This window comes from Ruegeria sp. BE3 (genome assembly GCF_056538865.1).
Window position 1 is genome coordinate 1 of the sequence record NZ_JBQFTW010000017.1, and the last position, 57,671, is coordinate 57,671.

Sequence of the window (57,671 nt, forward strand, 5' to 3'; positions counted from 1 at the left end):
GTGACGGCGAAGGCGACGACGGTGGCGAAAGTGACGGCGAAGGCGACGACGGTGGCGAAAGTGACGGCGAAGGCGACGACGGTGGCGAAAGCGATGGCGAAGGTGACGATGGTGAGGGAGATGATGACTAAGGTATATTTCCGCTTGCCCGCAAGTGAGTCCCAGGTTTGAACAAATGGTTTAACAAGGACGCCATGTTCAAAGTGGGGATCGCTACATATGCGATCTCCGCATTTGCGTTTGCGGCTGAATTGATTGGCGAAATCACCGGATATTATCTTTTCTCTGTGAGCTGGGTGGTGCACGAAATCACCGCGCTCATCACCCTGTTCGGCTTTGTTATTGGGGGGGTGTTGATCTGGCAGAGCCACAAACTCTTTTTGCTGCGACACCAGGAGATCAAGCACAATCTGCAGATGGCGCAGGGTGAGTTTTTCCGGATGCTGGAGCTGCAATTCGATCGCTGGAATCTGAGCGCTGCGGAGCGAGATGTTGCGCTACTCACTGTAAAGGGTTTGTCTGTCGCAGAGATAGCTAAATTGCGTGAGACCAGTGAGGGCACAATTAAGTCGCAGAACAACTCCATCTACAGAAAGGCCAATGTTAAATCGAGAACGCAACTTTTGTGTGTTCTGATTGAAGAGCTATTGATTGAAGAGAAAGAGTGAACTCCTCAGTCCATCGAATCTAGTTTCTTAAGTGTTCTGAAAGCCCGTCCGGAAATCGCCTAAAAGCAAACGTTCAAGAGCGTTTAAAGCGGAGGCTAAGCGTGCTTACAAAGTCCCGTTCTCGCGTAACGCAACAAGCGGTTGATTCAGTGCCGCAAAAGCTGCTCAGACCAATCGCAGTCCAAAACACCCACAACACCTCGCGCCCCTCTTCCCCCGGACCACATCACCTGCCATAATAGGGGAAACTCAAAAACAAGAGCAGCACCCATGCCCGACGATCTGTTGACGCCAGAAGCGACCGCCACCTATGACGCCTCGTCCATCGAGGTGCTTGAAGGGCTGGAGCCGGTGCGCAAACGCCCTGGCATGTATATCGGCGGCACCGATGAGCGCGCGCTGCACCACATGGTGGCCGAAATCCTCGACAACTCGATGGACGAAGCGGTCGCGGGCCACGCCAACCGGATTGAGGTGGAGCTGCATGCCGATTACGCCCTGACAGTGCGAGACAACGGGCGCGGCATTCCGATCGACCCGCACCCCAAGTTTCCCGACAAGTCAGCGCTGGAAGTGATCTTGTGTACCCTGCATGCGGGCGGCAAGTTCTCGGGCAAGGCCTATCAGACCTCGGGCGGTCTGCACGGTGTGGGCGCATCGGTGGTTAACGCGCTATCGGATTCGATGGTCGTGCAGGTGGCGCGCGACAAGCAGCTGTTCGAACAGCGCTTCTCGCGCGGTATCCCATTAGGTCCCGTTGAAAAAGTCGGCGCGGCCCCGAACCGGCGCGGTACCACTGTGACCTTCCACGCGGATGCGGATATCTTTGGCCACCACAAGTTCAAACCGGCGCGGCTGTTCAAATCGATCCGCTCCAAGGCTTACCTGTTCTCGGGCGTCGAAATCCGCTGGAAATCTGCCATCGATGACGGCGAAACGCCAACCGAGGCCACGTTCCACTTCCCCGGCGGGCTCTCTGACTATCTGAAAGAAACCATGAACGGCTCCTCCACCTATGCCGAGCAGCCCTTTGCTGGCACCGTGGATTTCCAGGAAAAGTTCGGCACCCCGGGCAAGGTCGAATGGGCAATCAACTGGACCCCCTCGCGCGACGGGTTCATCCAGTCCTACTGTAACACCGTTCCCACCCCCGAAGGCGGAACGCACGTGGCGGGGTTCTGGGCTGCAGTCCTCAAGGGGATCAAGGCTTACGGCGAGTTGATCAACAACAAAAAGGCAGGCCAGATCACCCGTGATGACCTGATCACCGGCGGCTGTGCGCTGGTGTCCTGCTTCATCAGTGAACCGGAATTCGTCGGCCAGACCAAGGATCGCCTTGCTACGGTCGAGGCGCAACGGCTGGTCGAAAACTCGGTCCGCGACCATTTCGACAACTGGCTGGCCGCCGATACGAAATCCGCCGGCGCTATCTTGGACTTCCTCATCCTGAGGGCTGAGGAACGTCTGCGCCGACGGGCCGAGAAGGAAACACAACGTAAGTCCGCCACTAAGAAACTTCGTCTCCCCGGCAAGTTGGTGGACTGTAGTAGTTCAACACGGGACGGCACGGAATTATTCATCGTCGAGGGCGACTCGGCGGGCGGGTCCGCCAAAATGGGCCGAGACCGCAAAACGCAGGCCCTGCTGCCCCTGCGCGGTAAAATCCTGAACGTGCTGGGTGCGGCCAGTTCCAAGTTGGGCACCAATGCCGAGATCAATGACCTGACACAGGCGCTCGGTGTCGGCCTTGGCACCAAGTTCAACGTCGACGACCTGCGTTACGACAAGATCATCATCATGACCGACGCGGACGTGGACGGGGCGCATATCGCATCACTGCTGATGACGTTCTTCTTCACCCAGATGCGCCCGATGATCGACGCGGGTCACCTCTATCTCGCCTGCCCGCCCCTCTATCGTCTGACCCAAGGCGCCAAGCGCGTCTATTGTCTGGACGAGGCCGAGCGCGACGAATGGCTGGAAAAAGGCCTGGGCGGCAAGGGCAAGATCGACGTGTCCCGCTTCAAGGGTCTGGGCGAAATGGACGCCAAGGACCTAAAAGAAACCACGATGGACCCGGCCTCCCGCAAACTGATCCGCGTCACGATTGATGAGGACGAACCCGGCGAGACCGGCGACCTGGTCGAGCGCCTGATGGGTAAGAAACCCGAACTGCGATTCCAGTACATTCAGGAAAACGCGCGGTTTGTTGAGGAGTTGGATGTTTGAACTAGTTTGGATCAGCGTGCTGATATCTGAGTCCAAATATTGCGGACGGCACAAGATTGATCGCCCAGTAACACAGGAACCAAATGATCAACACCCGTAGGGCGAGGTTGAGGTGGGCTGCTATCTTCGTTGTTATTGCCCTTGTAATAATGGCGTTGACTGATCGAACCCATCCGTCCACCGACACAGAAGATATTGTTGCATCTTTTCTTGAAGCTCATAGAATTCCAGGTGCGGTTTTGGCATACGGCTCGTCATCGACACAGCCTAAAATTGTAGCGTTTGGCGTATCGGACCCACTGAACGATACGGCCATGTCACCGGAACAATCATTTTATCTGGCTTCGATCACTAAACCGATTGCAGCAACTGCACTGATCAAAAAAGCAAGCAACGATCAGATCGACTTGGACAGTCCAATCGTCGATCTGATCGATCTCCCACGACCCCGCGATCCGCGTGCCGCTCAGATCACTCCGCGAGACCTTCTGGCACACCGAGGAGGATTTGATAGAAATATCAGTTTCGACCCTATCTTTGCCCCTGAACGGGTTGGTCTCGACAATTCAGCAAGCTGCGCCGAAATCGCCCGCGCAACGTGGGAGACCATGCTGCTCGATCATGATCCAGGTAGTAAAACGGCGTATTCAAATGTTGGGTTTTGCCTCTTAAACGACTTGCTTGCGCCTGAGCAGCATGAAACCCTTGACGACATAATGTACGAGACAGCCGAGGTTCGCCTCTATGGCATGGTCGGTTCCAATTGGGAGTCGCACGGCAACAGTTGGAGGCGCGTGCAGAGCGCTGAAACAGAACATATTTGGATTTCGAACCTGGGTATTGCTGGTGGAGCTTTAGGCGACGCCCAGGCAATCTGGTCATTTGCTTCAGCTCCCAAACCTTTGTTTGAAAACCCAGCACCAGGCGAGCAGAGCGTCGATTATTACGCCTCTGGCTGGCATGTTTGGATAGGGGAGAACGGTCAGCATCTGACTCATTGGGGCAACCTTCGGGGGATTTTCACCACAGTTTTTCGGTTTTCTGATGGTGAGACCGTTGTCATTTTGTTCAACGGATCGCCCCAAAACCCGAACAGCGCATTTTCCGCACTGCATAACGCATTACTTACAATAAACAATTTAGCGCGCTAGTCGCCATCAACGTCCCGGTTCGTGTTGCAAGGCACCTAGAGCACAATGAACCAGATCAAGCGATATCACCACAAACGACTTAAGCCTGCCACTTGCCTAACCCATTGATCCCGTTCACGCTTACTCTCAATCCGTCTTCTAAGAGCGACATTTGAGGTTCCAAGCGTCCAAGCTCTAGATTGACTAATCATCAGATTGCGACCGAGCAAGCGTGATAGATTTATTCACCCTCGGTCTCAGCCTGCAAACTAGGCGGGCAAACGTAGGGTGGGTGCTCTCACCCATCGCTTGACTACCGCTGGACGGTGCAACCACGCCTTCTTCCTTACCAATCCTCACGCTCCTCCGAATGGCTGCACTCAGCCCCTCCCACCTTGAAACATCTCTTGGCGCAATCGTGACTGTGACAACCCAGAGTCAAGCTTGAAGCTGCCCTCTTCCCGACCTACCAGCCGTATACGAGTAGCCGGCAAGCTCTGCTGCCGGGCGAACGACTTATAAGGACTTTAGAATATGAGTTTCACTTTTTCCCGCAAAACCCTGATCGCATCTGCGCTGGCCCTGACAACGGCGCTGGCCGCTTGTGGTGCCCAGCATCCCGCGTATGAAGATGCCGGATATCTCGCAGCGCTGGATAGAGGGGACCGGGCCATTCAGAGCAACCCGAATTAAGTGAGGCTGCCGATCGACACCGAGGCACAGACCGATCAGTTCCGTGATCTGAGCCATGCCCTGTACAAAGGTGACATCAGCAAGCAGTAGTTCATCTCGCAATTGCAGACCGAATACCCTGAGCCGAAATACAACGACACCATTCGCTGGATCGCAGGTAATTTCACACAATAAATGACGGATGGGTGACAACGCCCATCCCTCAACAAATGTAGGGCACCACATTGCGGCAGCCCCAGGCCGGGCTTCCGCCCGGCCTCAGAAACATCACCATCACCCTACCCGTTGACCCCCGTCGCACTGACCGTCAGGCTGGCCCTGCTGGTCTCACAAGCGTCCGCGCAGCCGATGCTCAGCACCGCATCTTCCATTCGAAACGGGACCGAGACGCAGTTTTACTACTACGTCATGACCTACTCACCGGGTGCATTCATCATGCTGACCGGCGACAACACCGTCTACACGCCAGAAGAACGGCTGCTGCCGTGTCATCGCGATGACGATGGCTCGCTCATCTGGAAACCGCAAAGCACGTTTCGGTTGGGCAAATAAACCGACGGGATATCCGCCGCGGGGATGAGGCGGAAAAGACCTCAGCCCTTTTCGGTGGCGCGGTCTTTTCTGATCATATGATCAAAAATGGATTGTCCCCCGCGTCCGCCAGCCGGAAGAAACTGAACGGGCGCATCTGGACGATCGGAGTGCCGTTGATGTCCGACAGCGAACCATTCCAGACCATTTCATACAGCGTCGTAAGGTCCTCCCGGTCATTGTCGGTGAGCATGCTCTCCGGCCCGTAATTCATGATCGAGAACTTCTCGTGCTCACCAAAAATCTCAACCGGCCACGCGGTTTCAGATACATCGGCGAAGAAATGGCGCAGGCCAAAGACGTGGCCCAACTCATGCGCCATGGTCTCGACCATCTCGGCGCGGGACTGGGTGAACATAGTGGGATACAGCAAAAGATCATGCCGCCCGGCATCGGGGAAAAACGCCCGTGCCAGCGTACATCCGTTGATCGAGCAATTTTCCTGCGGGCTGACTGCGATCTCGAAATCCCAGGCATCGTGGCGTTCAGTGAACTGCACCGGCACCGCGTCACCCCAGGCCAGCAGTGCTTCGGCGAACAATTGGCGGATCGCGGCCTTGGCCCCTTCGGGATCAACGAATATCGCCATCGACTGTTCCTGAAACCGCCAGCGCAGTGTGGTGCCCTCGGCCCAGAGCGGGATGAACCCTTCGGAGGCATCCACCACCAGTTCCTCGGGCGAGCGGTTGTCGGGTGTCTTGTGGCCCTTGCTGTCAGTCTCACAAACCGCGTGGTTGTGATAGATATGAATGTCGTCCTTGGTGATCCTGGCCGCATCGTCGCGGTCGCGGAATTTAAGATTCGGGTCGGAATAGTTCTCAGACTTGGCCATGAAATCCTCGCAACAAAGTATTGAAATCGAAAAAGAGCTGACCTGCATCAGCCCTTGCATGGTACCAGAAACCGGCATTTTTCTCAAATTGGACCATCAAGGATTGCCCCGCTTGGTCACTCATCAAGCCACGGTTTTGGCAGTTGAATGACGTTTTCGTTTGTCACCTCAACCGGCAGCGCGCGCGAGGAACGGCTGCTGCGAGGTCATCGCAATGACGATGGCTCGCTCAGCTTGTAAAGCAGATCACGTTTCAGTTTGGCAAGTAGGCGCGCGCGCTAACCTAGCTTTTGATCCAGCCAATAGGCAATCTGCCCGGCAGGTTCTTCCCACCCCGGTTCCATGAACAGAAAATGCGCGTGGTTCTCGACGGACAGGAATGTCGCGCGGTCTCCGTAGAGCTTCGCCAACGCGCGGCAGGTACTTGGATTCACAGCCCGGTCCTCGGCACCCGAGACGATCAGAACCGGGCAATCGACCTTGTCGATGTCGACCTTCATCGCGTGGTGGTCGTCGAACATCCAAAAGAACATCTCGAACATCACCCGACCGCTTTCGGGGCCGAGTTGGTCGAACACTTGATGCTGCTGCGCCTCGGGCATCTTGTTCAGCGCAAACGGGGCCATCAGATCAAAATCGACGCGCATGGGCTGTTTCCAGAATGCCCCGCCCTCCATCAGCGCGCGCGGCACGACGCGTTCGTCATCGGTTTCGGGCAAGGTGCCCCAGGCCGCGTTCGGGTTGATCAGGACGATAGCACTGGCCAAGCCCCGAGACGCCACCTGCTGCGCCACCACCCCTGCGATAGCGTGCCCGAGCAGAACCGGTTTGCCGTCCAACCCCTGCACGAAATCGGCAATGTCATCGGCGTAATCCATGACGCTGGTATCAGTCAGGCCGGGATCGGGATCCGCTTTGGGATCTCCGCCATGAAAGCGCAGCGCGGGTGTATGCACTGTCCAGCCGCGTGCGTGGAAGAACGCGGCGTAATCCTGCATGCACCATGGCCCGGCAAAGGCCCCGTGGATCAGAACAATCTCTTTTGTCATGAAAATCTCCCTCACCTCTGATCAGTATGAGAGGTGAGGGATGATATCTGCAAGCCTGTTAAAGCGCGGCTTTGAACAGCGTGGTCAGATTGTCCTCGGTCAGCTCGATCGGGTTGCCGCCACAGGACGGGTCGATGATCGCGCCTTTGACCAGTTCGGGGATCGACGCTTCGGTCACGTCCAGGTCGGACAGTTTACGCGGAATGCCGAGCGAGTTGTTGAACTCCTGCACAAAGGCGCGGAAGCCGTCGAAGCCGCCATCGATGCCCAGATAAGCCGCTGCCTGTTGGAAACGATCCGCAATGGCGGGCGCGTTGAAATCCAGCACGGTCGGCATGCAGACCGCGTTTGTCGTGCCGTGGTGGGTGTTGAACACCGCTCCAATCGGGTGACTCATCGCATGGATCGCACCAAGACCCTTCTGGAAAGCTGTCGCCCCCATCGCTGCAGCACTCATCATCTGGGCACGGGCTTCGATATCGGTGCCATCGGCATAGGCACGCGGTAGATAATCCTTAACCAGCCGCATGCCTTCCAGCGCTATGCCCTGAGACATGGGATGATAATGCGGGCTGCTATACGCCTCAACGCAATGGGCAAAAGCGTCGAGACCAGTACCGGCGGTGATGAACTTGGGCATGCCTACCGTGAGCTCAGGATCGCAGATAACGACCGTTGGCAGGACCTTGGGGTGGAAGATGATCTTCTTGGCATGCGTCTCGGAATTAGTGATGACGCTGGCACGTCCGACCTCCGACCCCGTCCCGGCTGTGGTCGGCACCGCGATGATCGGGGCAATCACGTCGGCAACTGCGCGGGTCCACCAGTCGCCGATGTCCTCAAAATCCCAGACAGGGCGCGACTGACCGCACATGAAGGCAACCATCTTGCCCAGATCCAGCCCCGAGCCTCCACCGAACGCGATCACCCCATCATGGCCGCCCGCGTTATAGGCCGCTACACCGGCCTCAAGGTTCTTTTCATTGGGGTTCGGGTCCACATCGCTGAACAATCCGCGACCCAGCCCTGCGGCTTCCATGATATCCAACGTCGCCGTGGTGATCGGCAAGTCGGCGAGCCCTTTGTCCGTGACCAAAAGCGGGCGTTTCATCCCGGCTGCAGCACAGGCTTCGGGCAATTCCTTGATCCGCCCCGCCCCGAATTTGATTGCGGTCGGATAGGACCAGTTTCCAACAAGTGTCATGTCAGATTTCCTTTGTTTTAGGGGCCTGCCCCGGCGAGGGGGTTAATCCGGGGCAAGCAGATCGTCCTTAGCTCGTTACTTTTTTCAGGTGGTAAGACTTGGGACGTGTCAAGTTGTGGTAACCGATGACAGACAAGCCGCCACCGCGCCCGGTGTTCTTGCATCCGGTCCAGCAAAGACCGGGGTCGAGGTAATCCGCCCGGTTCATGAAAACCGTACCGGTTTCGACCTTATCACCGACACGCGCCGCCCGGTCCAGATCTCGTGTCCAGAGGCTCGCAGTCAGGCCGAACTCACTGTCATTCATCAGCGCGATGGCTTCTTCGTCCGAGGACACTTTCATGATGCCCACGACGGGCCCAAAACTCTCATCCCGCATAACGCGCATGTCATGGGTGACATTGGTCAGAATCTGAGGTGTCAGATATGCGCCACCATCATCCTCGGGGAAAGTGTCGATATGGGCCACCGCGCCAGCCTCGATCGCCTCGGCAATCTGCGCCCGTACCTCATCGGCAAAGCGCACATTGGCCATCGGGCCCATCGTTGTCTCCGCATCCAGCGGATCGCCCAGCTTATACCCCTTCACGATTTCCACCGCTTTGGCGACGAATTGATTGTAAAGGCTTTCATGCACGTAAATCCGCTCGATCCCGCAACAGCACTGACCCGCGTTGAACATGGCGCCATCAATCAGAGTATCCACCGCCGCATCCAGATCGGCATCCTCCATCACATAGCCCGGATCCTTGCCGCCCAGTTCGGTGCCGACGCCGGTGAAGGTCCCTGCCGCCGCGCGCTCCATCGCCTGTCCACCACCGACCGAGCCGGTGAAGTTCACAAAATCAAACGCCCTGCCTGCAATCAGATCATTGGTCACGGCATGGCTCAGAAAGACATTCTGGAACACGTCTTCCGGCACACCCGCCGCATGAAAGGCCCGCGCCATACGCTCGCCCACCAGCAGCGTCTGTGTGGCATGTTTCAACACCACCGTATTACCAGCGATCAGCGCCGGAGCTACCGTATTGATCGCTGTCATGTATGGGTAATTCCAGGGTGCCACAACGAATACCACCCCATGGGGGATGCGCTTTATGTAGCGCTTGAACGTCCCATCCTCGCCCACGGCGATATCGGCCAGAGACGCTTCGGCGATCCCGGCCATATGGCTGGCACGTTCGTTGAACCCGCCAAACTCACCGCCATAGCGCACAGGACGTCCCATCATGTGCGCAAGCTCTGGCACGATCTCATCATTCATCGCACCAACTGCGGCAACGCCCGCCATGACAAGATCAATCCTCTCCTGCAGCGGACGCACCGCCCACGCTGCCTGAGCCGCACGTGCACGCGCAGCAACCTCAAAAGCGGCGTCCTGTGACAACACCTCGCGTTCGGCAAAAACCGACCCGTCAATCGGCGAGACACATTTCAACATCTGTCCCATATTCACTCCATTTCCGAAAGAAACAGGATCCCTGCTTCATCTGGCCATAAATATCTCGGGGAGCGCGAGGGGCTGGCCCCTCGCTTCCACCCTCTCAAGCCCGCTCAAACCCGCGGGCAATTTCCCAATCGGTCACCACGCGCTCGAATTCCTCGATCTCCACTTCGGCCGCGCGAGCATAGTGATCGACAACCTCATCCCCCATTGCTGTGCGCAACATGGTCGAGCCATGCAGCGCTTCCCGCGCCGCTTGCAGATTGCCCGGGATCATTCCGGTCTCACCCTGATAAACATCGCCCGTGGTGGGGGGCTGCAACTCCAGCCCTTCTTCTATGCCAGCGATCCCCGCAGCCAGCATCCCCGCCATCGCCAGATATGGGTTCATGTCCGAGCCCGGGATACGGCATTCCACCCGAACCGCTTTGGTACCGTCTCCGCACAAACGGAAACCCGCAGTCCGGTTATCCACCGACCAGATAATCCGCGTCGGCGCAAAAGTACCCTTCATGAACCGCTTGTAGCTGTTGATGTAAGGTGCCATGAAATAAGTGTAATCGGCGGCGTACTTCAACAAACCCGCCATATAGCTTTTCATGATCGCCGACATTCCAAGCGGATCTTTTTCGTCGAAAAAGATCGGCACCCCATCCGCCCAAAGCGACTGATGCACGTGTGAGGAACTGCCGACTTTCTCATGATGCCATTTCGGCAGGAAAGTCGCCGCATGACCGTGCTGCCACGCAATCTCTTTCACCGCGTTTTTTGCGATCGAGTGATACTCGGCCGTGTCCATCGCCGGCGCGTATTTGATGTTCAGCTCTTCCTGCCCGGTCTCGGCCTCACCCTTCGTATTCTCAACCGGTATCCCCGCATTCCACAGATGATTGCGGATCGGGCGCATCACATGCTCTTCCTTGGTGGTCTGCAGGATATGATAGTCCTCGTTGTATCCTGAGATCGGTTCCAGATCACGAAAACCCTCTTTGCGGATCTGGTCGAAACTTTTTTCGAACAGGAAGAACTCTAGCTCGGTCGCGCACATGGCGTCATAGCCCATGACCTTCAGTCGCTCGATCTGACGTTTCAGGATCGAACGGGGCGCATGAGGTACTTCTTCATGCGTGTGGTGGTCCAGCACGTCGCACATCACCATAGCTGTGCCTTCCAGCCACGGCACCGGGCGCAGAGTGCTCAAATCCGGCTTCATGACATAGTCGCCGTAGCCCCGCTCCCAACTGGTGGCGGCATAACCATCGGGCGTCGCCATCTCAAGATCCGTGGCCAACAGGTAGTTACAGCAATGGGTTTCCTCCCATGCGCCAGCCACAAAGTGGCCCGCATGGAACCTTTTGCCCATCAAACGCCCCTGCATGTCGACCATACACACCAACACGGTGTCAATTTCACCGGCAGAAACCTGCGCCTTAAGATGCTCGAATGTCAGCATAAACTACCCCTGCGATGCGCTAGAATTTTCGTCGAAAATTCTTGATCTCCGTTGCGACCGGCCCGCATTCGAACGGGCCGGTCCAGTTTTATCAGCCGTAGCGGTAAGGCCGGCCGGCCTTGAGCATTTCGGCGTTGTAGCGTTTGAAGATATCCACGACCTTTGCTTTGGTCTCGGATTCTGCGGCGATTTCGTCCCAGAATTTCACGGCGGCTTCTTCGACGGTTGCCCATTCTTCATCCGGAATGCTCGTCAGCTGCATCTTGGTGCCGTTGACGCGCAAATTGGCCTCACCACCCCAATACCACCACTGACGGTAGTAGTGTGATTGGTCACAGCACACTTTGAACAGCGTCTGCAGATCTTCGGGCAACTCGTTCCAGCGATCCATGTTCGCAAAGAAATGACCAGCCCAGGCACCCGAGATATTGTTGGTCAGGAAGTAGTTGGTCACATCTGCCCAACCGACGGTGTAGTCCTCGGTGATGCCTGACCATGCGATACCGTCCAGCTCGCCGGTCTGAACCGCAACCTCGATGTCTTCCCATGGCAGTGTGACCGGTACGACGCCGAACTGGCTCAGGAACCGGCCCGCAGTCGGGAAGGTGAAGACGCGTTTGCCCTGCAGATCTGCGAGGCTGTTGATCGGGTCTTTGGTTGCAAAGTGGCAGGGATCCCAGGCACCGGCGCTGATGTGTTTGACACCGACCTTGGAATATTCCTCGTCCCAGATCTCATTCAGTCCCCATTGGTTGAACAGAACCGGCACGTCCAGCGAATAGCGTGAGGCAAAGGGGAAATAGCCGCCAAACACCGTGACTTCGGTGGGCGAGGCCATCGAGTCATCGTCGGACTGCACCGCATCGATGGTACCCTTCTGCATGGCGCGGAACAGCTCTCCGGTGGGGACAAGCTGATCAGCGTAGAACAGCTCGATCTGCATCCGGTCACCAGCAATCTTGTTGAACATCTCGATCGCGGGATCGATCACATGCGCCGCCAGTGCGGGGCCAGCATAGGTCTGCATCCGCCATGTGATCGTGCTCTGCGCCAGTGCTGGCGTGGCCAGAGGTGCAGCTGCAACCCCAACCCCTGCAGTCTTCAGAAACTTACGTCTTGTCGTCATGTCAATTTCCTCTCCGATTAAGTTTGGGTGCCCGTTTGCCGGGCCTTCTGGTTAATTTCCGTAAACATACCCGGGCAGCCAAAGGGCGATCTCGGGGAATGTCATGATGATCGCCAGTGCCAGGACCATCACCCCGACAAAGGGCACGATTGAGCGATAGATGTCTTTCAGGCTGATCTCGGGCGGTGCCATCGCCCGCATCAGAAACAGGTTATAGCCGAAAGGCGGCGTCATATACGCGATCTGGGTGGTGATGGTGTAAAGCACACCATACCAGATCAGATCGAACCCAAGCGCACCGACCAGCGGCACATAGAGCGGGGCCACGATCACCAACATCGCCGTGTCGTCGAGAAACGTGCCCATGACGATAAAGCTGAGCTGCATCAGGATCAGGATCAGCCAGGGCGACAAACCCAATTGCTCGGTGAACAGGTTCTCGATGGCCTTGACTGCGCCCAGTCCGTCGAACACCGCCCCGAAGCCCAGCGCGGCGAGGATGATCCACATGAACATGCACGAAATCGCCAGCGTCTGCTTGGTGCAGTCTTCGAAAATCTTCCACGTCATCCGACGTTTGAGAATAGACGCCACCAGTGCCGCCAGCGCCCCGATGGCCGAGCTTTCCACCAGCGAAGTCCAGCCGTTCACGAACGGAAGCATCATCGCAGCAAAGATGATCAGCGGCAGAGCCCCTGCCCCAAGAAGCCGCAGCTTCTCGGCCCGTGGCACCTCATGCGCGTCTTCCATCGCCGGGCCCAGATGCGGCTGCAGCCTGCATCGAATCCAGATATAGAGGATGAACATCGACGCCATCAGCAGCCCCGGCACAATGCCAGCCAGCCACAACTGGCCCACGGGTTGCCGCGCGATCATGGCGTAGAGCACCAGAACCACCGACGGCGGCACGAGGATACCAAGGCTCGACCCGGCCTGAATGACCCCGGTCACCATGGTCTTGTCATATCCGCGCCGGAGCAACTCGGGCAGAGCAATCGTCGCCCCGATGGCCATACCAGCCACGCTGAGCCCGTTCATGGCCGAGACCAGCACCATCAACCCGATGGTACCGATGGCAAGCCCCCCATTCACCGGCCCCATCCAGACGTGGAACATGCGGTAGAGGTCGTCGGCCAGACGGCTTTCGCTGAGGACATAGCCCATGAAGATGAACATCGGCAGCGTCAGCAGCGGGTACCATTTCATCAGCTTCATCGCGGCTGAGAACGGGATATCCTGCCCGCCTGTGCCCCATAGCGCCAGCGCCGCAATGGCCGCGACCGCGCCGATGGCACCAAAGACGCGTTGCCCCGTGAACAACATCAGCATCATCGAGGCAAACATGAAGATTGCGATAAATTCCTGGCTCATGCCCGCGCTGCCCCGATCTCTTGCCCGTTGATCCGCGCAATGTCTTTGAAAAATTCTGATATCGCCTGCAGCAGCATCAGGAAGAAGCCGAAGACCATGATCGCCTTCACCGGCCAGATATAGGGTCGCCACGCGGTCGAGGATCGCTCCAGCCGGCCAATCTCTTCGCTTCCGGTCAGAAGGCCGGTGAAATAGGCAATAGGCTCATCGCCCCAATAGCCGAGGCTGTAAGCAGTGGACCCAAGCCCACCGTAGAACAGCACACCCAGATAGAGGATCAGCAAGAGAACCGTGAAGGCATCGAACCAAGCTTTCCGATGCGGGCTCCAGTTATGATAGAACAGATCCATCCGGACGTTTGAACCCAGCTGGATCGAGTATGGCCCGCCCACGATGTAATAGGTCACCATCGCAAATTGCGCCATTTCCAGTGTCCAAAGGGATGGCAGGAAGAAGGTCTTCGAGATCGACGACCAAAGCAGGATGCCCATCATCACAAACAGGCCCCACATCATGACGCGCCCGATCCGGTAGTTCACCGCATCGACAACCCGAACATATGCCGCCATCGCTTTGATCATGCGATTTCACTGCCTCGCAAAGCCGTCAGTGTTTGTCCGATCCAGGGGGCCAGGCAATCGGCGATTGCTTGTTGCTGCTCGGATGTCTGGATCAGATCGTTCCGTATCTCGATCATGACGTTCAGCAGTCCATTGGGCAAAGCATGGTGATCCAGAGTGTGCGCCACGCCGTCCGCCGCCGAATAGGGTTCGTTCAAACGCGTGATCAGGGGCAGCTCAGAAGGTGCGCTGGCAAGCATCTCTTTTGCGAACCGGGCATCCTTGCCATGCAGCAAGCCCAGCTCAACCTCCCGCCGCTTGCCTCGGTAAATCGGGGTAAAACTGTGGACTGTCACCATCAGCTCCAAAGTGGAAGCATGACGGGTCAGTACGTCTGCCAACCCATGGCAGAACGGCGTGTAGATTCCATCGACCCGCTCCTGCCGAGCCTGCGCACTCAGAGCAACATTGGCGGGGATCGTTGTATCCTCGCTCCGCTCTGGCATCGCATCATGGGCTTCGGGTGGTCGATTGCAGTCATAGACCAGCCGTGAAACTTCGCCATGAACAAAAGCACCCTTTAGCTGCCGGGCAAGCGCCTGCGCGACCGGCAGCGCGCCCGGATCCCAAGCGATATGGCTGCTCAGCTCTGCGGCACTCAACCCCATATCCCCCAACCAGTCCGGGATACGGCGTGAGGCGTGTTCACAGACCACGATGACCCGAGGATCGCTCGGCGCCTCATCGATGTGAACGACAGGGCCGAAATCCGGATGCACGGCAGAAGGAGAGGTCTTGTGTGATTCCATGTGGAAAGATTTCTACAGCTATTCTTCACCTGTCAATTATTTTCCTGTACAAATCTCCCCACACGAGATCGCTTTGTCAAATTTTCTACATCAAAGCGATCACCAACGAACCGAGGAACTAGCCGTGCGAGTGACAGAAAGGCTCCTTGCGCATCGCGAAACGATGACGCCATCCGAGCGGCAGTTGGTGAATGTGCTGCTGGATGATTATCCGATGGCCGGTCTTGGCAGCATAACGGAACTGGCCAGCGTTGCTTCGGTCTCGACGACCACGGTTGCGCGGATGCTGCAAAAAACAGGGTTCGACGGTTACCCTCAGTTTCAGGCCGCAATCCGCGGCGAAGTAAAAGAAATGATCTCGGGGCCTGTCGCCAAGCGGGATGTCTGGCAGAATGACCTACCTGAGGAACACATCCTTAACCGCTATTCACGTCAGGCATTGGATAATCAAAGGCGTTCGATCGATGAGGTCGATCCAGAAGAGTTTGACAGCTTCTGCCGCCTGCTTTGTGATCCCAATCGGCGTGTTTTCATCACCGGGGGCCGCATCACCGGCACGCTTGCGCTATACCTCTACCTGCATCTGCAAATGATCCGCCCGGATGTAAAGCTGCTATCAGACGCTGCCTCATGGACGCATGATCTGCTGGAAGTCCGCGAGGGTGATGTGTTGGTGGCGCTTGATGTGCGCCGGTATGAAAACACGACCCTTCTGATCGGCCAGCTCTGCCACGAGCGTGGAGCCGACGTTGTTCTGCTGACGGATCAGTGGAGATCTCCTATCCACCGGCTGGCAAAACACACATTCGCGGCCCGGATCGCAGTGCCGTCCGCATGGGATTCGATGGCATCACTGATGGTGCTGCTGGAATGCGTGATTGCCGAGATGCAGGAACGCCTCTGGGATAGCGTCAAACAGCGCACGGATGAGCTGGAGCAGGCGTTCGATCGCACAAAACTGTTTCGCAAATTCGGCCAGAGCTCGGGATCGTAACACAATCGCATGCGTTACAACTGCGCGTGAGGACTGTTGCCAGTCCGCATGCAGACCGTACACTCTGAGCCATGACTTTTGTTGCTGAAAACCAACTACCGCTGCTGATCCTGTTCTTCCTGATCGGGTTGGTCGGCACGGGCTTTCTGTTTCGCAAACCTGCCGGGCACCGGGCGTGGAAGCTTGCCGATCTGGTCTGGGTCGTGCTGGGCGGAATTGGTGCGCTGGTGGCCGTGCTTGCGGGGCTTTATACCACGGACAGTTCCCGTCTGGATCGCCAGATCGATGTCGCGTATGCCGCCACGCTGGCCTTTGACCGCGATGCAGCGCGGTTCCGGCTGCGGTTCTGTGATCCCGCCTATGACCCCGATACAGCCGTCTTGTGTGAAAAGGTCGAATTCCTGTCTGCCTCCACCGCTAGCAACTCTGAGCTACCCCTGTTCATCGCCGTGACCAATGAGGTCGCGCCACTGCAGGGATTACATTTCCTGTTCGGCGGCAGCGCGAAAGACGACATGGACGAAGCGCGCGAAATGGCGGCAAAAGCAGATGCGTTCAGCATCGATCAGTTTCTTGTCTTCACGTCGCTCGACGAAGAAACACAGGCCGCAATCGACAACATGCGACGCAAGGTGCCTGCGATTGCGGGCGACTATCTGATCCTGGCCCAGAGCTATGATGACCTGATCGAGCAGGTCAGCAAGCTCAAGGATGAGTGGGAATATCTGCAGGCGAACGCGCATATCCTGGTGCTTCAGATCATCGCGCTGTGTCTGGTCAGCTTCGCAGCACCCTTTCGTCTTGGTAAATCCATTGTCGAGCTGCGCACAGCTTTCAACGCCGATACGTCTGCGCCAGCTGCTCTGGATCAGTCCCCAGAAAATAGCGCATCAGAGTCCAGAGATTCCGCGCGCCGCGACGAAACCAGCCCTGACGGATATAGCGTTCCCCACTCGTAAACGCGTCGGCCTTCAACAGCGTAACCGACGACAAAGCCCCGATCAGGGCCACATCTTCCATGAGCGGTTGGTCGGGGAACCCACCCGCCGCATCATAGTCTGCGCGACGGACTAGCAACCCCTGATCGCCATAGGGCAGTCCAAAGACACGGCTGCGCAGATTGGCCCAGCCCGCCACCCAACGCGCACCAAAGCCGCTGGTGCGAAAGCGAAGCCGAAAGACTGCCGGTCGTCCCGAAGGCAAATGGTCGGCGACAACGCTGCTCCACCCGGTCTGCAATTCGGTATCGGCGTGCAGGATCAGCAGCCATGCGCCCTTTGCCACTGCGCAACCACGCCGCAGCTGCCCCCCGCGCGATGGCGGACCCGTGATAATCTCGGCCCCCGCTTCGTCGACCATCTCAAGCGTTGCATCTTCCGAACCGCCATCGGTCACGATCAGCTCGCAAATAAGCCCGGTATGTAGTCCCTCCATCAACGCCTGCAGCGTTGCGGGCAGGACCTGCTCGGCATTCAAGGTAGGGATCACGATAGAGATCGGAGCGGGCACGTCTGAAACCCTCTGGTCATGGCGGCGCGAACTCCTATATCACGGGGCCAGACCAGATGACGAGGATCAAACCATGCCCAATCGCCGCATTCTGCGCCTGTCCGGCAAGGACACAGTCAGTTTTCTGCAGGGGTTGATCACCAACGACGTCCGGCGGTTGGATGATGGGCTAGTCTATGCCGCGCTGCTGACGCCACAGGGTAAATATCTGGCCGACTTTTTCTTGAAGCGGGACGGGGATTCGATCCTTCTGGACATAGCCGAAGCGTTGGCCGATGGGATTCAGAAACGCCTGAACATGTACAAGCTGCGCGCTGACGTGCAGATCGAGGTCACCGATCTGAACCTGCAACGTGGAACCGGTCCCGCGCCTGAAGGTGCCCTGCCCGACCCGCGCCACCCGGATCTTGGCTGGCGCATATATTCAACAAGCCCCGAAAACGAAGACAACACCGATTGGGACTCCATCCGCGTGCGGCATTGCATCCCCGAAAGCGGCGTCGAACTGCACCCCGACAGCTATATCCTGGAATCCGGGTTCGAGGCTCTCAACGGTCTGGACTTCAAGAAAGGCTGTTATGTGGGTCAAGAGGTCACCGCACGGATGAAGCACAAGACCGAGTTGCGGAAAGGTCTGCGGGTTGTCGAGATTTCTGGATCAGCCCCGGTCGGTACGGAAATTCAGTCCGGAGGCAAACCAGCAGGCGTTCTGTTTACGCAATCGGGCGGCAAGGCCATTGCCTATCTCCGGCTTGATCGTGCGGGCGATGACATGCAGGCGGGCGAAGCAAACTTGCGTTTTCCCGGCTGATACTTGTTGCCCTCGCGGCACGCGGCGGAAGCAACCCGTCATGTATGTTTGACCCCTGCCCTGCACGCGGTATCACTGGGGTTACTCAGGTATCGGGATATCCGCATGTTACGTCTTTACTCCGCTATCTGGCGCGTCAGCGCCGGTCGTCAGATCATCCTCATCCTGCTCTCATTAGCGATCGCCGCGCTGGCCGCCGCCCCGCTGGAGTTTCAGCGCGACATCGTCAATCACCTCACCTCGGACAATATCGACGTCAATCATCTGGTCCTGCTGTGCGCGGGTATGATGGCGATCATCCTGCTGAGCCTCGCATTGAAATGGGTGCTGGGCTATCGGGCTGGAACCTTGGGCGAAGACCTCATACGCCTGATCCGGGGGCGGTTGCTGGTTCGCGCTGTGGATATCGACCAGGCCGGAGAAGACCTGCGCACCGGCACGATGACAACCGCCGTGTCCGCCGAGGCCGAAGAACTGGGCAAATTCGCCGGCGGCGCGTTTTCAGACCCTGTGGTGCAGATCGGCACGTTGATCAGCGTCATCGGCTATATCTCATCGACGCAACCCGGGCTGGGTCTGATCGCCTTTTCCATGATCGTGCCGCAGATCATCATCGTTCTGATCTCACAGCGCAAAGTGAACGTCTTCGTGGCCGAGCGCGTGCGAATCCTGCGGGACTCGACCGACCGTCTGACTCAACAGGATATTGACGCGGCCGCACAGGACATCGAACGGCTGTTCGACGACATCTACGAGACGCGTCGCAAGATGTTCCTGTGGAAGCTCTCCGCGAAATTCCTGCTAAGCGTCATCAATGGCGCAGGCACGGTTGGCGTTCTGATGCTGGGGGGCTGGCTGGTGCTGCAGGGCCGGACGGATGTCGGCACCGTCGTGGCTGCCACCAGCGGGCTCAGCCGCATTCAGGGGCCAACTGCATTCCTGATCGCTTTCTACCGGCAGGTAAGCGCCAATCGCATCAAATACGAGCTTGTGCTTGAGCTGTTCGGCGACCATCCCGAACGGTACCGTCGCACCAACGCATAAAAAAAGGGGCCGTGTTCAGCCCCTTTGGTAACCTTCCGGCGCAGTGTCAGGCGCGCTCGGAATAATCCATGGTCTCGGTGTTCACTACGATCATCTCATCCTGGCCAATAAAAGGCGGAACCATGACCTTGACGCCGTTGTCCAATATCGCCGGTTTGAACGAGTTCGCAGCGGTCTGACCTTTGACCACCGGTTCGGTTTCGACGATCTTGCAGGTTACTTTCTGGGGCAACGTGGCGTTCAGTGCTTCGGATTCATAGAACTCAACAACAATGGTCATGCCGTCCTGCAGAAACGGACGACGCTCACCCAGCAGGTCCGAAGGCAGCTCGATCTGCTCATAGGTTTCAGAGTCCATGAACACCAGCATGCCGTCAGATTCGTACAGAAACTGCTGATCCTTCTGCTCCAGGCGTACGCGCTCAACTTTATCCGCTGACCGGAAACGTTCGTTCAGCTTCGAGCCATTGCGCAGGTTGCGCAATTCGACCTGCGCAAAAGCGCCGCCTTTACCGGGCTTTACGTGATCTACTTTGACCGCCGCCCACAGCCCGTCGTTATGCTCAAGCACATTGCCGGGGCGAATTTCGTTCCCATTTATCTTGGGCATGACTTAAATCCTTCATAAACGGTTGATGCGTCAGTTGCCGTCCCTATATCTGGCGTGACCACACCTGACAAGACAACGAGACCTAGTGCTGCAACCGCAGCAAGCCATGCAAATGACGCAACGCAACTATGCATTTTAGGTGTATCCGAATCGCACCTAATAGGTCATAAGGACCGTCACGCCGAAAATGCAAGAGCAAGAACAACAAGGAAAACGAGATGAGAGATTTCGTTGACGGCACTGCCTTTAACAACGAGCAAGGCAATCGTGCACGCAAACTTTTCGCGGCCGTTGTACTGGCTGCTCTGGACGACGCCATCGCCGATGACAAGAAATACGGTAATGGTCCTGAACAAATCGCCCGTTGGGCCCGTTCGCGCGATGGGCGCGAAGTGCTGTCCTGCGCTGGTATCGACCCGAACGAGCGGGTTGTCGATGGCCTGATGGAATTCGTAGGCCGCGGTGTGCGGACCTCGGTTGCGCTGTCGCGCGAGGAAAGCGAACGCCGGAATGCAGCACAACAGGCAGAAGCCGCCTGATCACGTTCTGTATTTCGTGCAAAAAGCGCGCCCTCTCAGCAGGGCGCGCTTTTTCGTTGCCGACCAAGAAGGTTCAGAAAAACAGCAGCCATTGCCGCGCGACCCAAAGCTCAGCAGCGAGCATCAATGCAAATACCAGCTTGGCTGATGTTGATAGCCCTCGGCGCCACAGAATTCCGTAGGACCCGATGCACATCGCAATGGAAATCGGTGCGATCCACAGCGCATGGTGCGCGCTGTCCCAATAGCTGAACGGACTGTGAAATACCCAATTGCTGAACGGCCAGAAATGCGGTCGCCCGTCACCCGCATGCAGCAGGAAATCCAGTGCCAGATGCAGAAGGCCTGCCGACGCGCCGACCGTCAACAGATGCCATCCACGCCAAAGCCCCAAGGCCAGAGCCATCCCCCACAAGAAAAAGGAGTTGTCGACGGCAAAAACCGTCTGCCAACCCGGAGAGAAGTAGAGCTGCCCAAACACGACCTGTTCTGGGATATTGAGCAGGAACAGCGACACCCCTGCCATCAGATACAAGGACAGATCAGGCAACAGGGATCCCCCTACCACCGCCCACAAGACGGGCCCTCGGGCCGGGCGGGCAAAGGCGGCAGCGCCAATCAAAAGATGCGCAGGTGTGTTCATCTAGGCTTTTCCTTTGCCACCAAATCAGGTCATCTGCGCATCAACATAGGAGAGGGTCCATGGCGCGGTCCATCATGATTCAGGGCACTGGCAGCAATGTCGGAAAATCGGTTTTGGTGGCCGGGCTGGCACGCGCCTACACGCGGCGCGGGTTGAGGGTGGCGCCCTTCAAGCCGCAGAATATGTCGAACAACGCTGCCGTCACCGAAAACGGGGGTGAGATCGGGCGTGCTCAGGCGCTACAGGCGCGGGCTGCGAAACGGCCAACCCACACGGATATGAACCCGATCCTGCTCAAGCCCGAAACCGATACTGGCGCTCAGATTATCGTTCAAGGCCAGCGTGCAGGCACAATGCAGGCGGGTGATTATCGCAAAGATAAATCCAAACTGCTGAACGCGGCGATGGAGAGCTTTGATCGTTTGTGCGGTGATGCCGATCTGGTTCTGATCGAAGGTGCAGGCAGCCCCGCCGAAACAAACCTGCGCAAGGGGGATATTGCCAATATGGGCTTTGCCTGCGCCGCCGACGTTCCGGTGGTGCTGGTCGGCGATATTCATCGTGGAGGTGTGATCGCCCAGATCGTAGGAACGCAGGCGGTTTTGGACGCCAAAGATGTGCAGATGATCCGGGGCTTCGCCGTGAACCGGTTTAAAGGCGATGTGTCGCTTTTTGATGAAGGGCGTGACGATATCGCCGTCCGCACCGGTTGGCCCTGTCTAGGCGTGGTACCGTGGTTCCATGACGCGTGGAAACTTCCCGCTGAGGATATGATGGATATCCGCTCGCACACGGGTGGAGACTGCAAAATCGTAGTGCCTCAGCTGGAGCGGATGGCGAATTTCGACGATCTCGACCCGCTCTCGGCTGAGCCGGGTTTGTCGGTCGAGATTATTCCAGCCGGCCATCCCCTGCCCGGCGACGCGGATCTGGTTCTGCTGCCGGGCAGCAAGTCAACCATCGGCGATCTGACTTATTTCCGCGCACAGGGCTGGGATATCGACCTCTATGCGCATGTGCGCCGGGGTGGGCATGTTCTGGGGCTCTGCGGCGGGTATCAGATGTTGGGCAAGACTATCTCTGACCCCGATGGCGTGGATGGCCGCCCCGGCACGGTCGATGGGCTGGGCCTGCTGGATGTCAGCACTACGATGGTGGGGCAGAAGCAAGTCACACTCCGCAACGCGACCGCCTTACCCAATGGCGAACCGGTAAGTGGTTACGAAATCCATATGGGCCGCACAGATGGACCGGACTGCACCCGCGCATGGCTACAAATCGAAGGACGGCCCGAAGGGGCCGCAAGCGCCGATGGTCGGATACGCGGCAGCTATCTGCATGGAATCTTCACCTCGGACGCGTTTCGCGCCAGCTATCTGGCGCAATTGGGTGTGAGCGCAGAAAACGCATATGAGGATGGGGTCGAGCAGGTTCTGGACGATCTTGCCGACCATCTGGAGAAGCATATGAATCTGGATCTTTTGCTGGCGCTTGCGCAAGAACCTCGGCGCGGTTAGCGATTATTTGGCGCTTTGCCCCGCAATAGCCCGGGCAATCTCGCGCCGGACCATTTTGCGCAGGTTGCGTGTGATCCGTTCCCCGAGCGCGCCCTGCAGCTCTTCCCTGACGATCTGAGTCACGATTTCGCGCAGTTCCTCTTCGCTCAGGTTCAACACAGAAGGCTTGGTGGCCTTATCTCCGGCAACAGCTGGGGCGCGCACGAAGGTCGCGGCCTGTTCTGCCTCGGGTTCGGTGGTTTTGGCTTGAGCGAAACCATTTTCAACCGGCCATTCAACAGCCTTGGTCCTGGTTCCCGAATAGTCGTCATCGCTTTCGCCATCGGGTTCCCACTGATCCTCGGTCCGTGCGATAGCGGCTTCCAGGGCCTCGATCTTGGCGCTCAGACTGCCAGCCAGATCGCGTTTGGGGGCCTCTTCTTGAGCGACCTTTGTCTTCGCGTCGCCCTCGCGCACGACATCACTGGGTTGCAAGCGCATCGGTTCGGCAGGGGATTGAGGCGCATTCGCAGCCTCCGCAGGCGCACTCTCTGGGGCGCTGTGCCGCGGTGTTAATTTGAGCGGCGCAAGCTTCTCGGGCATCAGCGGTTCGTCGCTTACGCGCAGCGCATCGGTCAAAACGAGCCGACCCGGCTTGGGTGCCGGAGCGGTTGGGATAAAGATAAATTCTGATTCCTCATGCGTATCTTCGTTGACCAAGCGTTTGACCGACGAAAGAACGTCCTGAGAACCGGTATTTACAACACTATCTGACATAATTCACTACCGCTCTAAGCCTAAGTCCGATTGTAGCCAATCCGGACCCTCACCACAACCGGTAGTGATGCCACTTAGTCGCGGCGCAACGCCTTGAGCACTCGATCCAGATCACGGCTTTGCTTGCTGATCTGCGACGGGGCCTTCTTAACCAGGTTGTAATACAGCGTCGGATCATAGATCTGAACGGCCAATCCCAGGCGCTCAGCAGTCAGCAACCCCTGAGCCTGCAGCAACTCATACGCAGCGCGGGACCGTTCCGTGCGTGACGCCACCTCGGCCAGTTGCGCATCCAGCAAATCCTGCTGCGCGTTCAGAACATCCAATGTGGTCCGTGCGCCCAGAGTTGCCTCTTCACGGATACCGTCGAATGCGACCTGCGAGGCGCGAACCCGTTCGGTCGAGGCCCGCAAGCTGGCTGAGGCAGCCTGAAATGCCGCATAACGATCCGTGACTCCCTGCGTGATATCTTTCTGCACATTCAGCAGATTTGCGCGCGACGCATCTCGTGTCGCCATTGCGCGACGCACAGCCGCGGCCAGCCCACCGCCGGAATAGATCGGCTGATTGAAGTTCAGCGAGATCGTCGCGTCGTTGACATAGTTGTCGTTGTCGTAGCTTTCCGTAATGCCCGCATCCGCGTTCAAGCTGACATTCGGACCCAGATTTGCGCGTTGTTGCTGCACGATCAGGTCCAAAGCGCGAACCTGATGCTGCGCTGAAAGGATGGCAGGGTGGTTTCGCTGCGCCAGATTGATCGCATCGCCCTCTGATCGCGGGAGATTGGGCAATCTCGGCTGACCTGCCGTGCGTCCCGGCGCCTTGCCGACCGCGTTTACATATTCGGCCTGCGCGATGCTCAGGTTACCGCGGGCGACCGCCAGATCCGCCTGCGAGCTGGCAAGCTGCGCTTCCGACAGCGCCACGTCTGTACGGGTGACCTCACCAACTTCGAAACGGTCCTGAGAGGCACGCAATTCTTCCGCAGACACTTCGACGTTGTTCACGCGAATCGCCACGGTTTCTTCCTGCAACAGCACGCCCAGATAAGCATTCGCCGCGCGGATCAGGATTTGTTGTTCGATATCGATCAAGGATTGGCGGGTGGACAGCACGGTTTCCTGCGCCGACTGTTTTCCCAGAACAGATGCCCCACCATCATAGATCAATTGACCCAAAGTAAGACCACTGAAAAAGTTCGATGGCTCATTCGTGGTGACAATTCCACCGGTGCGCGATCGTGTGTAATCCCGGCTCACCTGTACCGTCCAGCTGATGATCGGGCGCAGCGCAGAGAGGGCAATTGCAACGTCTTCATCCGCTGCCCGCAACAAAGCGCGGTTCTGTTCAAGTAGGCCGCTGGTGTTATATGCACCGATAAACGCATCGGTCAGATTATCCGCCCAAACCGGTCTTTCGGGCACTGCACTCAATGCAATACCAGCTGCCAAAGCCAATCCTTTGACCAGCTTCCCTGTTGCCGTCCCGCGCATCACCAAATCCTCTCAAATCGAAATTACGCAACCACCAAGGCAGTTTGCGCCGATGTTTTCAAGTAATCAAGGCGTCAAAAAACTTCTATTTATTAACTATAGCGAAAATGCACACTCAGCGCAAAAAGCGGGTAAAACCGGGGCGCTGGCATTAAAGGCATAGCGCCAGGATACTCGGCCCGAGGATTTGTGACCGATTTTTACTGTGCCCAAATCGCCTTCCATAAACAGACAGACAATCCGACCACGATCTTTGAGCTGATCCAGCAGAGTGTCGGGCACCTGTTCCACCCCACCCTGGATCATGATCACATCATAAGGTCCGTGCTCGGCTGCACCCTGCTCTAACGGGCCTGTGTGCACGATCGCATTGTCGGCATCCGCTTCCATCAGCAAAGATTGTGCCTCAGCGGCCAGATCCTCATCCGATTCAACGGCAACCACCAGTTCTGCCATGCGCGCGGCTACCGCGGTCGAATATCCAAGTGCCGGAGCGATATCCAACACCACTTCGTCGTTGGCGATATTCAAAGCATCAAGCATCTTGGCCAGCGTCCGGGGTTCCAACAAGCAACGTCCGGCACCCAATTCGATCAGATCGCCGACATAGGCGGCCTCACGCTGCGCATCTGGCACGAAGTTTTCGCGCTTAACGGTCAGCATGGCATCAATGATCGGAAATTTGGTCACGTCCGAAGGCCGGACCTGCGTATCGACCATAGTAAGGCGTCGTGCTGCGAAATCTGTCATGTGATCGCTCATTCTTTTTCGCTCAGTTATCGGGCTTGTGCCACATCCGACCCCCTGCGGCAACGGGCCAGAGCGCAAATCCGTCCGCGGCAAAAAAGACCTGCCGACACGGCGTCGAATTCGCAGACCGGGACCCCAGAATTGCATGTTAGGCTCTGGACCTTCATTTAGAAAGCTGTTAGAACCCCACCCACACCACGGCAAGTGATTGATTTCACTGGGAAAGGCGAGTTGGCGGAGTGGTGACGCAGCGGATTGCAAATCCGTGTACACCGGTTCGATTCCGGTACTCGCCTCCATTTAATTTCAAGCACTTAGCTCTCTCCTCTCTTTGCCCCATCGGGGGCGTTTACAATAGCGTTTACAGTTTTGCCCTCGCGGCGCTGCTTTTCGCGCTCCAGTAAGTCGAGGACTTCCGCGCTCTCAGCAGGCGAAACGGCGGCATAATGCTCGATCACAGCGGCTGCATAGCGAAGCGACCAACCCATGTGATTTGCGATTTGGTTGAGACCCAAACCGGCCCGGAGAAGCCTTGTGGCTGCCGTTCCGCGCGTATCTTGGAGCCTCAGCGTTGGATCGCTCAGCTTGTCGGCTATGCGGTCCCGGTATCGCGTGATGGCTCGGCTGGCTGACGTTGGCCGGAGCGGCTTCCCCCGGTCATTGACCAACAAAACAAACTGATCCGCAGGTGTTTCATCAATCAACTGCCGAAGCTCGGGCGTCACAGGGATATGTGCCACTCGCCCCCGCTTCTGAGTTCGCACCCGAAAACGATCCATACCGTCAAAGCTTTCAAGGTTGCCTAGCGTCAGACGCACGAGGTCAGCTGGTCTTAGGCCGGTCTCGCATGCGAGCGTCAAAACCCTCTGCACCCAACGCGGCGCGGCCTCCTTCAATGCTCGCTGATCCGCATCGCTCCAAACAATCTCCGCCCGATCAACAGCATAAATGCGGTGCAGCCGGTCACAGTAGTGTGCCGCGATCTTACCCTCATCCCGCGCCCAGTTGAGAATGCGCACTGCGACCGTGCCTGCGTAATCATGCTGCTTCGGCGAGTCTTTCCATTTCGCACGCCACTCGTTGAGTTCACCACGCGACTTCGGGTTCTCCCAAAGCTTCGCCGGATCATCAGCGAACTCATCCGCAAAGCGCAACGCCCACTTTCTATAGTCGGCCTGTGTACGTTCACCATTAGGCATTGCTGTGCTGTCTAAGAAATCGTCCACCATGTCTGGCGTCATGTATTCGGTCGCCGACCGCGCTTTGGCTGCATCGGCGAAGGCAATGAGGAACTCGGGCTCACGCGGCTCCTTCGTTGTTCCCGTCCAGAATTTCGGTCCGCCGCGCCACGCATAGAAATGAAACCGATTGCCTTCGGTTGTCGCGCGACGAACACGATGCACGCCCTTCGGAAGGCTACCCCGCGGCACGTCTTGCCCTCCTTGCCTCGACAAGATCAGTCTCGTTGCTGCTCCGGTCGATGTTGGCCTGCAAACCCTGTGCTTGATCGAGACGCGCACGAACCAGTTTGGGGTCATAGAAATTGGGGTTCCGGCGCACAGGGGTTATGCCGAGGTTGCGGCAGAAGCCACGAAAAGCATCGTTTGGAGCTGCAAAACCTAGAGCAGCCGCCAGATCGTCAGATGAGACCAGTTGGATGCTATGGGCCCCGAACTCCATCTACTAACCTCGTTGCTTGAGTTGTCGCGCTTCGGAGGCGTCGAGTTTCAAGAGATTCTCGATGTGCCCTGCGCTCAAAAGCATGGCACGGCCAAGCGAATAGAACTGACCATGCTCTCGCGCTTTCGATCGCAGCGCCCTTGGAGATACAGAAGCGCCTGACTTGCTTAGCTTTCGACACCATTCCTCGGGTGTAAGCATGTTATCGAGTCCATCCACTTGAATTGCCTCCGTCAGGTTGCTTTCTCCAAGTTTCTACAACTACTTGCACGCTTCCACACAAAACTACTGGCCTTCATAACCTTATGAGTCTATGAGAACATTCGTTCCCACTTGGATCTGATCATGACTGAGGAAGCAAACCCCAAAGCATTCAAGTTCGACTCATCTAGGCGTCGACGGCGGACTACTTGGGATGCAAAACACCAAACAAAAGCCGTTAAGGACTCCTACGATGAAAGGATGGCGGTGCAACGGCAGGCGCTACTTGCCGCCAGTCGAAGTGCTCCATCCATCGCGAATGGCCTCAAGAACTACCGCAAATCACTCGGACTGTCGCAAACTGCCTTCGCTGAAAAATTCGACATAACTCGAAGAGCTCTTTTCAACTACGAGAATGGACTCCGCGCCGTGGGGGGCGAACTTTTGGAGCGCATCGTAGCGTGCGGGGATGTGGAGTTGTCGGACATATTTGGGTTGCCGCCTGAGCCAGCAACAAAAACCTTGCGGTTAGATGACGCCCGCCTGGCCCTCGACCTGTACGCGGCTTGCAAGGCCGAGTATCCCTCGGCACCAGACGAAGACGTTCGCGCCTATGTGGTCCTAGAAACCGCCAACTGGCCTTTATCATTGAAGAGGACAGAGCTAGCGATCAAAAGGATCGCAAGGCGCGCGATGGATCAACTTTCGCATCAGCTAATGCTGAAAGAGGAGCATGCGTCTTCTGACGCAACCGCAACACAATCCGCCGACTAGATAATACTTAGGCCGACTTCGACATCTCATCGATCCTGGCCGCAGCACGCTGAATGCGGGTACGTCTTCTAGACTCATGTGTGGGGCCAACTTTGCGGTACACGAGAAGCTCCGCCATACGGAAGGTGGATCACAGAAAGCACAAACACCTCGTTTGCCCTCCATCAGCTCTAGTGATAGTTGCCAGAGTGCTTACCAACCTCTACAGATTGTGTAAGCAGACAGGGGCAATAAGAAGATTCGTCGACAATGAGAGCAGTGATAACGCCAGGGCACACCCGGCGATATGGCTCCCAAGCATACACCGATGTTCTTGTTATGTTCACACGCAGTGTGTATCAATCACACGACATGCGCGGCCGTAATTGAAGGATACAAGAACACAATGGATACTGCCTCTTCCCCCGTAATCACCGAAGAACCCGAGTCATCTGCCTCATCTCCCAGCGTTGAGCAGGCATCTTCCCGTTATGCATATACTGCCAAATCCGGTCATTACGCTGGACTTTTGCATGGTGACTCCGCCTCCATGCTCAAGACGCTGCCGAGCGATGTCTTCAATGTTGCTGTTACCTCACCGCCCTATTTCTGGGTGAGGGATTACGGCTTCGATGGCCAACTCGGCCATGAAGAATCCGTTGAAGCCTACACTGACGCGTTAATGGGTGTGTTTGATGAGGTGAAACGCACGCTGCACCCCGAAGGCGTTTTCTTTCTCAATATTGGCGACACCTATTATTCGGGTAATGGCCAGCCTCATGGCAGCGATCCCAAATGCTCTTCCCGAAACTTTCTAAGAAAGAAAGTGCGTCCGGTGGACGTCAGCGGATGGGATATCCCCAAGAAGAGTATGATTGGCATTCCGTGGAAGGTCGCGTTTGAAATGCAGCAGCGCGGATGGACGCTCCGCAGCTCCATCATCTGGAACCGCTGCAATGCCTTTGTCGAGCCAACTGCACGCGACAGGCCCTATCGCCAATATGAGTTCGTGTTTATGTTCTCCAAAACACGTTTCTACAGCTTTGATCGTTCAAAGCTTGTCGAAGAGGACGTCTGGAATATCCCCATTGAGCGCAATCGCCGGGCCAAGCACAACGCTGCATTCCCCTCTGAGTTAGTAAGGCGCTGCATTGAAGTGGGCAGCCCGCCAAATGGCCATGTGCTTGATCCCTTCGTAGGTAGCGGCACAACAGCTCTTACTGCAATTGCTAACCATCGCAATGTCGTCGGTATCGATATGAGCGATGATTACATCGATTACGGCCAAGGCATGATCGAGGGCGAAGGATACCAGGCTTCGTCATGGGATAATCTGCAGCAGCGGCTTCAGCAACCATCCGCGCTTTGGGATGAATGGGCCGGAAACCGCCAGAACTTCCGCAAGCCGGGGACTAAGAAGAAAAAAGAGTGACCTGTGCAATACTTCGATATCCCCACCATTAAGACCTCTATCGAAGCGCTTCAGGGGGTCAGTGCGAATTGGCTGATCCCCGCTTTTGTATTTGCGGCCAATGATGTTGGTACGGACGAGCTCGTGGATATGTCCGCAAAGCTCGGAACCGATCATTTTCTGGATCGCTATTTCAATGCCAGCCTTGTCGGGATCGATCCTTTCCCGTCAGGCAATAACCTTCTGCGGCCGCGTCTGAAGGGTATCCGTTGGGATCGCGGCGACTTTGCTGGCGATTACATGATCCGGCAAAACACCAAAATGTGGGGCAATCTCTTCTCCAGCCGTGGCTACCGCGAAATGCGAATGCAGGGCTATCTGGAGGGGGAGAAAACCACCACACGGCTGACCGATGCGTTTCAGGGAGCCTTCGAGGCCGAAATTCCGGCCACCTTCCAGTTTGAAGACTACATGGTCTGGCTCTTTGCCTTCAAGGGCTTTCCAAATGAGATAGATAGCTGGCAAGGACTATACGATCACCTCGTCAAAGACGAGCTGGAGCTTCAGGACTTTCAGGACCCCTACAAAGGACGCTTCAAGCTCAGAGCTGGACGGCAGTGGCCTGAAACCATCAATGAGCGTCCAAGCGATGAAGCGTTCATTTTAGACCTCGCCCCGCGTTTGGCGGCATACCTGACGGAGCCACCCGAAGCGAAAGAACCGGAAGAAGATTCCGCCAAGAAGGAGCTGATGAGCGCAGATGATGCAATTTTGGCCATCATCCTTAATGCCATCGCCAAGAAGACCAGCCATTCTTTCTTGCTTGCTGGCCCCCCTGGTACAGGAAAAACCAAATACGCGCATGACATCGCTGCCTTTCTCACCAAAGGCGACGAGGCCCGCGTCCTGTTCCTCCAATTTCATCCGGCCTTTGGCTATGATGATTTCGTGGAAGGCTTTCGTCCCGTTGAAGCCAAAGGCGATGATGGCGAAGTCAAGGGCGTCACCTATAAGCTCGATCCGCGTCACTTTCTGACCTTCGCGAAGAAGGCCAAGGATGATGAAAGTAATGACTATGTTCTTGTGATCGATGAACTGAACAGAGGCGATGTTGCGCGTATTTTCGGTGAGCTTCTCACCTATTTGGAGCTGGATTACCGCGACAAGGAATTCACTCTCGCCATCTCCGGCACCAAAACCAAGCTTCCCAAGAACCTGATCGTGCTGGCTACTGCGAACCCGTTCGACCGATCCGTTACCGATCTGGACGATGCGCTCTTGCGCCGCTTTATCGTTATCACACTGGAGCCAGACAAAGCCTTTCTTCAAAAATTTCTCAAAGATAATGGCGTTGAAGACCGCGTTCTGTCACGCACCCTGCGTCTCTTTGATGTCCTGAATGAAGCCTTTCCAGCAGGTTTCGGGCATACGAATTTCCTGAACGTAGAGACCATCGATGATTTGGCCGATGTTTGGGAGGGGCGCGTTAAGCTAGGCTTGCAGCGCACATTGTTCCATGATCGCCAGAGATTTGATGGTATCAGGGAAGAAGTTGATCAATTGCTCAAGGTCGATGAACAAGCTGAAGCCGCTGGCGATGATGACGGCGAAGCACCTGCCGAAGCTTAAGGCGAGGCAGTATTTATGACTGAGCCCCGCACACTTGAAATTCAAGAACGCGGCCAGAGATTCTTCCCCCGCACTGATCTGGTGGATGATCGAGGGCATTCGCTTGTTCTTCCCGAAACCCGCGAGCTGAAAGCCCTTGAATTCAAAGATGTTGCCGATGGCGTCAATCTTCAGGCGCTTGGGCTGATCGGCTATCTCCCCCTTACCAGCGCGATCACCCTAAACATCGTTCCCAAGTTTCCAATCCAGAACCTTTGGACCATGCTTGAGGTAGGCGGCGAGACCTATGATCGCATTCTACCAACCATCCGGCGTTACCAGGCGACCGACCAGGCCGCGCCCATTCAGCTTTTGGCGCGCAGCTTTTGTCACTATTTGCGCGGTGCTCTCTCGGCAGGGTTTGAGCGGAGCTACTACCCAAGGACATCCGAAGGCTTCTACAAACCACGCGTCGAGTTTGGGCCGACGATTAGCCGATATCTTTCTCGTGGCAATCCCATCGAAACCGTCTCGGGCGTGTTCGAGTTCGGCCTCGACAGTCCCGTCAACCAGATCGTCAAGGCGGCCTGCCTGCGCTTTGCAAGGGTCTTGCCCTATGAGAAAGCGTGGGACGAAGAACGCCGCCTGATCCACCTTGCTCTCGACACTTTGCAGCGCGTGAAGGAGCACGAGCCAAACGGGCAAGATTTCTTTCTGGACGAGACCGTATCCTTGCGGCTTCGCGGAAACTATGAAGGGCTGTTGCGTGTCTACCAGCTTCTTCTGACAGGCGGCGGGATCGCTTTCACCTTCCAGCCCGGCGGGATGGAGCTTCCGTCGTTTCTGTTTGATCTTGAAGATATTTTCGAGCGCTTCATCCGGCAGACATTTTTGCAGGCACTGCGTCCACAGAAGATAGCCGTTCTGGATGGCAACAAACATCAGGGACGTCTGTTTGAAGACAACAAAACCTATCCCACAAAGCCCGACCTGATCTTCAGGCGCGGCAAAAAGAACATCATCGCTCTAGGTGAAGTGAAATACAAACCAAAGATCAAAGAAGCAGACCGATATCAGATCATCAGTCATGTTACGGCCGCCAAATCGCCTCTTGGCATTCTGTTTTCACCCGCCAATGAAGGTGAAAGCCAACGTCTTGATCGTATCGGACGGCTAGCCACGGGTGCGCAGTTCTACCACTACCGCGTTGACATCAGAGGCGACATCAAGGCCGCACAACAAAAAATGGTGCAGGACGTATCGGCGCTGCTGATGAAAGCGCTCGAGGCTACTCCGGCATAGACGAACCAGCTCTTTTGCACCCGTCCTTCTGAGCTAGATTTGAACGCTATGATGGTTTCCGACCGTTCTTCCAAACATCGCGGACATTTCAGCTCTGATCTTCAAAAATCTCTTTGACAGGATCAACGCAGATCAGCCCCATGCTCCACATCAGCCCAATGCGCATTGACGGGGAGCGTCTTGGCACGTTGCTCGACTTCTCTCAAAGTCACCGGAACATATCCCCACACGTCCACGCCAACATTGACCGAATTGCGGCTGCCGAACCATTGTCCATGAACATGCCCGAAGAGCTGTAACGCCCCCTTTCTCGCTCGATGCCAGGTAATCATGGGGTAGTGGCAAAGCACTGGATTTGGCCCTTTGCCATCGGCCACTTCCGTCAGGTCCGCCACGCTGGTCCATGGCAGCTCACGAGTTGCTTCCCCGTCGTGATTTCCAACGACAAGATGCTGCTCGGCTCCAGGCAGCCGCGCGAATAAACTAGCCAGCCACTGACGATCTTTCGCCTTTGGGCCGAATGCAAAGTCTCCAACTATCCAAAGCACGTCTTCGGGACCAATTTTAGAAGCAAGGTTCTCCAAAAGCACGGCATCCATGTGGCTCGCCGATTTGAAGGGACGTCCGCTATGCTTGATAATGTTCTCGTGCCCGAAATGCGTGTCTGCTGTATACCAGTGGGTCATTTCTACCTCAGTAATCTCTCAGGCCGCCGCGATAACTGGCCTGTCTTTACGCCTTAACTCGGTATTGGATCTCCAAATCGCCATGAGAGACCAAGATCGCGGATCGGCTCAAAGGTCTGATCGCAGATTCGGTACCGGACGGCGCCTTTTCCGCACCTAAGGCGTTCGGTCAACTCGCAATCACAAAGAAAATTCATGATGGCCAGGACGTCAAAAAACGAGATTGACGTCACCGAAGACAGCTCACCAGCATCCAACCCGGCAGAACCTACGCTTCTTTCGGCTTCCATTCGTAGGCTAGTCCAAATCGACATCACTTCAGACCTGGTGGGGGGCCAGTCTTCGGCCCAATCAAGCTGACCGGAAAACGGGCCCTTGGAGCGTTTATTGTATGCTGGGTTTTCAACCTTGATCGCCCTCCGCTCAGCCTTCAACGCACGTTTTTCGTTCGGAAACCACTCAACTTTGATCTCCGACACTTGCATCATCCACGGCTTTTTGGCGTGCCGCGCCGTCCGGCCAGCGACGTTCAAAGATACCCCGACATACAACAGCCGGAGTTCCTCATCGAAGCATCGATAGAGCCCGCATGTTTCGTTTGCACAGTAGACGCTCATTCGTTTCATCCTTTTTTGTCTTAGGTGAATAAGATTACTCGGCTTGTTTTCAGTTCGCCCCTTTCGGACCAGGCATTAGTCTTCAATAAGTTCCAGCCACATCGCGATTTCGGGGCAAGATACTGTTATTGTGAGGCAATTTTCTCGCCTCACTTTGCGCCCATCGTGAAACAGTTGAACATATTGACTGATGAAGAGAGTGAACCAGCCGCGAAGGACAACGCATCACCGGTCGCGATCCGGCGACTTGGCCTTCTCGTTGAAGCTTCTTTGCGATCTCAATGTGGCAAGCGCATTTCGGGCTCTGATCCCGTTTTCGCTTCTCGCAGTTGAGTTGCGCCCTTTTCCGGCAACGTCTCTTTGGCTTTCCATTCCCTTTCCCTCCATATGAGTTCGCAAATTCTCCAGCGGACCTGCTCGGTCGCGTTTTGCGGATGTCTCATTTTGCAAGTCTGGCCTGCCGGTATCCCGGCGCGTGTTGCGCCACTTTGATTGCAGTTCACCACGCTCGACCTTCTGTCGCGTCATGAGGACGTGACGGTCCGCGTGAAAACGGGCACATGCGTCGCGGTAGTCTTGCAACCGACCCTCTTGAAGTTGTTTTAGCTTCGGCATGAAGGGCTGATCATGCCACCGCTTGAAGGCTTCCAGTTCCTGCTTCTCCAAGCTTTGGATTGTTGCGTTCCTGAGCTCCGGATTCTGTAGATTGATCCAAGTCAGGCGCGCTAAGCCCGCGTTCTTGAATTCCTTTTCTCCTGATGCGCGCTGCAACTGAGCCGCCTGGATGGAAAGAGAAAACCTTCCATAGAATGTACTGTCGAGCTTCTCGAACTCGCGCCGTCGACGCTGCTTGTCACGACCGTACTGCTTCCAAAGGCCCTTATGCTGTTTGTTGAACTCCTTGCGCGCATCACGGAACTTGTTACGCCAATCTTCTCGTAGACCGCGCTTCTCGGCATGGTAGCGAGCGCTCAGATCGGCCCGCTCCTGTTTGTGTCGCGCCCGTTGCTCTTTTGAACGCTGTCGCAGGTTCTGCGTCCGGCTGCTGTCTTCCCGCCGCAGATGTTTTCGTCGGACGTAGTCTCGCCGTTCGTCAGAGTTGTAGCGTTGTCTTAGCCGATCTTGTCGCTCATGCTTTGCCGCCCGGTTGGGGCTCACGATGTTTCCGCGATCTCGCTCGTACTCGTAGGCCCATCGATCCAAAGCGCGGTTTTCGTTGGGGCCGCATTTGGCCAGCTTGCCGGTTTCTGGGTTCACGCGATTGACCACCAAATGAATATGAGGATGTCGCGTGTCGTTGTGGCAGACGATGACGGCTTGGTGTTCCTCCAAACCGATTGCCCTGAGCGCCCCATTGGCCGCCCGCTCCATCTCGGCGCGGTCGAGAGATGCGGCCTCGTCTGGATGCCATGACAACGCGAAGGTCTTCACAGGTGTCTTCGCCTTGCGACCTGAAGCTTGAACGCCCGCTTGCTTCTTCAGCCGATCCGCATCCTTCGCTGTCGCAACCATGACAGCAGTAGCGACATCGGGTCTGTCCGTCGCGAGGTTGCGCGTCGATGTCCAAGCGACACGATCCCCGCTTGCGCGATGCATGGTGTCGCCCGGCTGCTTTCGGTCGTGCATGTAGTACGCCATCGCGCCTTTGAAGCTCATGCCGGGGCTGTGATCCGCGAAGCTGTGATTCATGGATCGCCTCCTGCGACGAGGCGCTCGATGGCGACCTGAACCGCTGACAAGGTTTGTCCGAAAAAGCGCGGTAGAGGTTCTCCCCGATTGGCTGCTCGGGCGATCTGGTTGAGGTTCACACCGACACGGTTCAACTCAACCAATGCTTCCGCATTCACCTGCTGAGGCTTGGTCGAGGCGGCAACGCGATGTCCGAGGATCGCACGGCGACAAAAGCCGGAAAGCGATAGTCCCGACTGCGCGGCACTCACCTCGACGCCCGCCCGCTCGAACGTGGTCAGGCGGATGCTGACAACAGTCTCGCGTCCCTCCCCTGGCGCGGCCTTGGGTCGGCCAATAGGCTTGCCCAAGTCAGTCATTGCGACCTCCTGAATGAGGCTCGCGTCGCGCAGCGACAAGCGTTTTTGTTTACAAAAACTATGCTTGCTACCCAAGTCCTGAAAACGGTCATGACTGGTAGACCGATATGGGCGTGAGGTACGTGGTTTCCTGCCCGGCCAGCTTGACGAAACCTTGCAGCGTGGGGAGGGCAGTTATCTCAGAAGCGAGTACGACGCGCGCCACTTCCTCGCTGACGGACCGGTTTGTCGAGCGTTTGCCGTCACCGCCGGACGATTGTCCTAGCTTCATTATCTGAAAGCGGGCGTCGCCAATCAGTCGCGATTGCCGCTCGGCAGACACGGCGTCTGTGGCGCGCAGGATGACCTTATTCGACAAGCTGTTGGTGATCGTGATTGCGCCGTTGCGACCGTAGAGATGTTCGACCTGCTCATAGTTCTGGATGCCGACCACGACTCGGAAGCCTGTCTTCCGAAGCTCGGTGACGGCCGTCTTGAGCGACGGAATTTCACCAAGCCCGGACAGCTCATCAATGATGATCCACACACGATTGTCACGGTTCTCCCCCAGATCGCAGACGGTCGTGATGATCTGATCCAGCCAGCATGAGATGAGGTTCTTTGACTCTGGCAGCTCGCGCTTGCGATATGGAATGAAGATCGACGGGCGGTCATGGCCCTTTTCGACCCATTCCCGAACGGAAAAGCTGCCAGGCTTGAGATGCTCCCAGAACTTCAAGGTCTCGTAGAATGTCATGCGGACATTCCCGAGCGCCTTGTCATTCACGCCAAGCGAAGACGCAGATGTACCGTGTATGAACGGCGCAAGAGCTTCCGCATCCGCACCCGTCAGCAGATGGAAAAGCTCTTGGTGGTCGAACCTGTCGCCCGCATCCTTCACAATGCGCTCGTAACCGCGAGCCGTCGCTGCGAACATCGCTTTGGCCATCGCATGCCACTGCTGCGCCTCTCCCGCGCCGTCCCCGACGAACGATTGCGCCAGAGCCGACCAATCGGAGGGAGAACGCACCTCGTTTTGCGGCAACCAACCCGGCGAGGCGGGGTCGAACGGCGACAGAATGATGTCATCCGGTCGTCCGAATGATTTCCAAATGTCGTAGCCTGTATCGACAACCACAACGGTGTCTCCTCGGGCTCTCAGGAAGGCAACCATGCTCTTGAGCAACTGCGTCTTTCCAGTGCCCGTAGCTCCCTCGATGAGCGTATGGAGGGATTCAAGCTCCGTCGGCATGGTCACATTGCCCAATGGCACGCCTTTGGCCTCCATGGGCCGCTCCTGGATGCTGACTTGCGCGCCGCCTTTGTGCACCCTCTGAACACTTGGTGTAGCTGGCGAAATCATCAGGTAGACGATGCCGAAGATGACCGAGAACAGGCCTCCCAGAAACATCAGAAAGACGCCTGGCCAGCCGCTTGGATCGTTCTGGCCCAATGGTTCCATCAGAAAACCGATGGTCAGCAGCGCGCCGCACGGGAGCAGAAGAAATCGGAGGATAAACTGACGATACTGCCGCTGATAGGCGATGCCTTCGTTGTGCGCGATTTCGGCTTCTTCTTTGGTGATCATTGATTGCCCTCCTTCAAGCCGCGACGGCGAGTTCGGGCGCGCTGCGGTGCGCCTCGATCAACTGCCGAACAAGTTCGATTTGCTGGTCTCTAAGATGGGTCCCGCGCCTTGCAGGACAGAGGTCGGGAAGCTGATAGCATCGCCGTCCTTCATGGATCACTTGGGGCAACGAACGATGCAGTGATGGCAGTCCGTACGCTCTCAGAGCGTCGTCCCACTCCCGCTCGAAGTATCCACCTCCGCCGGGGACGAACCTGAGTGCCTCGCCGGACTGCCTGCCATTTGGCAGGTCCGGCGACTGCGCGAGCCGTGCCTTTTGTTCTTTGGATTGTTCCTTATAGGAAGGCCCATGAGTGCCCCCTTTTTGAGGCACGGATGAACCCTTTTTTTGATCCGAAAGGCCCACCTGCGCACCCTTTTTCTTCGGGCGGAAAGGCACAATCCTATAGGGTGAGCGCAGGATGTACCGCGTGCGATTGCCTGCGCCACGACCCTCCGTGCGGGACAGCCAGCCAGCGGCGACCAGTTCCTTGATGGCGCGCTTGACCGTTGAAAGCGCCATCTTGAGATACTCGGCCAGCGTCTTCATCGCTGGATTGATCTGGCCAGTCTCGTCATTGGCGAACTGAACCGACAATGCAGCGGCGACAACTTGAGAGGATGAGTTGAGGGCATTAACCTGGAGGACCGCCTTCAACCATTCAAAGCGATTGAGCTTAGACATGGGCACCTCCCGCGATTGCGTTGAGGGCCGCGAACGGGTAAACATCGGTTGTAGATTGAAGACCAAAGCCGTTGAGGTGGGTGGCCGCCCCCTCGACGGTTTTTCCTTTCTGGGGACTTGCAAGAGCCCGAAAACCGTTTACCGTTTCGGTGTAAGCTGTTGATTTCCTGTCGTGAACAAACGGGGTCCGTTTACAGAAAATCCGTTTGGAAACAGGCCCCACTGGCGGATTGCAAATCCGTGTACACCGGTTCGATTCCGGTACTCGCCTCCAAATACTCTCAAATTCATAGCACAGGCCTGCGTGGTTCGGACTGGTGACTTGATATCTTCCACCTCCAAAACGCTGGTTTCGCCAGAGTGGACCGCGAGACATCAGGTTGCTTGTGATTGAGCTTACTTCCAAAAAACCATGACAACTTGCCGGGCATCACCTAGAAATACGAGTTACGCTCTCGACGAAAGGACCCTGGTGACCGCGTGGAACAATTGACATTCACCTACGAAATGGGCGTCGTCTGCGCGCTGCTGGCTTTTACTGTATTCCTCTTTGTTTCGGAAATCGTCCGAATTGACCTCTCGGCCATTCTGGTCCTCGTTCTGATTGGCCTTCTGAGCTATTTGCCTGGTCTGGGCAATCTGGCGGACGTCCCGCACCTGTTTGATGGATTTGCTTCAAACGCGGTGATTTCGATCATCGCAGTTATGATCGTTGGTGCCGGTCTGGACAAAACCGGCATCATGAACAAGGTCGCCGCAGTCATCCTGAAGTATGGCGGAACGGCCGAGAACCGGGTGCTGCCGATCATTTCGGGGACCGTAGGTGTTATCTCGTCCTTCATGCAGAATGTGGGCGCGGCAGCGCTGTTTCTACCGGTTGTCAGCCGAATATCATCACGATCCGGGATCCCTTTGTCGCGTCTGCTGATGCCGATGGGGTTTTGCGCCATCCTCGGCGGTACGATGACCATGGTGGGGTCGTCACCGCTGATCCTGCTGAATGATCTGATCCAGACCGCGAACGACGGACTGCCGGACGATCAAAAGATGCAACCCTTTGGATTGTTCTCCGTCACTCCCATTGGCGCTGCGCTGATCCTTACCGGTATCGCTTATTTTCTATTGCTGGGGCGCTGGGTTTTGCCGGGCGACGCAGGTTCGGACAGCACCGGAACCAGTCAGGGGACACAGGAATATCTACAGCGCGTTTACGGGCTGAAAGCGGATGTATTCGAAGTGGTTGTCCCGGCAGACAGCCCGCTCGTGGGGCAGATTCTGGCGGATATAAATTACGAAAACCATCTCTATATCATTTCGACTTTCTATCGCGGTAAAACCTCGATGGTGCAGGTGTTGACAGCCGAGATTGCCGCCCCGTGTCGGCTGGCCATTGTGGGGCGCCGATGGGTGGTTGAGAAATTCGCCGAGAAATACGGGCTGACAGTTCTTCCGGATCTGGATGTGTTTGTCGAAGAGTTCGCCCCCACCAACGCAGGCATCGCCGAAGTCGTGGTAACCCCGGACAGCAAACTGATCGGAAAGTGCCCGCGCGAGCTGTTGTTTCGCAAGACCTATGGGATGTCCCTTCTGGCAATCCATCGCGGTGAAGAAACGCTCAGCCATGTTGAGACCGAGGATCACGAATCCACGCAGATCGGGCTTGAGAAGTTTCACGCGGGCGACATGTTGGTGGCCCATACCCGTTGGGACAACCTGATGCGGATCAAACGGGATCCTGATTTCGTTGTTGTGACTTCGGATTTTCCGCAGGACGAACTGCGCCCGCAAAAGGTGGGTTGGGCGCTTGCTTTCTTTGCGATTTCGCTATCGATGATCCTGTTCACCGATATCCGCCTCTCTCTTTGCCTGCTGACCGGAGCAGCCGGGATGATGCTTTCAAAAGTGCTGAGTGTTGATGAGGCGTATCGCGCTGTGGGATGGAATACGGTCTTTCTGCTGGCTTGTCTCATCCCCTTGGGTCAGGCCGTTCAGAATACTGGAACGGCGGCGTGGATAGCCCAACAGATCATGACCATTTTGGACGGTTGGCCAATTTGGTCGCTACAGACCGGCGTAGCCATTCTGGCCACCGCATTCTCGCTCGTGATGTCGAATGTCGGGGCGACGGTTCTGCTGGTTCCTCTGGCGGTATCGATCGCTGTCGCAGCGGGCGCCAGCCCGGCGCTTTTCGCGCTGACCGTGGCGATTTCGACATCGAACAGTTTCATAATCCCCACCCATCAGGTGAACGCGCTGATCATGGGGCCTGCCGGTTACAAAGTGACCGATTTCGTCCGCTCGGGCGGAGTGATGACGTTCCTCTTTCTCATCGTTTCACTCGTCATGCTCAACCTGCTGTTCTGAGCATGTTTGGGTTGGCGAGTTAACACACGCCACACGGTCACGCGGGGTATGTCCGGCGCGTGACCAAGGGCGTCAGATATATCGGCCGATACATCCCGTTCGCGCAGGACATCGATTGCAACGGCTGCAAGTTCGTTCAGTCTGCCCCGCTGACTGGGACGACCTGCCGGTTCTGATTGAGCTATCGCCGTTGGCGAGCGCCCGGCGGACCGGCGAAACCGCCCACTGGATACTCAAACTGCAAAAAAAGATGGATTTTGTGGTTATATCTTCTGACCTTCGGCAAGGCTGGGGTTAGACTTTTTCACAGATGTGTGAGAGATTTAACGAGCCGCTTTTTGGTGTGGAGAGTGGATATATGGTCCCGTTTCGGTTGTTTGGTTTAATTGTATTCGTTCTGGTCATGGGAGCTTGGACGCCAGTTGCTTTGGCGCAAGATACCGAAAACCCGTCAGCCGATACTGAAGAGCCTCCGCAAACTGCGGCGACGTTGCGAAAGATTCTGGCTCTGTTGGAAGAAGAAATCACCCGTGCTCAATCTACCAAATCCGGATTGATCGAAGATATCGCCAAAGCCGAAGCCGAACTTTCCGAGCTACAGGCGCAGATCACGTCGGTGGATTCTGAACGACGTGACAATGCCTCGCGACTGGCTGAACTTGAAGAAGCACGCGGCCTGCTGGAACAGGAAAGCGAGGCCAGCCAGAACGCAGTTGCCGAGCGGCGGCAGGAACTGGGCCAACTTGAGGCTTCAACACAGGCCGCTGAAGTTCGGCTTGCCGACCTCAATGTGCAGATTGAGACAGCAGCGGCCGAGGTTGGCAATCTGGAGCAAGTAAAGCTCGAGATGCGCGATCTTCTGACCAAGATGGAAGCCGACCGGATGTTGGCCGGTGAGCTTGCAGCCGATGTAGAGAATCTGACCCGCAGCCAGTTAGAGGCGAATACCGAGCTTGATGCGCTGAAGGAAACACTGGCACAAAACAGGTCGAGCCTTGAAGGTGTAACCTCGGACCTCGCTGAAAAACAAAACGAACTTGCGCAGATCGCTACTACGCTAGGTGAACAGCAAGCTGAGATGGCGCAGGGGCAGGCAAGCCTGTCCGACCTTCGCGAGAGCATTGCCAGCGCGACAGAGGATCTACAGGGTCTTCAGAACGCGGTTGACACCCGGCGCGCCGAGGAAGAGGCGCTGACAACTGCAATCGCGACGGCAACAGCGCGCGAAACGGAACTCAACGCTTCGCTCAATACGCTTCAACAACAAGAGACAGCATTACGTGACGAGATTGAGTCGCTGACCTCGGAAAGCAACGCGCAGTCGCAGAATGCCGCGGAAATCGCTTCTGCGGAACAAGCTCTGCAGGCGCTTTCCGAACAGAAAGCCTCGGTGGATGCAGAACTGGCGCGCAGTACGGAACAGCTGGAAGGCCTGCGCACTAATATGAGTGAGACCGAAGCCGCATTGGAAGCAGCGCTTGGTAGCCGATCATCGGCAGAAACAGAGTTGGCCGCGATACAGGAAGAGCTTGAGACGGCGCGAAGCGAGCTTGATCAGGCCCAGACTGAACTGGCCGAAAACCGTGAAGCAATGTCGGTCGAAATGGCGTCTTTAGAGGACGCTCGATCGAGTGCCGAGGCTGCCGTAGCAACCGCTCAGGAAGAACGGGCCACTGCAGAAAACCAGTTGTCCGAAATTCAGAACCAACTTGCTGCTTTGCAGGAACAGGAAACCGAGACGCAGCAGCTGGTCACGGACAAGTCCGCGATTGAAAGCGAACTGGCTCAAGCACGGCAATCGCTTGAGGCCATCCGCGGGGAAATCGGCGAAGCAGAAGCCCAGCGGGCAACTGCGACCGAAGGGCTTGAAGCAATACAGGCCCAAACTGCCTCGGCCCAGGATAATTTGACCCGGCAAGAGGCCGAATTGGCCGAGTTGAACACGGCCTTGCAAACCCTGTCAGACGAAGTTAGCTCGGGAGAGCAAAGCAAGGTAGATCTCTATGCTTCACTGAACGATCTGCGCACCGAACGAGAGCAAAAGGCTAGTGAGCTTGCCGTGGCGCAAGAGGAGCTTACGCAATTACAAGCAGCAAATGATACGCGATCACAGGAGGCAGCCGATCTTGAAGCTGCTTTGGCAAACCTTCGCACCGAGTCGGAATCGGTAACCACAAGCCTTACGGAGGCGACCAGCGAGCGCGATTCAGTCAGCGCGCAGATTTCAGAACTTGCAGCCCAACGCGATGCATTGCTCGCTGAGACGGAAGCCGCTGCCGAGGAGCGCGACCGCGCTGCGGAACTGGTTCAACAAGCTGCAACGGCTGAAACGGAATTGAATGCGGTTCTCGATGAAATCGCCATTGCGCGGGATGAGTTGGACCGCGCCAACACCGAAACTGCCGAACTGATATCTGAACGCGAGACCGCGGCGTCCGAGATTGCGGAACTGGCTGAGATCAAGGCCCAAGCAGCACAAGCCTCGCAGGCCGCGCTTGAGGAGCAACAGACCGCATTGCTGCAAGCCGAAGCGCAGGTGGCCGACACACGGGCTGAACTGGAGGCGCTTCGCGAACAAGCGTCGTTGTATCGAGGCCAACTGTCGAACCTTGCCGCAAGTCTGCAGGCGTTGGAGGCACCGGCCATTGCTGAAACAACGCAGCCTGCACCGGTTGCAGTCGCGCCTGATGAAGAAATCGCTGTGGAAACGCCGGAGCCCGAACCGCCGGCTGCCGAAATCAGCCGGGCCTCTGGTCCGCAGATATCCATTGACGTTGTACGCACGGTCCTGAGCGGCGCACCCGGCCTCGGCGGCCTTCCACGTGGTGTCGTCGACGCGCTGGCGGCGGAACTGGCAAGCGGAACCTGTGCAGTCGACGCTCTTCAGGCCGCTACCGGAACAGTCAATCGCCAGATGCTGCTGCATTTGGTGCGCTCAGGAGAGTTCTGTTAGTTTCTATTGGTGATTTAGAGGGAGGTAAGACATGAATTTGTTCAGGCTGGGGAAGCTGCTGACCAGAACCGTCCTATTGGCGGGCCTGAGCCTTGTGCTGCCCGCGACTGCTTCGGCATTCGAGCGCAATATCCTGACCGGAGGGCCGACAGGCACCTATATTCAGATCGGTGGGGATCTGAGCGGTTTGGCCGCATCCTGCGGGATTGAGTTGAATGTCCGCGAAAGCGCCGGATCGCTCGAGAATTTTCTGGGCGTCCGTCAACGTCGCCACACTCAGTTGGGCATCGTGCAAAGCGACGTGCTCGAATATCTCAAAACCTATTCCAGCGAAGACCCCGAGATCGCGCGCGCCATTTTCGGCGTCCGCATCGCATTTCCGCTCTATAATGAAGAGGTGCATATTCTTGCCAAGCGCGACATCAACACTCTTTCGGACCTGAATGGTCGCAAGGTTGCGGTGGGCGTTGAAGACAGCGGCACCTTTCTGACCTCCTCTCTGGTTTTGGATCTGGCTGGTGTCACCCCGGCTGAGCGTCTGACCATCAACGCCGATACATCGCTGCAGATGCTGCTTGATGGCAGCATTGATGCATTTTTCTACGTTGCGGGCGCGCCGACAAAGCTGTTCCAGACCGACCAGATCGACCCGGAAAAGCTGCATCTGCTCTCTGTGACCGATCCGACTCTCTCTGCCGTTTATACACCGTCCCAGATCGAGGCCGGCACCTATCCATTCCAGCAGGAGACCATCGACGTGGTGGCGGTAAAAGCGGTACTCATGACCTATGAGTACACGCCAGAGCGGAACGGTTATCACCGGGCCAGCTGCAACTCTGTCGCTGATGTAGCGCATCTGATCGCGAAAGAATTCCAGACGCTTCAGCAATCGGGTCATCCCAAGTGGAATGACGTCGATCTCAACGACATTCCACCGGGCTGGAACATCGCACAATGCGTGAATTTGGGTCTGAGCGAGAATTATCAGCTCGATTGCGGTCCAACCGAAGTGCCCGCACAGACATCCATCGAAAGCGAAGCCAACTCCGCCTATCGCGCCCGCATTTGCGCGGTCATCGGATGTTAAACAAGGATCGGGCTGGAGATTTACTTCAGCCTGATTTCCATCCAGGGTGAGGCCACTTCCCGCCCGTTCTGATCGAGCGCAATAACCCGCCACGTCCGCGCCGCCTGAGGCGGCCTCAGCCGCAGCGCAGATGTTGAAACTTCAGCCGAATAGAGCGCCGTATCACTGAACGTCGATGACAATTCGATGCGATAAGCCGAAGGGTCAGCCCCTTCGCCACTGGTCCAGACCAGTTGCAGCGACCCATCGGGCATCTTCTTCGAAAACAGCGGCGTAGGCACCGAGACCGGCCCGCTCTCAGTGGTGGATTGCATGTCTTCCAGACGCGCGGCAGCGCCCTCGATTCCCGAGGCAGCCCGGTTGTACCAGACGCGTGCGAGCGTAAGATCCACAGGCACGCCCTCTCCGGTCTCATAGATCTGCCCAAGATAGTAGGCCGAGCGTTCGTGCCCCGAAAGCGCCGCAAGCGCATATCCGACTGCGGCAGCGTCCGGAGCGGTATCTGCCAGTTCCAGCGCCGCCAGATACTGACCGTTTGCAGAGGGTACAGCCCCGGCCAGAGCGCCCGAGATCCGCTCGACCCGCGCTTCCGCTGCAGCTGCTGTGCCCGGTAATAGCCGCCTAAGTACCGAAGTCCCTCCACCCGCATTGACCGAGCTTGCGACAGCTTCACGTGTCGTCGCCTCTTTTCGTTCCCCCGAGAACCCACCTACCCCAAACAAATATGCCGCAGTCCCAGCCCCAATCAGAGCAATTGCACCTAATGCGAACCCCGTTTTGCGACCAAACTTGCTTTTGGCCGGTTCAGTCGAAACATGCTCTTCGTTATCGGTGTCTGATACGCTCTGCAGAATACCTGCTACATGATTGGCGCGCGCCAAAAGCTCTGCATCGGTTGGCACATGGCGCAGGCCTTCTTGATCTCCGCTGGTTCTATCATCCGCATCGGGCGTTCTGATCAAAGAGGCAATCCGGCGCACCTCTGCCTTGTCGAGTTCCGCGGTATCAGCGCTGCTACCATGCTGCTTCAATGCCTCGCAAAAGGCGTCCAACTTGGCCGGAATACCGTTTGAAATCACGAACAGTTCTCGGGTCGCGCCTTTGTCGAATGAGCGGTTTTCCAGACCCACCTTGCTTAGGCGCATGCGAACATAGCCGCCGACGTCCTTCTCGTTCATGCAATCCAGGGTAAAGGCCGGACCAACAAGGTCCGGCCTCACGCCGGACAGAATATCAGCCATTCCCGTTTGGCCTACAAAGACGAGCTTAAGCAACGGTCGCTGGTCGACCAACTGGTCACACAAATCGCACAACGCGCCAAGATACAGATTCGACAGGTCATCTGCATCATCGACCACAAGCACCGGAAACCGCTGCGCGGCATGCAGTGACTGCAGCAGCGAGATCAGTTTTTCACGGCTCTGCTCGGCACTCGCAGTAGGGTTCTGTTTTGGGTTGAATGCGGTCAGCACATCCCAGAACACTTCGCCCGATAGATGATCCAGACCCTTGAGCATCCGAATGACAAAGGCCGTGGTGTTGGTCGAAATCCTGTCGCGCACCAGCAGGGTCCGTCCAGTTCCGGTGCGGCCGACAAACAAGGTCATCGGCACGCGGCTGGCCACCGCGAAATTCAACCGCTCCCGCGCGAGTTCGTGTGCCTGGCTCCAATAGATCGTGCTGGACTGTTCTGATACGACCGCCCTGCCCGAAGAGTCTGTCGGTTGCGCCCTATTGCCTTCCATAACCCCCAAACTCGCAGTTCACGCCGACTGTTTCAGTGCAATGGCCTCGTCAACCCGAGGGCAAAGATCTGAAGGCTTCAAGGCAGAAAGCCATTGTCGAAACGTGCGAAATCCCCACATCAATCCGCAACAGGCAGCTCAATTCCCAGCATGCTGCAGCAATAATTGGTATAGTGTCGCAAAGTCGGTGGAAAATCTAGGCTGCGGACAGATATCTCTTAACGCAAAGACAATTTAGATATTTGATGAGCATTGAACACTCATACAATCAAGCAATCCTATGTGCGGTTGGGCTGTTCAAGTGGCGGCGCTGTCAGACAAATTCGACCAGTCTCAGTGTGCCGCGGAAACCGCGATCCTAACCAGAACAAAGTTGACGCCACTCGCTAAGAGCGGCGGTGCGCGTCAGCTTGAAAGTGTCCCTGCTGGTGAGCGACCTTTCCTGGTTGAAGTGGTTGTAGATGGAGGAGTGGACGAAGGCGAATTTCTGCAAACTTCGCATGCGCCTGAAACGCTGCATCGCGCGTTCACGTCGTCGAAACGGCAGGTGTGAATTCTCGACGCGGTTATTGAGCCACCTGCCCGTCTGCTGTTTTTCGAGTGCACCCAGTTCTCTGAGAGCGGCCCGATACGATGCGAAGCGATCCGTGACGACGGTTGCCGCTTTGCCGTGTCGCTTCATCAATTTCTTGAGGAATTTCAGTGCTGCCTGCTTGTTTCGGCGTTTCGTGACAACGGCTTCCAGCACCTCGCCCTCGTGATCAACAGCCCGCCAAAGATAATGCCGCTTGCCAATCACCTTCACGAAAACCTCGTCCACGTGCCACTTCCATTTGGAGTATGCTCTCAATTGCTGAACACGCTTTCTTCGGATCTCAGAAGCAAACATCGGGCCAAACCTGTTCCACCAATATCGGACAGTTTCGTGGCTCACGTCGACGCCTCGCTCACGCAGCAGATCTTCGACATTCCGAAGCGAGAGCGGGAAACGGATGTACAGTTTCACCGCAAGGCGGATGATCTCGGGTCTGGTTTAGAAATATTTTAAAGAGGCAGGTTTGGTCATCGACCGAAGCTACGCAACCGCCCTACCCGTCTCAAGGCAAGTTCTTCTGACAAGACCAAGCAGACTCTTTTCGGCATCCTGTTTGCTTCATTCAGGCTCGTATGCTGAAAAATTTCTGGTTTAATCGTTCAAGCAACGTGAAGCTCAAGTTCACCGCCTGCTGGACCTTAGCAAACCTACAATGTTTGGGTATGGTGCTGAATACCACCGCCTATGAATAACGTGTCAAATGCTCTTGCAACGTGTGTCATATGGATGTCGCGGATAGCTTGCAAAAGGCACGCTGGCCAACCAACTTGAGAGGTGCCCAATGTCTTTCTCTAATCGTCCACTATTTTCGCGCCGCCAATTTCTCTCCACAACTGCTATCGGTGCTGCTGCAATTACACTGCACCCTTTCTCGGCTGCTGCAGCCAACAATCAGGCGCATCTTCGGATCATGGAAACAACCGACATCCATGTCCATGTGTTTCCCTATGACTATTATGCCGATAAGCCCCGCGACACGGTGGGCCTGTCCCGCACGGCCTCGATCATCAATGAAATCCGCTCTGAGGCGACGAACTCGCTTTTGGTTGATAACGGAGATTTTCTGCAAGGCAATCCGATGGGCGACTACATCGCCTATGAACGCGGCATGAAAGAGGGGGATAGCCACCCAATCATCACTGCATTCAACACGGTGGGTTATGATGCAGCCACGCTGGGCAATCACGAGTTCAACTATGGGCTGAACTTTCTTGAGACCTCTTTGGCAGGTGCGGATTTCCCAGTGGTTCTGGCCAACGTAGCGAAAGAGAAAGGCGCAAGCCCGCGCGATGACAAGACGCTTGTTCAGCCTTACGCCATTCTCGACCGCGAGATCGAAATGGGTGACGGCACGAAACATCCGATTAAAATCGTTGTGATTGGCTTTACGCCTCCACAGATCATGAACTGGGATCGCAAGCATCTGGAGGGCAATGTCGAAGCGCGGGATATCGTCGAGACGGCACAGGCATATGTGCCTGAGATGCAGGAACAAGGCTGCGATCTGATCATCGCGTTGTCGCATTCCGGAATTGGTGATGCCAACCATGTAGATGGTATGGAAAACGCGTCGGTTGTGCTTGCCGGTGTCGAAGGGATCGACGCGCTGGTCACAGGACACAACCACTTGGTCTTTCCTTCGCCAACATTTGCAGACCGTGCCGGTATCGATGTCGACAAGGGCACGCTGATGGGTAAACCCGCCGTTATGGGCGGCTTCTGGGGGTCGCATCTTGGCCTGCTTGATCTGCTGCTGGAAAGGGACGGAAATGAATGGCGGGTGGTGTCCACCACATCCGAGGCGCGGCCCATTTCCAGAAGAAACGAGGATCGCTCAATCACCGCTTTGGTCGGAGATGATCAGCGTGTCCTTGACTCGGTTGCGACAGATCACGACGAAACGCTGGCCTATGTACGTCGCGCTGTCGGCAAGACCTCGGCCCCGTTGCACAGTTATTTCGCTCTGGTCGCAGATGACCCATCTGTCCAGATCGTATCGATTGCGCAAAAGTGGTATGTCGAAGAGATGCTTAAAGGCACTGAACATGAAGGCCTGCCGATCCTGTCAGCGGCAGCGCCATTCAAGGCCGGTGGCCGCGGTGGACCAGAGTATTACACCGATGTTCCCGTTGGCGACGTTGCCATCAAGAACGTTGCCGATCTTTATCTCTATCCGAACACGGTGCGAGCAGTCCGCGTGAATGGTGCGCAGGTCAGGGGCTGGTTGGAACGTTCGGCCGGTATGTTCAATCAGGTGGAGGCCGGATCAAAAGATGCGATCCTGCTGAATTCGGAGTTCCCGTCCTACAACTTCGACGTGATGGATGGTGTGACCTACCAAATTGACCTATCCCAGCCCTCACGCTTTGGACCGAAAGGCGAGGAGATTAACCCAGACGCAGCGCGAATTGTGAACCTCACCTACAATGGCGAACCGGTCAGGGATGACATGGAGTTCATCATTGCCACCAACAACTATCGCGCATCAGGCGGCGGATCATTCCCCGGCGCGTTGGGTGACACAATCATATTCGAAGCCCCGGATACCAACCGCGACGTCATTGTGCGCTATATCGTAGAGCAGGGCACGATCGATCCAAAGGCAGATGCCAACTGGTCTTTTGCGCCGCTTTCGGACACCACGGTGTTGTTCGAGACTGGCCCAAAAGCGCGGGATTATATGGGCGACGTTAAGGGTGTCACAATCGAGGATGCCGGAGAAGGCGCCGACGGTTTCGCAACCTTCCGGATCAAACTCTGATTCAATGTGAGCACGAAAATCACCCGCCACCAAATGAAGCCGGTGGCGGGCTTGCATTGATTGACCGTCGGTCCAAACTGGTCGTTCGCGCAAACCCCAAGTGCGGCCCATCAGACCTGTCGTTCGCTGCAGATGCGAATTGGCGGCAAATTAGCCTCAATGCCGACCGCACAATGCTGTCGAGCTTGTCGGCAGTACTAAGACCCGCTCTTTGGTCAAAAATAGACCTATGGTTCCGAAACGCGCACAGGTAATTATTTGGTCGGTTTTTGTCTCCTTGACTGAACATTAATCCATGGTTGAATCTCGCAATCAATTTTCAAACGTCCAATCGTGGGCGCAGTGGAACAGATGGCCGAAACACTGATCACATCTGAGTTAGATTTCGAGGTAGATGGCAAGCAGTCAGGTTATCTCCGCGTGCCTCACTCGGTCGATCGCTCAGCCTACGGTTGGTTGCCCGTGCCAATCACAATCCTGCGGAATGGAGAAAGCCCGACTCTGATCATCTCTGCCGGTGTGCATGGCGATGAGTACGAAGGTCAAATAGCGGTTGCAGAACTGGCAAGTGATCTGGCCGTCGATGACATTCGGGGACGTTTGATCCTTCTGCCGATGGTGAACGCACCAGCGGCGGAAGCTGGACGTCGGGTGTCCCCGATCGATGATGGCAATCTAAACCGTATTTATCTAGGAAACCCCAAGGGGCTCCCTTCAGAAATGATCGCTCATTTCCACGAAGAAGTGCTATTGCCGCTTGCCGACTTTGCTGTGGATCTTCATTCGGGCGGAGCGTCCTTGGTTTACCCCGCAACACTCTTGCGCGGGCCGGGGCATACACCCGAAGAAGAAGCGATGTTGCAGAAGCTCACGAAGGCTTTTGATCTTCCTTTTTCTTAGGTCTTCACCAGCGGTGGAGGCAGAAACAGCACCGCCAGAACAGCTATGGGCGCTTCCAATCGCAAAGGTGTAATCAATCTGATGGCCGAGCTTGGCGGCGGAGACGTAGTGGACCCCGAGGTCTTGTCGCTCACGCGCCGCGGGTTGCGTCGAATACTGCATATCCTCGGAATGTTGCCAAATTATGTGCCTGATGCCCAACGCGGGACACGCGTTCTGCATGCAAAGGGATCAATCTACGTATATGATTCCGGCCTGTTCGAGCCGCTGAAAAACATTGGCGAAGCAGCGTCCACGGGAGAAATCCTCGCCAAGATCCATCATCCAGAAACACCGGGGCGAAAGCCGGATCGGGTTACTTCGCCCTACGACGGGATGGTTCTGGCGATGCGAACACTAGCGCAAGTTAGGCGTGGTGACGCCATCTTTCAGATCGCTGCGGATATAGACTGATATGCCAACACTTGATTTTGATGAAATCATCAATCGTCGCGAAGTCCCGGCGCTAAAGCACCATCAAATCGTGTTGGGCCAAGGCGGGATAGACCTTTTTGCGGCCGGCGTGGCCGACATGGATCTTCACGTGGCCCCTCGTATTGCCGAGGCCAACAACCGGCGCACGGCACATGAGGTATTCGGCTACGAAGCGACTCCCCACGGCCTTAAGCATCGAGCGGCCCATAGGAGACCTTGAGCGAGGCTTTCAGATGCTGCAGCCGCCCCGCTTTCCGGACTTTCGCCGCAATTGCAAAAGACAGAGGCGACAAACTCACAAATCTGCGGACGAAGCGGACTTCTATAAGTTCAATGTGCGGTCCTCCTGCCGACGTAGCGAACAAATACCTCAACCACCGCGTACGGTAGTTGGCTTGTAGTGATAAGTTTAATTTCCAAAGAAAGTGGGCCATTTGGTTTACAGCTCATGTTTATTTGGGGCGCCAATACAGCTAAATTGCAGGAGTGTTTTGAAGTAAATTGTGTAGGTGCTAATTGTTAAATATTGGTTGCGGGCCGTTTCTTCTTACTTGTTTTATTGCATTTTGTTTGCCTTCGATGGGCTCTACTCAAGTTCTGGTAAGCTAGGGCCAATCAACCGGAGAGAGTACTTCTGAACTACGATTTGTCCGAGAACCCGGCGCACCAACTATTGCTCAGGAGAGTTTTCACTTTCGCCCAGACGGCTGGATAATTGGCCGAGTTCGAGCTGGAAACTCAGCCTTCTGGGGGCTAACGCCTCCGCAGGCAATTGAAGACATTTCCTTTTTCGAGCCTGATAAGGCGAGCATGTTGAACGGTATCACCGCTCAAATTAGAGAAGGCGGTGCAGGCCCAAATAGACTGCCAGGGCGGACCTCCATAGATGAAGCGAATTGTCGTTCTGCCTGCAATAGGTATATCGGCATTACGAGACCGGTGGCTGTGGAGTGCTAGAAAGGCCTGGAAGGCCGGTTTTGCTAGTGGGCCCTTTCGAACCTTTGGTGGCAGTACTTTTCCCCCGAAATTGGCTCAGGGCTGGTCTAGCGAGAAGAGGTCGATCCGCCATAGCCGGTTCTCGGACGTAGCGACATAAAGTATCCAGTCCACCATCGCAAGGCCCTTGGCGAAGAAGCAATGGTGGATGTCCGTCCAGCGATTGCTTTCGGCGATAAAATCACGATTGGTGCGCAAAAGACGGTTCTCGGACGTGGCCGCGAACAGGATGTCGCTGTAGGACGTCATTGTGACAATCTTGTCGTTGCGCTCAAAGCTGTCTATCCGGCGGAACGGATTTGAGGTGCCGTCGGCCGCCTTGCGATGGAGTGCACCGTCGCGATCCACAGCGTACAGCATCCCGCCGGCTCCAGCAATGGCACGTGTGCCGGACGGAGGGCGCACCCGCATCAACTGCCAACTAACCTCAACCTCGACAGGCGAACGGTGCCACAGTCGGTTGTCGCTGGTCAGGCAGAAGAGCCGCCCGTCCGATGAGGTCATGGAGATCACATTGTTGGCATGGCCGATTTCCCTCCAGGGCACGTCGGCGCCAACCGGGAATCGGCGCCAGAGCAGGTCATGTTCGGTGGCCAGGAAAAGCTTACCTTCCAGCGCGGCCATGGCGGTCGGATCGTTGGCATGGCCAACCATTTCCCAGTCCCAGCGAGTGATGCCGCCGAGCCTGCGAAAGATGTTGCGGGTGATCTGGGCGACGACAGGGTCGGTTCTGACCGCGTCGTCCCAGTCGGTTGTCGCGGCGTTGAAAACCGTGCCACGCCGGGAATAGAGCGTCATGGTCGCGCGCCCCGGTTTACCGGGCCAGTGGCGCAGATCGGCAGTGGCAAGCACGGTTGTGTTGAGCGGCGTGCCTTCTTCGCCTGTGACGCGGGGGTAGCCTTCGGGTTCCTCCGCATAGGCTGCAGCGTCGGTTTCGTAGCGCATAAACGATGAGGTCTCGCGGACTGTCACCCCATCGAAGACCCAGTGATCAGGAAAGCGGATGCGATAGCCGCGTCGGTCCTCGTCACTGATTGGGCCGGACCACGCGCCGTGGGTAAAGCCTGCGCCCAAGAGCGTGTTTTGTGGGCGGTTCACGGGTGGTTCGGCGACCGCTACAGTCGCCTCGTCGGGCCGTGTTTCGGCAAGAGGGTCGAGGCTGGCGTATTTGTAGAAGACGACTGTGCGGCCGCTATCCTCGAATCGTACCTGCCGGTAGCAGGTATTGCCCGAAAGGACCGCCACGTTGCCGCCCGCGCGCACAAAACGTTCGACATTGTCGCGCATCTCCTTCGTCCAGTACTCGTCATGATATGACAGGACCAGGCATTGGTAGCGGGAAAGCATCGCAGGCTTGCTGTGCAGATCGTAGCTGGAGCAACAATCAGTCTCGAACCCTTCGTCCTTGAGCCAGGCGAGCAGGCCGGCATCGCGCACGAAATCATTCGGACGGTCAAGACGGGCGACCACTGGTTGCGCCGAAGGCCGGTCCATTCCGACACGCCTGGCCCTGGGCTCGGGTCCGTCCTCGTTTGCCGGGTGGTAAAAGCCTTTGCCGCCCCAAGGGTTATAAGCGGCCGGTGTGAGATAGCTGACATGGACCAGGATCGGCGCTGTTCTGTGGCCGGTGACCGGCCGGACGACGAAGGACATTAGGTTCGCGGTCGTGCCGTCATTGTCGTAGAAGACCCGGTAGAGGCCCGAGGGCCAATCGCTGGGCACGCGGAAGGTTATGGTCCGGGTCCAACCGAACCCCTCCCACGGGCGCTCTGTTGGGATCGGTTGTCGCGAAACCCTGACGGCGACGGTCGTGGCGATGGAAGTTTCGGCGACGTTCTGGATAGTCAGCGTCGTGCCTTGAGGGGAGGCGTCGCCAGGTTCCAATGACAGGTGAAAGTCGATTGAGCGCCCCTGAACAACGGAGGTGCTTGAAGCATATCCCAGGATCATGTGTAATTACCCTTTATCAATGCGGTACCATATATACGCTGCACGATTTGGACACCTCAGCAATGGCCTTCGACAAAAAAAAGCGCCTGAGACTTGGTGTGGAGGGCTTGTCGTCCGGCTTAGCAAGAATGCGCTCTATGCTCCCTTCTGATCGTAGATACGGATCGCGCGACATTCTGATTGTCTGGCCCCGGCCCAAACCAGTCATTGAACACTCAATCCAGACGTCGCAGCCGCACGCGCATCGCGGACATTTGTCAGCGGCAATCGTCGAACTCAACTTGATAGGGTGCGACGCACGACGAGGAGCCCACCGATCTCAATCGAAACAACTAGAAATCGACAAACCTGCAGAAAACATCAGACATTCTACAGGTCTTCTGCAAGTTTCAAATTCCGAACTTTGGCAAGGGTTGTTCCATTGAAAGCGAAATCGATGGAGACAGAAAATGAATACAGCAGCCTCACTTGCCGCCGCGCCAGATCTGGCCGCGGTGAAGTCAATACAACACGCTACTTGGTCGTCGGGTGATTACGCCGCCGTAGGCACGACTCTACAAATTGTCGGTGAAACCCTTGCCGAAGCGATGGATTTGCGACCCGACGCCCGCGTACTAGATGTTGCCGCCGGAAATGGCAACGCAACCCTGGCTGCAGCGCGGAGACACTGCAATGTCGTTTCTACAGACTATGTTACCAGCCTGTTGCGCGCGGGTGCCGCTCGCGCCGAAGCCGAGCAGTTAACCGTTGCATTTCGAGAAGCCGACGCAGAAGACCTGCCCTTTGAGGGGGCGTCATTTGATCATGTCACATCTACATTCGGCGTCATGTTTACGGCCAATCAACAGGCGGCCGCCGATGAAATGCTGCGCGTCTGCCGCAGCGGAGGCACCATCGGTCTTGCCAACTGGACGCCAGAAAGTTTCATAGGCGAAGTGTTTCGAACGATCGGACGGCATGTGCCACCGGTTTCCGGCGTTCGTTCTCCGTTGGAATGGGGTACCGAGGCGCGTTTGCAAGAGCTCTTCGGGGCAAAAGCTCAAAAAATCGAAATCACGAAACGCCATTTCACCTTCCGTGAACGTTCACCACAACATTGGGTGGAACGGTGGCGCGAAATTTACGGCCCAATGCACAAAGCTTTTGGCGCCGTCGGCGAGCGCGCACCGCAACTCGCAGCAGACCTGATCGCAATTGCGCGGAATTACTCGACCGATACTCAGGCTATGATCGTTCCGGCGGAATACTCCGAGATCATCATTCATCGCGCATGAAAAACCATCAGCCCGGCGTTACTTCGCCGGGCCAGCCATCGTTAGGAGACATTCCATGCTAGGGCGGTCCGAACACAAAAGATCACTTCCGCTTTTCGATAAATATGGCGGCATGCGTGCTTTGCATTCGGTGATCATTAATTTCTATGATCGGGTGTTGGACAGCGATATCGTAGGCCCGTTTTTCGACGACGTCGACATGGCCAAACTCATTGATCACCAGACAAAATTCTTCGCCTCGGTTCTCGGTGGTCCCGCGAAGTACACGGATCAACGACTGGTAAGCGCTCATCATCATTTGACCGTCACAAATGTGCAGTTCGATGAAGTCATAGCGCTCTTGGGTGAAACGCTTACCGATGCGGGTTTTGCTCCGGACGATCTTTCCAAAACACTGAGTGCTGTTGAAGCGCGCCGTTCTCTCATTGTTGGGTAGTACTATGAAAATACAAGATATCAGTGCGAGGCTACTTAGCTCTATCAATGTTGGGATCTGCATAGTTGATGCTGACGATGGTGTCATCGTCTCTTTAAACCAAACGTTTCGGAACTGGTTCAGAGACGCAACAAAAGGGCAAGTTTTGACTCTGGGTACGTCTCATGCATTGAAGGATTTGCCAGGCCGGAAACCGGTGGAGGTTCGCACCAAAGTCAAAAATCGGACTTTGGTCGTTGAACTCAGTGCCCATGAAGCGGAACACGAAGGCAACAGGTTGATTATCATCGAAGGCCATAACATCTCGCGCCTGCGCGAGACCGAAGCCATGATCGACAGCTATGCAGCCATGGTTGACAAGCGAACCCGCGAGTTGGAGCGGGAAAACAGGCGGGTTGAAAAACTTCTTCTGAACATGATGCCAAAATCTGTTTACGAGGAGTTCATGACATTCGGATGTGTCACCCCTCGGTTGTTCGAGCCGGTGACGGTCATCATGCTCGATTTTGTGAGTTTTACCAAGATGGCCGCAGCGGGCGATCCGAATGTAACTGTTTCTGAACTAAACTCTATTTTCACCGCATTCGATCAAATTGGAGAACTTCACGGCAGCGAGCGGATTAAAACTATCGGAGACTGCTATATCGCGGTGACGGGCTTACCCCATTCCACGCCAGATCACGCACTTTCTGCCGCGCGGGTCGCGGCTAAAATGATGCGTTTTCTGGAGAGACGAAATCAAATGCACCCGCACAAATGGCGCGCTCGCATCGGCATCGCCAGCGGCTCTGTCGTAGGCTCAGTGGTCGGTGTTCAGAAATACGTCTATGATGTCTTTGGCCCTGCGGTGAACATGGCCGCGCGTTTGCAAGCTCAATCAAACCCCATGGAGATCACGATATGCGACTCGATGCGCGACGAATTGATCGACGAATTCAAACTCAGTGAGGCCGAGACAGTCTCCTTGCGTGGATTTGGCGATACGCAAATTGCGCGCCTGAAACACTACCAACCAAACAGAAAGGTCGCTTGAGCCGTAGGCGCGGGATCTGAGTTTTTAAAAACCAGCCTTGCGAAATGAACTGAGCATTCGATCACGGTATACTTGATCTTTCACGACACTTGCTTCTACAAGTTTTTCGGCAGTGGCATCCGGCCTCACGCTACGAACTTTTGCGGCCATGGCATGCATCCGGTCGGTCAGGTTAAGTTCGGCAGCACAGGCTAAGATCAATCGCGGTGCCCATGTGGAGCCGGGCGCTTCAATGTAACCTTGTTCAAGCAGAGATAAGGCATCTTCATATTCGCCCAATCCGTATCGGGCGGCGCCAATGCCAAAGTAATAGCTAAACCGCATCGGATCATGCGGGCTAAGACGCAAAGCTCTTTCGTAGTTTGCTACTGCTTCGTTCATGTTCCCGGCGAAGGTTTCCACGGCCCCCAACATGGCCCAGGCCCAAGCCAGACTTGGGTCCAGCGCAAGGGCAGTCTCAAGGTGATGGCGCGCTGCAGTATGTTGCCCTGCAGCCACCTCGGCCGTGGCCACGAAAGTCAGAACCAATGCATCGCGCGGCGCAAGGTCAAGCGCGCTTTTGCCATGTTCCATCGCCTCTGAGAGCGCTGTCGGACCATCCGGTGCCCAATCGGACATAGCCTGTTGTCCCAGACACCATGCCAGCATAGCATGGGACAAGGCATGTTCGGGATCTGATAC

General features: G+C 56.3%; 50 protein-coding genes, 1 tRNA gene and 1 pseudogene (1 of these 52 running past the window's edge). 26 read left to right on the top strand and 26 right to left on the bottom strand.

Going from position 1 to position 57,671, the window contains the following annotated elements; all coding sequences use genetic code 11:
- Positions 1-167: 167 nt before the first annotated feature.
- From ACR0AZ_RS20920 to ACR0AZ_RS20940, 5 genes are all read left to right on the top strand, one after another.
- On the top strand, positions 168-668 hold the full coding sequence (locus tag ACR0AZ_RS20920; protein WP_480668170.1) for a helix-turn-helix transcriptional regulator: 501 nt from the start codon (positions 168-170) through the stop codon (positions 666-668).
- Between the two features lie 270 nt (positions 669-938).
- Positions 939-2,897, top strand: a complete 1,959-nt coding sequence (gene parE, locus ACR0AZ_RS20925; RefSeq protein ID WP_480668171.1) for a DNA topoisomerase IV subunit B — start codon at positions 939-941, stop codon at positions 2,895-2,897.
- A gap of 83 nt (positions 2,898-2,980) precedes the next feature.
- Positions 2,981-4,048 carry a serine hydrolase domain-containing protein gene (locus ACR0AZ_RS20930; protein WP_480668172.1) on the top strand — a complete coding sequence of 356 codons (1,068 nt, stop codon included), beginning with the start codon at positions 2,981-2,983 and terminating at the stop codon, positions 4,046-4,048.
- Positions 4,049-4,561: 513 nt separating this feature from the next.
- Complete coding sequence (locus ACR0AZ_RS20935) at positions 4,562-4,720, top strand: hypothetical protein (protein ID WP_480668173.1); 159 nt, start codon at positions 4,562-4,564, stop codon at positions 4,718-4,720.
- Between the two features lie 285 nt (positions 4,721-5,005).
- Complete coding sequence (locus ACR0AZ_RS20940; protein WP_480470231.1) at positions 5,006-5,272, top strand: hypothetical protein; 267 nt, start codon at positions 5,006-5,008, stop codon at positions 5,270-5,272.
- A gap of 73 nt (positions 5,273-5,345) precedes the next feature.
- Here ACR0AZ_RS20940 and ACR0AZ_RS20945 read toward each other — a convergent pair whose 3' ends face one another.
- The 9 genes from ACR0AZ_RS20945 to ACR0AZ_RS20985 form a co-directional block, all read right to left on the bottom strand.
- Positions 5,346-6,143 carry a matrixin family metalloprotease gene (locus ACR0AZ_RS20945; protein WP_480470232.1) on the bottom strand — a complete coding sequence of 266 codons (798 nt, stop codon included), beginning with the start codon at positions 6,141-6,143 and terminating at the stop codon, positions 5,346-5,348.
- A gap of 278 nt (positions 6,144-6,421) precedes the next feature.
- Positions 6,422-7,192 carry an alpha/beta hydrolase gene (locus ACR0AZ_RS20950; protein WP_480470233.1) on the bottom strand — a complete coding sequence of 257 codons (771 nt, stop codon included), beginning with the start codon at positions 7,190-7,192 and terminating at the stop codon, positions 6,422-6,424.
- A gap of 58 nt (positions 7,193-7,250) precedes the next feature.
- The gene (locus ACR0AZ_RS20955) at positions 7,251-8,396 is read right to left on the bottom strand and encodes an iron-containing alcohol dehydrogenase (RefSeq protein WP_480470234.1); all 1,146 of its coding nucleotides are present in this window, start codon (positions 8,394-8,396) and stop codon (positions 7,251-7,253) included.
- 67 nt (positions 8,397-8,463) lie between these two features.
- Positions 8,464-9,846 (bottom strand): aldehyde dehydrogenase family protein, encoded by a 1,383-nt coding sequence (locus ACR0AZ_RS20960; RefSeq protein WP_480668174.1) that lies wholly within the window; start codon positions 9,844-9,846, stop codon positions 8,464-8,466.
- Positions 9,847-9,940: 94 nt separating this feature from the next.
- Complete coding sequence (locus ACR0AZ_RS20965; RefSeq protein ID WP_480668175.1) at positions 9,941-11,293, bottom strand: glutamine synthetase family protein; 1,353 nt, start codon at positions 11,291-11,293, stop codon at positions 9,941-9,943.
- A gap of 91 nt (positions 11,294-11,384) precedes the next feature.
- On the bottom strand, positions 11,385-12,419 hold the full coding sequence (locus ACR0AZ_RS20970; RefSeq protein ID WP_480470237.1) for a TRAP transporter substrate-binding protein: 1,035 nt from the start codon (positions 12,417-12,419) through the stop codon (positions 11,385-11,387).
- A 51-nt stretch (positions 12,420-12,470) separates the two neighbouring features.
- Positions 12,471-13,790 carry a TRAP transporter large permease gene (locus ACR0AZ_RS20975; protein ID WP_480470238.1) on the bottom strand — a complete coding sequence of 440 codons (1,320 nt, stop codon included), beginning with the start codon at positions 13,788-13,790 and terminating at the stop codon, positions 12,471-12,473.
- Positions 13,787-14,371 (bottom strand): TRAP transporter small permease subunit, encoded by a 585-nt coding sequence (locus tag ACR0AZ_RS20980; RefSeq protein ID WP_480470239.1) that lies wholly within the window; start codon positions 14,369-14,371, stop codon positions 13,787-13,789. The genes ACR0AZ_RS20975 and ACR0AZ_RS20980 overlap by 4 nt, the downstream gene beginning before the upstream one ends.
- On the bottom strand, positions 14,368-15,159 hold the full coding sequence (locus tag ACR0AZ_RS20985; protein ID WP_480668176.1) for an N-formylglutamate amidohydrolase: 792 nt from the start codon (positions 15,157-15,159) through the stop codon (positions 14,368-14,370). The genes ACR0AZ_RS20980 and ACR0AZ_RS20985 overlap by 4 nt, the downstream gene beginning before the upstream one ends.
- 130 nt (positions 15,160-15,289) lie before the next feature.
- On the opposite strand from ACR0AZ_RS20985, the gene ACR0AZ_RS20990 reads away from it, so the two are divergent.
- A complete protein-coding gene (locus tag ACR0AZ_RS20990) occupies positions 15,290-16,153 on the top strand; it encodes a MurR/RpiR family transcriptional regulator (protein WP_480470241.1) in 864 nt (287 codons plus the stop codon).
- Between the two features lie 71 nt (positions 16,154-16,224).
- A pseudogene (locus ACR0AZ_RS20995) lies at positions 16,225-16,980 on the top strand (hypothetical protein); the annotation flags it as partial.
- A 7-nt stretch (positions 16,981-16,987) separates the two neighbouring features.
- On the opposite strand, the gene ACR0AZ_RS21000 reads toward ACR0AZ_RS20995, so the two are convergent.
- Positions 16,988-17,662 carry a TIGR04283 family arsenosugar biosynthesis glycosyltransferase gene (locus tag ACR0AZ_RS21000; protein ID WP_480658151.1) on the bottom strand — a complete coding sequence of 225 codons (675 nt, stop codon included), beginning with the start codon at positions 17,660-17,662 and terminating at the stop codon, positions 16,988-16,990.
- Positions 17,663-17,735: 73 nt separating this feature from the next.
- On the opposite strand from ACR0AZ_RS21000, the gene ygfZ reads away from it, so the two are divergent.
- Positions 17,736-18,473, top strand: a complete 738-nt coding sequence (gene ygfZ / locus ACR0AZ_RS21005; protein ID WP_480668177.1) for a CAF17-like 4Fe-4S cluster assembly/insertion protein YgfZ — start codon at positions 17,736-17,738, stop codon at positions 18,471-18,473.
- 105 nt (positions 18,474-18,578) lie between these two features.
- Positions 18,579-19,517 carry an ABC transporter transmembrane domain-containing protein gene (locus ACR0AZ_RS21010; protein WP_480668178.1) on the top strand — a complete coding sequence of 313 codons (939 nt, stop codon included), beginning with the start codon at positions 18,579-18,581 and terminating at the stop codon, positions 19,515-19,517.
- Between the two features lie 46 nt (positions 19,518-19,563).
- Here ACR0AZ_RS21010 and efp read toward each other — a convergent pair whose 3' ends face one another.
- Positions 19,564-20,127 carry an elongation factor P gene (gene efp, locus ACR0AZ_RS21015; RefSeq protein WP_420586640.1) on the bottom strand — a complete coding sequence of 188 codons (564 nt, stop codon included), beginning with the start codon at positions 20,125-20,127 and terminating at the stop codon, positions 19,564-19,566.
- A gap of 218 nt (positions 20,128-20,345) precedes the next feature.
- Here efp and ACR0AZ_RS21020 point away from each other — a divergent pair, with 218 nt between their 5' ends.
- Positions 20,346-20,666 carry a DUF6280 family protein gene (locus ACR0AZ_RS21020; protein ID WP_170572372.1) on the top strand — a complete coding sequence of 107 codons (321 nt, stop codon included), beginning with the start codon at positions 20,346-20,348 and terminating at the stop codon, positions 20,664-20,666.
- 73 nt (positions 20,667-20,739) lie between these two features.
- Here ACR0AZ_RS21020 and ACR0AZ_RS21025 read toward each other — a convergent pair whose 3' ends face one another.
- Positions 20,740-21,309, bottom strand: coding sequence for a cobalamin biosynthesis protein CobQ (locus tag ACR0AZ_RS21025; protein WP_480470245.1), 570 nt, complete (start codon positions 21,307-21,309; stop codon positions 20,740-20,742).
- 59 nt (positions 21,310-21,368) lie between these two features.
- Between ACR0AZ_RS21025 and ACR0AZ_RS21030 the strand changes: the two genes are divergently transcribed.
- Complete coding sequence (locus tag ACR0AZ_RS21030; protein WP_480668179.1) at positions 21,369-22,826, top strand: cobyric acid synthase; 1,458 nt, start codon at positions 21,369-21,371, stop codon at positions 22,824-22,826.
- A 3-nt stretch (positions 22,827-22,829) separates the two neighbouring features.
- Here the strand turns inward: ACR0AZ_RS21030 and ACR0AZ_RS21035 are convergent, their stop codons facing one another.
- From ACR0AZ_RS21035 to ACR0AZ_RS21045, 3 genes are all read right to left on the bottom strand, one after another.
- Entirely contained in the window at positions 22,830-23,582 is a 753-nt protein-coding gene (locus ACR0AZ_RS21035) for a hypothetical protein (RefSeq protein WP_480470247.1), read from the bottom strand.
- A gap of 74 nt (positions 23,583-23,656) precedes the next feature.
- A complete protein-coding gene (locus tag ACR0AZ_RS21040) occupies positions 23,657-25,075 on the bottom strand; it encodes a TolC family outer membrane protein (protein WP_480470248.1) in 1,419 nt (472 codons plus the stop codon).
- Between the two features lie 96 nt (positions 25,076-25,171).
- Positions 25,172-25,825, bottom strand: a complete 654-nt coding sequence (locus tag ACR0AZ_RS21045) for a protein-L-isoaspartate O-methyltransferase family protein (protein ID WP_480668180.1) — start codon at positions 25,823-25,825, stop codon at positions 25,172-25,174.
- Between the two features lie 225 nt (positions 25,826-26,050).
- Between ACR0AZ_RS21045 and ACR0AZ_RS21050 the strand changes: the two genes are divergently transcribed.
- A tRNA-Cys gene (locus ACR0AZ_RS21050) sits at positions 26,051-26,124 on the top strand.
- Positions 26,125-26,139: 15 nt separating this feature from the next.
- On the opposite strand, the gene ACR0AZ_RS21055 is transcribed toward ACR0AZ_RS21050, so the two are convergent.
- Positions 26,140-27,255: a tyrosine-type recombinase/integrase gene (locus ACR0AZ_RS21055; RefSeq protein WP_480668181.1), complete on the bottom strand. Its 1,116-nt coding sequence runs from the start codon at positions 27,253-27,255 to the stop codon at positions 26,140-26,142.
- 595 nt (positions 27,256-27,850) lie between these two features.
- Here ACR0AZ_RS21055 and ACR0AZ_RS21060 point away from each other — a divergent pair.
- From ACR0AZ_RS21060 to ACR0AZ_RS21075, 4 genes are all read left to right on the top strand, one after another.
- Positions 27,851-28,480 (top strand): helix-turn-helix domain-containing protein, encoded by a 630-nt coding sequence (locus ACR0AZ_RS21060; RefSeq protein ID WP_480668182.1) that lies wholly within the window; start codon positions 27,851-27,853, stop codon positions 28,478-28,480.
- A gap of 385 nt (positions 28,481-28,865) precedes the next feature.
- The gene (locus ACR0AZ_RS21065) at positions 28,866-29,891 is read left to right on the top strand and encodes a DNA-methyltransferase (protein ID WP_480668183.1); all 1,026 of its coding nucleotides are present in this window, start codon (positions 28,866-28,868) and stop codon (positions 29,889-29,891) included.
- A 3-nt stretch (positions 29,892-29,894) separates the two neighbouring features.
- A complete protein-coding gene (locus ACR0AZ_RS21070; protein ID WP_480668184.1) occupies positions 29,895-31,499 on the top strand; it encodes an McrB family protein in 1,605 nt (534 codons plus the stop codon).
- 15 nt (positions 31,500-31,514) lie between these two features.
- A complete protein-coding gene (locus ACR0AZ_RS21075; RefSeq protein WP_480668185.1) occupies positions 31,515-32,780 on the top strand; it encodes an McrC family protein in 1,266 nt (421 codons plus the stop codon).
- Positions 32,781-32,902: 122 nt separating this feature from the next.
- Here the strand turns inward: ACR0AZ_RS21075 and ACR0AZ_RS21080 are convergent, their stop codons facing one another.
- The 6 genes from ACR0AZ_RS21080 to ACR0AZ_RS21105 all read right to left on the bottom strand — a co-directional run bounded on the left by ACR0AZ_RS21080 (position 32,903) and on the right by ACR0AZ_RS21105 (position 38,422).
- Positions 32,903-33,466, bottom strand: a complete 564-nt coding sequence (locus ACR0AZ_RS21080) for a metallophosphoesterase (RefSeq protein ID WP_480668186.1) — start codon at positions 33,464-33,466, stop codon at positions 32,903-32,905.
- 53 nt (positions 33,467-33,519) lie between these two features.
- The gene (locus tag ACR0AZ_RS21085) at positions 33,520-34,083 is read right to left on the bottom strand and encodes a GIY-YIG nuclease family protein (RefSeq protein WP_480668187.1); all 564 of its coding nucleotides are present in this window, start codon (positions 34,081-34,083) and stop codon (positions 33,520-33,522) included.
- A 225-nt stretch (positions 34,084-34,308) separates the two neighbouring features.
- The gene (locus ACR0AZ_RS21090; RefSeq protein WP_480668188.1) at positions 34,309-35,772 is read right to left on the bottom strand and encodes a relaxase/mobilization nuclease domain-containing protein; all 1,464 of its coding nucleotides are present in this window, start codon (positions 35,770-35,772) and stop codon (positions 34,309-34,311) included.
- Positions 35,769-36,131: a plasmid mobilization protein gene (locus ACR0AZ_RS21095; RefSeq protein ID WP_480668189.1), complete on the bottom strand. Its 363-nt coding sequence runs from the start codon at positions 36,129-36,131 to the stop codon at positions 35,769-35,771. Before ACR0AZ_RS21095 ends, ACR0AZ_RS21090 begins: the two co-directional genes overlap by 4 nt.
- 88 nt (positions 36,132-36,219) lie before the next feature.
- The gene (locus tag ACR0AZ_RS21100; RefSeq protein ID WP_480668190.1) at positions 36,220-37,698 is read right to left on the bottom strand and encodes a type IV secretion system DNA-binding domain-containing protein; all 1,479 of its coding nucleotides are present in this window, start codon (positions 37,696-37,698) and stop codon (positions 36,220-36,222) included.
- Between the two features lie 13 nt (positions 37,699-37,711).
- Positions 37,712-38,422 (bottom strand): helix-turn-helix domain-containing protein, encoded by a 711-nt coding sequence (locus ACR0AZ_RS21105; RefSeq protein WP_480668191.1) that lies wholly within the window; start codon positions 38,420-38,422, stop codon positions 37,712-37,714.
- Between the two features lie 507 nt (positions 38,423-38,929).
- Here ACR0AZ_RS21105 and ACR0AZ_RS21110 point away from each other — a divergent pair.
- From ACR0AZ_RS21110 to ACR0AZ_RS21120, 3 genes are all read left to right on the top strand, one after another.
- Positions 38,930-40,786 (top strand): SLC13 family permease, encoded by a 1,857-nt coding sequence (locus ACR0AZ_RS21110; protein ID WP_480471909.1) that lies wholly within the window; start codon positions 38,930-38,932, stop codon positions 40,784-40,786.
- Between the two features lie 358 nt (positions 40,787-41,144).
- A complete protein-coding gene (locus ACR0AZ_RS21115; protein WP_480668192.1) occupies positions 41,145-43,739 on the top strand; it encodes a coiled-coil domain-containing protein in 2,595 nt (864 codons plus the stop codon).
- Positions 43,740-43,770: 31 nt separating this feature from the next.
- A complete protein-coding gene (locus ACR0AZ_RS21120) occupies positions 43,771-44,826 on the top strand; it encodes a TAXI family TRAP transporter solute-binding subunit (RefSeq protein ID WP_480668193.1) in 1,056 nt (351 codons plus the stop codon).
- 20 nt (positions 44,827-44,846) lie between these two features.
- Here the strand turns inward: ACR0AZ_RS21120 and ACR0AZ_RS21125 are convergent, their stop codons facing one another.
- Positions 44,847-46,571, bottom strand: a complete 1,725-nt coding sequence (locus ACR0AZ_RS21125) for an AAA family ATPase (protein WP_480668194.1) — start codon at positions 46,569-46,571, stop codon at positions 44,847-44,849.
- Positions 46,572-46,929: 358 nt separating this feature from the next.
- Entirely contained in the window at positions 46,930-47,592 is a 663-nt protein-coding gene (locus ACR0AZ_RS21130) for an IS6 family transposase (RefSeq protein ID WP_480668205.1), read from the bottom strand.
- Between the two features lie 355 nt (positions 47,593-47,947).
- On the opposite strand from ACR0AZ_RS21130, the gene ACR0AZ_RS21135 reads away from it, so the two are divergent.
- The 4 genes from ACR0AZ_RS21135 to ACR0AZ_RS21150 all read left to right on the top strand — a co-directional run bounded on the left by ACR0AZ_RS21135 (position 47,948) and on the right by ACR0AZ_RS21150 (position 51,521).
- On the top strand, positions 47,948-49,927 hold the full coding sequence (locus tag ACR0AZ_RS21135; RefSeq protein WP_480668195.1) for a bifunctional 2',3'-cyclic-nucleotide 2'-phosphodiesterase/3'-nucleotidase: 1,980 nt from the start codon (positions 47,948-47,950) through the stop codon (positions 49,925-49,927).
- Positions 49,928-50,278: 351 nt separating this feature from the next.
- On the top strand, positions 50,279-50,827 hold the full coding sequence (locus ACR0AZ_RS21140; RefSeq protein WP_480668196.1) for a M14 family metallopeptidase: 549 nt from the start codon (positions 50,279-50,281) through the stop codon (positions 50,825-50,827).
- 45 nt (positions 50,828-50,872) lie between these two features.
- Positions 50,873-51,280: a succinylglutamate desuccinylase/aspartoacylase family protein gene (locus ACR0AZ_RS21145; protein ID WP_480668197.1), complete on the top strand. Its 408-nt coding sequence runs from the start codon at positions 50,873-50,875 to the stop codon at positions 51,278-51,280.
- Position 51,281: 1 nt separating this feature from the next.
- On the top strand, positions 51,282-51,521 hold the full coding sequence (locus tag ACR0AZ_RS21150; RefSeq protein WP_480668198.1) for a hypothetical protein: 240 nt from the start codon (positions 51,282-51,284) through the stop codon (positions 51,519-51,521).
- Between the two features lie 812 nt (positions 51,522-52,333).
- Here ACR0AZ_RS21150 and ACR0AZ_RS21155 read toward each other — a convergent pair.
- Positions 52,334-54,247, bottom strand: coding sequence for a N,N-dimethylformamidase beta subunit family domain-containing protein (locus ACR0AZ_RS21155; RefSeq protein WP_480668199.1), 1,914 nt, complete (start codon positions 54,245-54,247; stop codon positions 52,334-52,336).
- Between the two features lie 449 nt (positions 54,248-54,696).
- On the opposite strand from ACR0AZ_RS21155, the gene ACR0AZ_RS21160 reads away from it, so the two are divergent.
- Genes ACR0AZ_RS21160 through ACR0AZ_RS21170 form a run of 3 tightly spaced genes read left to right on the top strand, consistent with a single transcriptional unit; the run spans position 54,697 to position 56,990 of the window.
- Complete coding sequence (locus tag ACR0AZ_RS21160) at positions 54,697-55,521, top strand: class I SAM-dependent methyltransferase (protein WP_480668200.1); 825 nt, start codon at positions 54,697-54,699, stop codon at positions 55,519-55,521.
- 55 nt (positions 55,522-55,576) lie between these two features.
- Positions 55,577-55,957, top strand: a complete 381-nt coding sequence (locus tag ACR0AZ_RS21165; protein ID WP_480668201.1) for a group I truncated hemoglobin — start codon at positions 55,577-55,579, stop codon at positions 55,955-55,957.
- A gap of 4 nt (positions 55,958-55,961) precedes the next feature.
- On the top strand, positions 55,962-56,990 hold the full coding sequence (locus ACR0AZ_RS21170; protein ID WP_480668202.1) for an adenylate/guanylate cyclase domain-containing protein: 1,029 nt from the start codon (positions 55,962-55,964) through the stop codon (positions 56,988-56,990).
- Between the two features lie 24 nt (positions 56,991-57,014).
- On the opposite strand, the gene ACR0AZ_RS21175 is transcribed toward ACR0AZ_RS21170, so the two are convergent.
- Positions 57,015-57,671, bottom strand: the 3' end of a protein-coding gene (locus tag ACR0AZ_RS21175; protein WP_480668203.1) for a winged helix-turn-helix domain-containing tetratricopeptide repeat protein. 843 nt of this gene lie beyond the right edge of the window; 657 of the gene's 1,500 nt are visible here — the last part of the coding sequence; the start codon falls outside the window, past its right edge — the gene reads right to left on this strand; its stop codon occupies positions 57,015-57,017.

Coding starts and splice junctions, on each gene's coding strand:
- parE (WP_480668171.1), top strand. CDS start 939: ATGCCCGACGATCTGTTGACGCCAGAAGCGACCGCCACCTATGACGCC.
- ACR0AZ_RS20930 (WP_480668172.1), top strand. CDS start 2,981: ATGATCAACACCCGTAGGGCGAGGTTGAGGTGGGCTGCTATCTTCGTT.
- ACR0AZ_RS20935 (WP_480668173.1), top strand. CDS start 4,562: ATGAGTTTCACTTTTTCCCGCAAAACCCTGATCGCATCTGCGCTGGCC.
- ACR0AZ_RS20945 (WP_480470232.1), bottom strand. CDS start 6,143: ATGGCCAAGTCTGAGAACTATTCCGACCCGAATCTTAAATTCCGCGAC.
- ACR0AZ_RS20950 (WP_480470233.1), bottom strand. CDS start 7,192: ATGACAAAAGAGATTGTTCTGATCCACGGGGCCTTTGCCGGGCCATGG.
- ACR0AZ_RS20955 (WP_480470234.1), bottom strand. CDS start 8,396: ATGACACTTGTTGGAAACTGGTCCTATCCGACCGCAATCAAATTCGGG.
- ACR0AZ_RS20960 (WP_480668174.1), bottom strand. CDS start 9,846: ATGGGACAGATGTTGAAATGTGTCTCGCCGATTGACGGGTCGGTTTTT.
- ACR0AZ_RS20965 (WP_480668175.1), bottom strand. CDS start 11,293: ATGCTGACATTCGAGCATCTTAAGGCGCAGGTTTCTGCCGGTGAAATT.
- ACR0AZ_RS20970 (WP_480470237.1), bottom strand. CDS start 12,419: ATGACGACAAGACGTAAGTTTCTGAAGACTGCAGGGGTTGGGGTTGCA.
- ACR0AZ_RS20975 (WP_480470238.1), bottom strand. CDS start 13,790: ATGAGCCAGGAATTTATCGCAATCTTCATGTTTGCCTCGATGATGCTG.
- ACR0AZ_RS20980 (WP_480470239.1), bottom strand. CDS start 14,371: ATGATCAAAGCGATGGCGGCATATGTTCGGGTTGTCGATGCGGTGAAC.
- ACR0AZ_RS20985 (WP_480668176.1), bottom strand. CDS start 15,159: ATGGAATCACACAAGACCTCTCCTTCTGCCGTGCATCCGGATTTCGGC.
- ygfZ (WP_480668177.1), top strand. CDS start 17,736: ATGCCCAATCGCCGCATTCTGCGCCTGTCCGGCAAGGACACAGTCAGT.
- ACR0AZ_RS21010 (WP_480668178.1), top strand. CDS start 18,579: ATGTTACGTCTTTACTCCGCTATCTGGCGCGTCAGCGCCGGTCGTCAG.
- efp (WP_420586640.1), bottom strand. CDS start 20,127: ATGCCCAAGATAAATGGGAACGAAATTCGCCCCGGCAATGTGCTTGAG.
- ACR0AZ_RS21020 (WP_170572372.1), top strand. CDS start 20,346: ATGAGAGATTTCGTTGACGGCACTGCCTTTAACAACGAGCAAGGCAAT.
- ACR0AZ_RS21025 (WP_480470245.1), bottom strand. CDS start 21,309: ATGAACACACCTGCGCATCTTTTGATTGGCGCTGCCGCCTTTGCCCGC.
- ACR0AZ_RS21030 (WP_480668179.1), top strand. CDS start 21,369: ATGGCGCGGTCCATCATGATTCAGGGCACTGGCAGCAATGTCGGAAAA.
- ACR0AZ_RS21035 (WP_480470247.1), bottom strand. CDS start 23,582: ATGTCAGATAGTGTTGTAAATACCGGTTCTCAGGACGTTCTTTCGTCG.
- ACR0AZ_RS21040 (WP_480470248.1), bottom strand. CDS start 25,075: ATGCGCGGGACGGCAACAGGGAAGCTGGTCAAAGGATTGGCTTTGGCA.
- ACR0AZ_RS21045 (WP_480668180.1), bottom strand. CDS start 25,825: ATGACAGATTTCGCAGCACGACGCCTTACTATGGTCGATACGCAGGTC.
- ACR0AZ_RS21060 (WP_480668182.1), top strand. CDS start 27,851: ATGACTGAGGAAGCAAACCCCAAAGCATTCAAGTTCGACTCATCTAGG.
- ACR0AZ_RS21065 (WP_480668183.1), top strand. CDS start 28,866: ATGGATACTGCCTCTTCCCCCGTAATCACCGAAGAACCCGAGTCATCT.
- ACR0AZ_RS21075 (WP_480668185.1), top strand. CDS start 31,515: ATGACTGAGCCCCGCACACTTGAAATTCAAGAACGCGGCCAGAGATTC.
- ACR0AZ_RS21080 (WP_480668186.1), bottom strand. CDS start 33,466: ATGACCCACTGGTATACAGCAGACACGCATTTCGGGCACGAGAACATT.
- ACR0AZ_RS21085 (WP_480668187.1), bottom strand. CDS start 34,083: ATGAGCGTCTACTGTGCAAACGAAACATGCGGGCTCTATCGATGCTTC.
- ACR0AZ_RS21090 (WP_480668188.1), bottom strand. CDS start 35,772: ATGAATCACAGCTTCGCGGATCACAGCCCCGGCATGAGCTTCAAAGGC.
- ACR0AZ_RS21095 (WP_480668189.1), bottom strand. CDS start 36,131: ATGACTGACTTGGGCAAGCCTATTGGCCGACCCAAGGCCGCGCCAGGG.
- ACR0AZ_RS21100 (WP_480668190.1), bottom strand. CDS start 37,698: ATGATCACCAAAGAAGAAGCCGAAATCGCGCACAACGAAGGCATCGCC.
- ACR0AZ_RS21105 (WP_480668191.1), bottom strand. CDS start 38,422: ATGTCTAAGCTCAATCGCTTTGAATGGTTGAAGGCGGTCCTCCAGGTT.
- ACR0AZ_RS21110 (WP_480471909.1), top strand. CDS start 38,930: ATGGGCGTCGTCTGCGCGCTGCTGGCTTTTACTGTATTCCTCTTTGTT.
- ACR0AZ_RS21115 (WP_480668192.1), top strand. CDS start 41,145: ATGGTCCCGTTTCGGTTGTTTGGTTTAATTGTATTCGTTCTGGTCATG.
- ACR0AZ_RS21120 (WP_480668193.1), top strand. CDS start 43,771: ATGAATTTGTTCAGGCTGGGGAAGCTGCTGACCAGAACCGTCCTATTG.
- ACR0AZ_RS21125 (WP_480668194.1), bottom strand. CDS start 46,571: ATGGAAGGCAATAGGGCGCAACCGACAGACTCTTCGGGCAGGGCGGTC.
- ACR0AZ_RS21135 (WP_480668195.1), top strand. CDS start 47,948: ATGTCTTTCTCTAATCGTCCACTATTTTCGCGCCGCCAATTTCTCTCC.
- ACR0AZ_RS21140 (WP_480668196.1), top strand. CDS start 50,279: ATGGCCGAAACACTGATCACATCTGAGTTAGATTTCGAGGTAGATGGC.
- ACR0AZ_RS21145 (WP_480668197.1), top strand. CDS start 50,873: ATGGGCGCTTCCAATCGCAAAGGTGTAATCAATCTGATGGCCGAGCTT.
- ACR0AZ_RS21150 (WP_480668198.1), top strand. CDS start 51,282: ATGCCAACACTTGATTTTGATGAAATCATCAATCGTCGCGAAGTCCCG.
- ACR0AZ_RS21155 (WP_480668199.1), bottom strand. CDS start 54,247: ATGATCCTGGGATATGCTTCAAGCACCTCCGTTGTTCAGGGGCGCTCA.
- ACR0AZ_RS21160 (WP_480668200.1), top strand. CDS start 54,697: ATGAATACAGCAGCCTCACTTGCCGCCGCGCCAGATCTGGCCGCGGTG.
- ACR0AZ_RS21165 (WP_480668201.1), top strand. CDS start 55,577: ATGCTAGGGCGGTCCGAACACAAAAGATCACTTCCGCTTTTCGATAAA.
- ACR0AZ_RS21170 (WP_480668202.1), top strand. CDS start 55,962: ATGAAAATACAAGATATCAGTGCGAGGCTACTTAGCTCTATCAATGTT.